Consider the following 56838-nt stretch of genomic DNA (forward strand, 5'->3'; position numbering starts at 1 on the left):
TCCAATGAAAAGTGAGGCTGAACGAAAAAAGATGTTTGTAGAGGCAGTATTGTGAATTAGAACCAGACAAGATTTTGATGAAAATCTTGGGCCTATAGAGTATACTGCAGCAAGAAGGAAAAATGTTGTAACTATGACCATTCCATTAAAGGATCATATTCTTTTTATTGCAGCTGCATCAGATGTGTTGATTGATTCGACTGCAAGAAAAATTCTAGATTTACTTTCATAACTACTCTTTCTATTTTCCAAAAATGGTTCAAACCTCTATGACTTCAAACCAATACCTCAAAACAACTATTGTTCTGCAAACCATGCTGATTTATTTTTAAAATCTGTTTTAGGCAAATAATTTTGCAAAGAAATTTTGAATATTCAAAAACAACTCATCAAATGGAGAAACAGTCGGACATCCTTCAATACTTACTGGTAAACTAAGAGTAGGAGCTAGTAGATTCATGTTTTCTATATCATCATATATTGCAAAATTAACAATATATTTTCCACAAGATACAGGTTCCCAAGGTAATATTGGACTAAATTCTTCTCCAGGTGCCAACACTCCATCCAGTTGTGCATTTGCTAATTCTGTATTGTCTTCAACATTCACTATGTGTACTGTATAAGCAAAACTTTGCTCTGTTGTTTGAAGATTAATTAAATCAGTTCTGATCATGTATTGTTCTCCTATGGTAACAATATTGGTTACACTCCCATTCACTGAATCAATTATTGATGGATTCGCAAGTGATAATGTAAAATCTGCCATGGCTGGAGTTATAATCAAAAACATGAAGCTAAAAACTAACGATACACCTATTTTCTTCGTAAGAGATCTCGTTATTTGCTTTGACATTATGGTATTATCAAGTAATGGAATATATAAATAAACCGACCAGTCGGTCATATTATAAGATTAAATGATTCCTGTCACATGTTCCAAGAATCATACTCTCATTTGGAATTCTGACTTATCTAAACTCCTAAAAAACAAAAATCCAGAAATTAGGTAAAGTTTAGAAAATAAAAATTATTTTTTTGATGTGTAAATGATAAACATTATTCTGGCCCAAGTGTTTTTGCTTTCTTGCTGATCTTTTCCAGATAATTTCTCAATAAATAATCCTCTCATCACTACAATAATTCCTTTTACTATCTCCATCAATTCTTTATCATCATATTTTTGGAGAATTCCTATTTTTTCTCTAGAAATCTTTAATCCCTCAAAAAGTATCTGAGTTATTTCCTTGTCTTTTTTTTCCATCATTTGTCTTAGCTTTACGTTGTTTTCTGATTCTATTCTTCCCTCAAGCCACAACCTCTCAAAATCTTTAGTTCCAGCAATTGCCAAATCATAATACTTTTTTAAATCATCAAACAAGTTTTCTTTTTTTTTAAACAGCTTTTTGCCTTCATTTTCTAAAAGTCTAAAAATTCGCTGAAATTCTGCATCTATACCTTGACTTAGAACTTGAAAAAACAACTCTTCTTTACTGTGAAAATGATAAAACAAAACTCCCTTGCTTACACCTGCAGTAGAAACAATGTCATTCATAGATGTCTTTTGATATCCATTTTTTGAGAATTTCTTTTTGGCTATTTGAAGAATTTTCTTTTGTATTTTTGTAAGGGGTTTAGATGACACCTTATTATTTTCCTCACACATCTACAATAAGATTACTAACTGACTAGTCGGTCAGTTTATATAATATTTTTCTTATTGTATTAACATGTTTAAGAAAAATGTCGTGATAATTGGATGTGGGATTGCAGGACCTGTTCTTGCTTTAGCTTTACATCGTGCAGGAATTAAATCTGAAATTTTTGAGGCAAGAAATGAATCAGATACTGATTCAGGATTATTTCATTACATATCCCCTAATGGAATGAATGTGGTTAACATACTTGAAATTTATGATAAAATTAAAAATGTTGGGTATGATTGTAACGGAGTAATTCACTATGATGAAAATGGTAATATTTTTGCAACTATGGATGAAACCAACGAAAAAGAAATCTATGGTGTAGGTAGTATTATGATTCAACGTAAAGTATTAACAAAAGCACTACGCGAAGAAGTAGTTTCGAAAGGAATTAAAATACATTTTGATAAAAAATTAAAAAACATAGAAAATACTGCTGACTCAAAAATAGTTGCTCATTTTGAAGATAATTTTAACACTCAAGGTGATCTTCTTGTAGGTTGTGATGGAATACACTCACGTACTCGCCACATAATAATGCCAAACATACCAAAGCCCACTTATACTAACATGATTGTTTCTGGTGGATACACAAATATTCCCTTGAAAGACAAGAATTCTAACATAATCCATACTAATTATTGTAAGAAAGCATTTCTTGCATATTGTATTTTACCCGATGGGGAAATTTGGTGGTGGAATGGAATGTCTTATCCACAAGAACAATCTAGAGAAGAATTGGAAAGAATTTCTGATGAAAAATGGCACAGGAATTTGATTAATTTGTATGATGAAGATCATGACGTAGTTAAAGAATTGGTGCATGCAACATCTAAAAAATTTCTCAAATATCCAATATACGAAATGCCTTCAATAGAAACTTGGTACAAAAATAATGTATGCTTAATAGGAGATGCAGCGCATGCGTTATCTCCACATGCAGGACAAGGGGCATCAATGGCAATGGAAGACGCAATGATGCTTGCAAAATGCCTTAGAGATGTAAAAGACATACAAAAGGCATTTGAAAAATTTCAACAATTACGTAAAAAAAGAGTCGAAAAGATTGCAAAGATAGCACATGATGTTGGTGAAAATTATTTTCTAACTAGCCCAATCAAAAAACGATTTAGAAACATTTCTATGAAACTTATGTATACTCCATTTATCTTCAACCGAATGGCTAAATTCTTTTTTGGATATGATGTTGAATGGGATATAAAAGTAAAATGATTGAAAAAGTAGGATGGGATGAAAAAATGAACAATATTGATGGTTTTGAGTATTTCAATAAAAACAATTTTGGAAAAATTTCTAAAATCTCAAACAAGAAAATGAACTTGAAAAATTCAAAAAGGTACTAACTTGGCAATTGAAGAAATTATTGAAAATCATGTAAAATCAGGAAAAAGCCCTGGGATTTCTGTTGGGCTAGTTAATGAAAATGAGACTATGACTTTTAATTTTGGAGAAATCAAAAAAGATTCAGGAGTTGTACCAACTAATAAAACAATTTATGAAATAGGTTCAATGACTAAAACTTTTACTACAATATTAGCAGCACAACTTCAAGCTGAAGAAATAATATCTCTTGATGAAAAAATCTCAAAATACCTCCCAGAGCTTGAAAATTCAGAATTTGAGAACAAAAATGTAACGTTGCGTCATCTTTTAACCCACACATCAGGCATATCCGAATTTTCGGTAAAGACATTTGCTTCACAAATATTTTCAATAATGTCTACAGGAAAATCACGAATTGTTGAATATGAATACGATACAGAAAAATTTCTAAATTATGTTTCTGCATTAAAATTAAAACATTCACCTGGAAGTACTTGGATGTATTCAAATCTAGGTTTTGGTTTGGTAGGAAAAATACTTGAAAGAATTACTGGAAATTCATATGATGTTCTTGTAAAAACTCATATCTGTGATGTACTTGATATGAAAGATACTGGAATTGATGTTTTTGAATCCCACAAAGATCAACTAGCAGTTGGTTATTCTTTTAGAGGTAAGCAAGCTGATTACTGGAATGTGCCTGCAATAGAGGCAGCAGGAAGCCTATACTCGACTCCATCTGATATGGTAAAGTTCCTAAAGGCAAATCTAGGTTTAAGCAAAACAATACTATATCCTGTTTTTGAATATTGTCAAAATACCAAAAACACTCCAAAAATCCCTCTATCTATGAAATTTTTTACAAAAGCTGTGGGGATTTCCTTGCATAGCTTTCGTGCAGGTTGGTTTGTTTTTCCACAAGAAAATGTAGATATTCTTGGACATGATGGCGGTACAGAAGGATTTTCTAGTTTCATGTGCATGAATCTAGGAAACCAATCAGCTGTTGTTATTCTAACAAATAGAGCAATGAAACCAGTTCACAAATTAGGATTGTCGTTACTTCAGGAAATCAATAAAAAATGAAAACTAGGTTTTTGATAATTCTTGGAATTGTAGTGGCCGTCTCTGTACTTTATGCGAGTATTTCAATAAATGATAATGCCATTAATGTAATTTACGATTCTCAGAGAAACTCTGTTGATATTTTTCAAGATTTTGTTAATTCCCAAAAAAGGGTAGATACGACAATGAATACATGGTTTGATATGATGCTTCACAGTGATGATGATCTGAAAAATACTGTGGCAATACTTGAATCAGAAAAAAATATTCAAGATAAACTTTATGATGAATATGTAAATTTACCTGACAGTGAAAAAACTAATGAAGAGATTCATCGTAAAATTATAGATTCAATCAATGATGGTTGGCTTGCAAAAAATATTGAAAATTTGAAACCTCAAAAAGATGCAGAGCGTATTTTCAGGATAACATTAGAACACAATGGATGTGAAAACACATGTCCTGTTTATTCTATCATGATTGATGGTGATGGATCAGTACTTTACAAAGGATTGAAAAACGTAAAAGAAATTGGAAAACAAGAATATCAAATTCAGTCTGATGTCTTAACTGAACTAAACCCATTCCTTCTTGAAGCATATCGTGATAACATAGACGAATATGGTGTCCAAGATGATGCTAAAAACACAGTAATTATTACCATCCAATTTGGCCAGCCAAAAAGAATTACCAATCATGACAATTCTGGACCAGTATGGCTAAAAGATTTTGAAGATAAAATTAACGAAATTGCACAAACAAGACAATATGTATTTGGTTGATATGGGAATCTCTAACTGCAAAAACAAATGTATTTTATTTGAAGTTATTTCTAAACACAAAGCCTACGAATTTGGTGGGTGTTTTTGTAGGAACTGTAATTACTATTTTAAGAAAAAATTTTTACGATGTCCTTGTTGTAATACACGTGTTCGCTACTCAACTAGAACTAACAAACGAAGAGTAGAATCTGATGTAATCCGAATATGACTGTCTCAAATAGAGAAAAATAAAATGAGAACTTTTGGAAAAAATGTAGGTCAATCCACATGAGCCAATACTTGGTAAACTCTTTGGCGTGCAACCAAAACTCCATTGCGGTATTAAACCAATTTGTGTGCCGGGGGCGAGTTTCGAACTCGCGACCTCCAGATTATGAGTATTGCCTTAGTTGGAGAACCGCTAGAGTCTACCAAGTAACTGGCACTCTAACCAGGCTGAGCTACCCCGGCATAGTATATGCCTGAAAATATGGGAAATTAAATGATTCTAAATTATTTTATTTCTTTCCACTTTACATTTTCATTTTTGACCCAAAGGAATTTCTTTTGAAGTGCAGCTGTGTATAATTTCTCCCACTCTGCACCCACCTCATCAGTCCATGCCTTGAAAACGCGTGGATCAATGTAATTTCTAAGTGAAGTTCCTAGATTGTAATCCTTGGTTCTCTCAGACAAGTCTACTTGTAGATTTAGTTTTTCAATTCTTTCTTTGTGCTTTTGTTTTTGCTTTTTGATTTGTTCCTTTAATGTCTTGATTCTCTTTTCTCTGTTCTTCTTTTGGGTGTCTGTTTTAGGTTTAGTTGATTCTACTTTTTTGAGTGTTAGTTGGGTCTTCTCCCAAGTTTTTTCTTTTTCTCTGGTTTTGAGTGTATCTTTCTTTTTTTGCAAAGATTCCTCAAATGTTTTTGGTATGGTTCGCTTGTGATTACACATTATTGCAGCTTCAAGATTTGCCAGTTTCGCGTGGTATAATTTCTCATTATCTGACTTTCCTTTCATGTCATCATGATCTTTTAGATAGTTTTTGACTACAGTTGTTGCTAGATATGTTCTGAATACCTTTGCAGTCAATCCCTTCACGATACTGGAATAATATGCATTAACATGGCGTGACGTAATGTCGTGGAAAATCTCATCTTTTGGTTTTTTCTTTTCAACCAATTTTTTTAGATTTTCTTGGAATTGTTTGTCATGTCCTACTGCTTTGACTGTCTCTTGCCATCTCACACTGTCTTTTCCCAAAAAGTCAAACTCTATTGCATCTGTTGTGATTTTGATATGCTCTTTTCTTAGTGTAGTTGCACCTACAGTATCTGCCTCTTCTGGATCTTTTTCGTCTCCAACTCTCATGGCGGTTCTATAAATCAAATAACATGCAGTAGCAATTCTACTGATTTTTGGGTCACTACTTTTCATATCTTTTACAATCCTGTCTTTAATTTTGTCAATCTCTTTTGCAAGTTTTACTGCTTTTTCATACTTTTCCTTGTCTCTTTCTTGTTTTAGCCCTGCAGTATCTGCAAGCCAAACATACTTTCTTTTTTGTGTGAGATAGTCTATCCAACTTGCAAGCCACATTGAATCATTATCATGAATAATTTTGCCCCATTCTCCTTTGGGAACTTTGGCTTCTTTTCCAAGATTTAGTGTGACGTCTTTTGCAGTGACGCGAGGCTTCCATCGTCCTCTAAGTGGGTGTTCTCCTCTGCCAATAAAAATTCCTGGGGGTTCTGCCATATAGTTTCCAACCTCGACTTCTACCCCATCCATTATTGCAATTCCGTACTTTGCCTTGAGCTCTTCTCGAAGTTCTTTTCTTTTAGATGCAATTGCTTTTTTTTCTTCTTTTGTCATCATCTCTTTGAGATCTTTTTCCTTGTCTACAAGTTTGTAGGCATTTGAAAAGTCGATGTCTTCATATGAAATTTTTTTAAATTTAGAATCTAGAGTCTTTGCAAAATCTGTTGTAAAGTTTTTTTGAAAAATCTTGTCTAGGGCGTATGGTGTATCCTTCTTTTTTGCCCATTGGTATACCATCTCTTCTTGGTCTAAATTAAGATCTACTTTTTCTCCTTTGATCTTTATCTTGATTCCTTGTGCTTCATAAGCTGGCGGAAATAAGATTCCATTGTGTTGTAGTGTTTTCCATTTCATTCTTTTTCACTCTAAAATTGTGGACTTTGACAAAAACTGGATTCTATGCGTATATCAAGTTAACGTACAAGTACGATGTCAGCTAGGAAATAGCTCTTTACTCATATATTTCTCAAATTCCAAGTCAGTTTTCATCTTCTTTGCCTCCATGAACATGGCAGCATCAGTTCCCACAACATATCTTGGAAGTATCTCTTCATCATGAATTGCCTTGATTATTACTTCTGCTACTTGTGATGGGGCTGTTCCCATCTGAACCATCATCTTTAGTCCTGAAAGAATATGATCTGTTAATTCTTTGTATTTTGGATCTGACTTTGAATCTGGAATTTTCATTGATTCAAAAAAGTTTGTCTTAATTACACCTGGTTCAATTAGAGTGGTCTTGATTCCGAATTGACCAAGCTCATATCTCAAACATTCTCCCAAACCTTCTAATGCAAACTTTGAACTGATATATGCCGGTGATCCTGGTAATCCCATTCTTCCAGCTACAGAACTAATGTTTACAATGATTCCTGATTTTTGATTCCTCATGATTGGCGCAACTTCTTGAATAATTCTTACAACACTAAAAAAATTAGTCTCAAACTGTTTTCTAAAATCCTCCACTGAAACATCTTCTGTGCATCCAAACTGTCCATATCCTGCGTTATTTACTAAGACATCTAGTCTTCCGGTATCCTCCATTATTTTTTTAATAGCTGCTACAATGGATTCTTCTTTGTCCACATCAAGCTCTATTACATCAATTGGAAGATTTTCTTTTTTTGCAGCATTTTCTAACTCTCCTGCTTTTGACAAATTTCTTATACTGGCAAATGTGTGATATCCATCTTTTGCAAGTGCTAATGCTGATTCTAGTCCAATTCCTGAAGAGCTTCCAGTAACAAGAGCTACCTTTTCCATGATGGTTCTATTTTTTTGTTATATTTATCCCATTTTGATTATACTAGAGGTCTATCTCCTTCTGTAGGATCAACTAGTTGTGTTTTTTCACCATCATTGATTCTCTCCAAAATTTCTAATGCAGAATATTTGTGCAAATACTCGTTGTTATTTCCACATCTGTATGAGAACGTACATCGTGGACATCCAGCCTCATTTTTGCATGGACACTCCTTTACGATAAACATACTCCTTTCAAGTACCTTCTCAAATCTGTCGTAGAGTGCTTTACTTGCACCACTTCCACCAATGGCTCCATCATAGATGAAAATCAAGCCTGATGTACCAAGTGATATGCCGCCCAAGTCTTGAGATACTCCTCCTGTAATCATATTGCTTCCTTCAATCACAACATGCTCTGTTGCATGATATCCACTTGCCTCTATGTATTCTTCGTCTTCAGATTCTTCCATTACTTTGAGTGGTCTTGGCGCATGAAATACAATTCCCTTTGTAACAAAATCATATTCTAATGGTGTATCAAGTAGGACTTTTTCTCCTTGTGTTACTTCTTGTCCTAGTTCAATGTTGACATACCCGTATACTTTTTTCTCAATATGTAATTTACAAAATGCAACTTCTACTCCATTTGCTTCTCTCTTCTCAAAAACTGTCTCAATTGTTGGCCATTCTTCCGTTAATGCTTTAGTATAGTATGGGTAATCCCTGGGAATCTTTTCAATCTTTGCATAATTTTTTTCTGGATAATCAAATTCTTTTACTTTGTAGCGAATACCTGCAAGAAAATAGATTGCATCTTTGTGTAGCTCTTCAAGTGCAATTGGTAGAATCCTGTCTCCTACTTTTTTATCATTTAAGAAAATGTCAATTGACTTTCCTATACCTCTAATGCTGTATTCGTTTAGAAGAGAATTAATTTTATCAAAATTGGGAACTATTCTATTGTTGAACTCTTTTAGATTCTCTTTGATAATGTGGTGCTCTATTACTTCCTGATGTTCTTTGAGTTCATGTTTTGAAATTGGTCTGTCACATGCCATTGCTAAAACTTGAAATTCTTCTACAAATGGATTCTTTGGATCTATGTATGTTTTTTCTATATCTTCAAAATAGTCATCAGGATGATTCTTGTAGTATTGTGAAATCGGATCATTTCCTAATGCTAAAAATGCATATCCCCGCTGTCCCTTTCTTGCAGCTCTGCCAATTCTCTGAATTAATCGATTTACTGGAATGGTGGATGAAATCACACAATCAACATTCCCAACATCTATGCCTAATTCAAGCGTAGGAGTACATGAAATTGCATCAAGCATGTCTTCTTTGAACTGCTTTTCAACAGACGTTCGATAATTTACCATCAGTCCAGCTCTGTGAACTTTGATGTTGACCTTCTGCCTTTTTGCCTGCATTGCTAGTAATTCTGAATTCAGATGTGAGTTGTTAAAGACCATGGTTTTGTGATTTTTTTGAGTAAGTTTTTTTGTTAATTCCACCATTAGTGCCCTTTGAGTTCGTAATGATGGAAATAACATGGCAAAATCTGTCTGATCTTTTTTCCCTGAACCTTGAATTTTTTGCATCTTTTCTCCAAATAACTTCTCACAGAACTCTTTAGCGTCTTCTAGTGTAGCTGATGCTGCTACAAATTGGAGTTTGTTTGCACAAATTCTTTTGAGTCTTTTTATGATGTAATGAACATTTGAACCAAAAATTCCTGAATATACATGTGCTTCATCTGTAACGAGAATTCTTGTTGATGATAATATTGATGAAAACTTTGTTTGGTGCCACATGTGATAGTGTAAAACATCAAAGTTTGTGACAAGAATGTGTGGGGGATTATCTATGATTTCTCTTCTGTCTGCTATCTTTGTATCTCCATCAAAGACACTTACTGTTATTCCAATTTTTTCTGCAAACTTTTTGATCTTTGGGAATTGGTCTCTTGCAAGTGCTTTTGTTGGATAAACAAAAATTGCATAAACATTTCCATCTGTTGCGTCTTTTTTTATTCTTTGAATCACTGGAATCAAAAATGCTTCTGTTTTTCCTGAAGCAGTTGGCGCCTCAATGACTACATTTTCTCCATATGAAATTTCGCCAATTGCCTCTTCTTGAAATTTGTAAAATTGTTTTATTCCTAATTCTTTGAGATGGTCTGTGACTGATTCATCTAATCCCAAATCTTCAACTTTGCCGCCCATTTTAGGCTCAGGATTGCTCAAAACTTTGTATTGTGAAATATAGTCTTTTTTTGAAAATAAAATTTCTTCAGTAATTTTGTCTGGCTTGTTTTTACCAATCATCTCTTTTATCTCACTTTCAGCACGTACTATTCCCTCATCTTTGAGGTTCTCTGATAATCCATTCTCAGTTACTTGACCCTTGTCATATCTTGATAGAAATTCTAAAAATACCTCATCTACATTCTTTGAAAACTCTAGCAGATCTTCGATACCACAATTACTACAAGATACATGCATTTTTTTGTTGAAAGTCTTTTGAATATCTATTTTTGACTTGCATTTTGGACATGATAACTTCAAGATCTATTTGCTAAGAAATGATTAGTGATTTATTGTTACTTCATAGTGTTTACCCATGACATTATTATGCTAGGAAATGATCTTGAACTTAAAAATGAAAAAAATTGAGATCAACAAAATTTACAATCAAAACTGCATTGATGGGATGAAATCAATTCCTAAGAACAAGATTGACTTAGTTATTACCGATCCCCCTTTTGCCATAAATTTTAAGGCAAAAAAGGCAAATTACAATAGAACATCATCTCGTGTAATTTCTGGATACAACGAAATCAAGCCTGAGGATTACTATGATTTCACATTTGCATGGATGAGTGAAGTCTTTCGAATTCTAAAAGATTCAGGAAGCATGTATGTTTTTTCAGGGTGGAATAACCTAAAGGATATTTTGCAAGCATTAGATGATGTTGGTTTTACTACCATTAATCATATTGTTTGGAAATACCAGTTTGGTGTGGTAACTAAAAGAAAGTTTGTTACATCACACTATCATTGTCTGTATGTTTGCAAAGATGATAAAAAACGAAAGTTCTTTCCATTTTCTAGATTTAAAAAAGAAGACAAAACGACAGAGGGGCGTAGTCTGCACTACAAAGACAAAGAAGATGTTTGGGACATCAAACGTGAATATTGGACAGGTGATGAAAAGACACCAACAAAACTTCCATCAGAATTGATACAGAAACTCTTAGAGTACTCTAGTGACAAAAAAGATATTGTTCTTGATCCTTTCCTTGGCTCAGGTCAGGTTGCTGTTGTAAGCAAATCTTTAAACAGAAGATTTCTTGGATTTGAAGTTGTTCCTGATTACTACAAGTTTGCAAAAAAACGACTTGACAAAGACCTGTATCGAATAAAAAAATTAAAATAACTATTTATTGTTTTCTGGTTCGTCTGTCTTCTTTTGACCAATTTTGTCTGAAATAATTTTTCGTAGGTCATCATCTGTTTTACCTTCTGCTTTAACCCCTATTGACTTTGCAATGGTTTCTAGTTTTTGTCTTTCTGATTCTACTGGCCCTGAAATTTTTGGTGATTCATCTGTAACCTCTTTCATGCTTTCTTGGATGCCATTTTTTGCTTTGTTGTATTCGTTGACTGCTTTTCCAAGCTTCCTTGCAGCTCCTGGAAGCTTACCTGTTCCTAAAATCAAAACTAGTGCAACAAAAATGATGATTATCCATTCGCTACCTGCTACATTTAATGAATAATCTATCATGATCTCATTTGCCTTAATTTGAAATTAAACGTAATGTTTGAAATTATGCCTAATTGATAATTTCAGACTTGAATATCATCTCTGAGAATATACTTAATGGTTTAAAGAAATTCAATTGCAATTTGGTTTATGAAGAAAATTGAAACAATAGTTCCATCTGGAAAGAAAGATGCAGTTATTGCTGCAATTAAAAAAATAGGCGTTGGTGGTGTAACTGTTCATCAAGTACAAGGACAAGGTGCACAAGATCCTCCTTTGGTTGGAGAATTCTTTAGCAGAGAAATGATCATTTGTGTGGCAGATGATCCTAAGGTGGATGAGATCATAAATGCAATTGCAAATGTGGCATGTACTGGAACAAAGGGCGACGGTAAAGTCTTTGTTACAGAAGTAGTTGATGCACTAGATATCTGCACTAAGAAACGTGGAACAATGGATATCTAATACAAAGTTCTTTGTGGTTCCAATTTCTTTCTATATGTAATTGCTAGTAGTGCTACTCCAATTCCTATGATACAAAATACTATGTATGGTGTATTATCTCCTAAGGATTGTGTTAATGGTCCTCCGATAGTTGGCCCTATTGCCCAACCCATTCCAAAAACTGTTTCATATGCACCAATAATTTTTCCTGAGATGCCTTTTTTGGTCTTGCTCAAAATAATCTCTAAAGTTAGTGGGAAAAATATGCTAAATCCAAATCCCATCAATACTAGTGCTATTGCAAAAGTGGCAATAGAGTCTGCAACCACTGATATTGCAAGCCCTGCTGATACTGCAAACACTGCAGCAATCAAAGTTTGACTTGTCTTTCTTGCAAACTTTCCTGCCAGTGCAAGTGATACCACACGTGAAATCCCAAAAACAAAAAACAGTAACAAAATATCAGTATCTGTCATCCCATTATCATTTAGAAATGCAGGATAAATTGTCAAAATTATGCCAAATGATGATGTACAAAAAAGTAGTAAAATTATGACTTCAGGAAACCTCTTCATTTCCTTGATTGATGAAAATGAAAAATGTTCATGATGATTTCTAACACTTTTTCTTGAAACTAGTATTGAAGAAATCAGCGTAGCTGCTAGAATGAACGCTGTAATTTGAAATAGGATTCTGTATGTAATGTCTAACCCTTCTAAAAATACTGTTCCTAGTAATGGTCCGACCATGAATCCAATAACAAAAAACATTGTAAACCATGAGATGTTTTTTACTCTGTTTTTCTCAGAACTTTCATTTGATATGATCGATTCACATGGTGGCCAAAAAAATGCATGAGCTACACCCGTCATTATTCTGAATCCCATAATTTCAGGAACTAATTGTGCAATTGATAGAAGATAAATTGATGTAGAGTTTATTGCGGTTCCTAATGCTAAAAGATATCCATTATTGAATCTATCAAGAAGAATTCCTACAAACAATGGGATGAACATGTAAGGGATGAAATTAGCTAATCCGATAAAACCAAGTTCAGAGTACGTTGCACCTATAACATTTTTTGCAAATACTGGAAGAATTGGACCATGCAGTCCATAAGAAATTCCAATGATTAGACCTGTAATGTTTACTAGAATCAGAACTTTATTCATTTGTATGCTGCAACCATTATTGCTCCGCCCATAAGATCTTTCTCAAATTCAACTCTAGAGAATTTTTCGAGCAACAGACTTTCGAGCTTTTTGTTTTGAGGCCATCTTTTGAAAGTTCCATAGAGTGTTCCAAACTTCAATCCTAGTCTACCTCCCGCAATAAATGCAAGAATTGGTAAAATACATCTAAGATAAAATGAAACTCCTGCTCTGATTAATGCTTCATCTGGCTTTCCCAAATCTACAATCACAAACCTTCCTTCTTTTTTTAAAACTCTGTGAATCTCACTAATTGCAATTCTTAGATTTATTGCGTCCCTTAAGGAATAACCACACAATACTGCATCAAACTCTTCATCTCTAAATGGAATGTGTTCAAAAACACCATTTGCCATGTTAGGTGTTTTATCAAAATGAGTACCAGTATTCTTGAGCATTGGAACTAAAGGATCGTAAAGTGTAACTGTAATTTTTCCATCAGTTAACTTTAGAGCAGTCTTTGACATGTTGCCAAAACCTGAACCTGCATCAAGTATTTTGTTTCCAGGAACAACCCTCTTTGAAATACCACGATTTCGGTGCTCTACATCTTTTCCTAATGATATGATTGAATTTACTTTATCATAAACTGGAATAATTTCACGAAGCACTTCCATTACTTCGCCCCAATAACTTCCTAAACCCATTATCTATCGTCTCTATACACTGAAATGAATATCTTTCAAATCTAAAATTCTATTATGGAACAAACTTTGATGCGGTTTGAGAATATTTTTGTAAATCTGCTTCAGAAACTTTCTCAAATATCTTGGATTCTGATGAAATCTTTGCCATTTTGATGTCGTTGACTCCTTCTTTTTGTTCTGCCTTTAGTTTAATTGCTGCAATTGCTAATGCTGCTGCATCCTCCAAACTCAAATCATCTTTGTAATTTTTCTCCAAAAATGCATTTACATCATCAGAACCTGCTCCAATTGCAATTGCTGCAAATTGAACATAAGTTCCACTAGGATCTGTTACATAGATTGATTCTCCTTTTTGATCAACACCTGCAATAATCATTGAAACTCCATTTGGACGAACTCCTCCATATTGAGTGAATTGATGTGCTTGATCTGCTAGATGTTTTGCAACTGTTGCAACTTCAACTGATTCGTCATATGTCATTCTGTTTCCTTGTGAAAAGAATCTTGCACTGTCAACTTGAACACGTGCATCAGGAATGTATCCTGCAGCTGCAACTCCTATATGATAATCTACTTGGAAAATTTTCTGTGTAACATCTGTACTTTGTAATGTACGAGGCTTTTCTTCAACTGCCATGATGACTCCTTCCTTACTAAGAACTCCAATTGCTAGAGTTCCTCTTTTTACGGTCTCAATTGCGTATTCTACTTGGTAAATTCTGCCGTCTGGAGAATACATGGTAGGGGTCATATCGTAACCACGTGATGCCATCATGTTATCACGAGTTCATTCTCAGTCAATTTAAGGGTAATTATCACAGTCTGAATGTGGAAAAGATCTGGAAATAGGGTTTTAAGCAAAAGTGGGCATTATACTTTAAGGAAATGGTAAACCAATTACTTGAATTCAAGAAAACCCTTAGATCCAGACAAGTCTCTGAACAAAGAAAGCCTGACAGGCAAACTAGAAAATTATTACTTTATTTGTTTACTAGCACTAGAGGTGGGTTTACCCGATTGCGAATTATTATGAGCCTGCTTGAAAAACCATACAATACTCACCAGTTATCCCAAGAACTTGATCTTGATTACAAAGCCATACAGCATCACATGAAAGTACTTGAGAAAAACAATATGGTTTCTAAAATTGGTGAAAAATACGGTGCAATTTTTCACTTGTCAAACTTCCTTGAAATGAATATCGCTGCTTTAGATGAAGCAATTGATAAACTAGATAGAAAGTTGAATCACAAAAAAGTCTACATCTAATCACATGTTATGAAAAGCGATCAGAGATTTTTAACCAAACTTATATAATTGGAATGTTGCTAGAACGATCGTCTTGGTTAAGAATGATCCCTTTGCAAATGCAACCAAACAAGTTAACGATGCATGTGATGTTTTGGGAATTAAAGACAAAGGTATACGTGAATACCTTGCAATGCCCAATAGAATTCTTAGAGTAAAAATTCCTGTAACAATGGATAACGGAAAGATTAGAGTTTTCACAGGTTTTAGAAGTCAACACAATAATGATAGAGGTCCTTACAAAGGCGGTATTAGATATTTCAATCCAGAAGGTGGTGTTGAATATATGGAACGTGAAGTTATGGCACTCTCATCTTGGATGACATGGAAATGTGCAATAGTTGATGTTCCATTAGGTGGCGGTAAAGGTGGAATCTATGTTAATCCTAAAACTGAAAAGCTTAGCGAAAACGAATTAGAAAGATTAACTCGTGGATTTGCATATAAAATTTCCGAAGTAATAGGTCCTGAAAAAGATATTCCTGCACCTGATGTTTACACAACAGGAAAAGAGATGACACAGATCATGGATACATTTAGCAAATTAAACGGTAACAAATATTCTCCAGGTGTTATCACTGGAAAACCAATTTCAATGGGAGGTTCTCTTGCAAGAAATGTTGCAACTGGTTTAGGTGCAGCATATACCGTTAGAGAAGCTGCAAAGGCAATCAAATTAAATCTCAAAGGTGCAAAAGTTGTCTTGCAAGGATTTGGTAATGCATCAACATTTGCAGGTGAATATCTTGAGAAGATGGGTGCTAAAGTAATTGCAGTTAGTGATTCTAAAGGTTCCATTTCAATTCCAAAAGGAGCAAAGGTAAGTAAAATCATAGAACACAAACAAAAGAAAGGAAGTGTTGTTGGATTTCCTGGAAGTAAAAAAATCTCAACTGAAGAATTGCTTACAACAAAATGTGATGTTTTAGTTCCAGGAGCACTTGAAAATCAAATTACAGCAAAAATTGCAAATAAACTACAATGCAAAATTATTGCAGAAGCTGCAAATGGTCCAACACTACCTGAAGCAGACCCGATTATTTACAAAAAGAAAATCCTAGTAATTCCTGATATATTGGCCAATTCCGGCGGTGTGTGTATCTCATACCTAGAATGGGTTCAAAACAACATGGGATACTACTGGACTTTTGATGAGGTTGCAAACAAGATGGAGAAAAATATCACTAAAGGATTCAAAGATGCATATGCATTATCTAAAAAACATAAAATCGATATGAGAAAGGCAACCATGGTTTTAGCTGTGGAGAGAGTTCTTGAGGCCTTTGACCAAAAAGGCATTTGGCCTTAGACTAGATAAGATTCGTAACAAACCAATTGCTCGATAAACATAATTTTCCCTTTTGTAATTTGTCGTAGTTTTCTTTTGTATGAGAGATCCACCTTTGTTCTTCTCTGCAATAGATGAATTGTTTTTCCTGTAAGGTGTCTTCCTTTTTTATCTCTGTCAAAAAGAACTATAATTTTTTTATATTTTGAAACAGAATCAGTAAAATTGATCATACCCCCAAACTTGTAAAATTCTAAAATTTTTCCTTGATACCCTAACTTTCTTAGTGCATCGCAATCTCTTTTTCCTTCAACAACTACAACACCGTCAATTACAGAATTTAATTGAGAAATAAAATTTTGCAGTTCTGAAATTTCCTGTTCTGTTACAAGCACATTGTTTAATCCATTTCAACATATTAAGCACTTTTGTAAACACAAAACATGTCTGATGTATTACTTGTACAAAACACAAGAATTGAAGGCTCTGGTTATCTTGGAGATCTTCTAAAAACAGATGGATTTCACATTACATCAATTAATGCAAAACATGAATCAATACCTGACAAGAATTTTTCACTTGTTGTAATTTTAGGAGCCCCTGAAAGTGCGAATGATGATTTACCTTATCTTAAAGCAGAACAACAATTAATCAAAAACTCTGTTGAAAAAGACATTCCTGTTTTAGGAATATGTTTGGGTTCTCAATTAATTGCAAAAACATTTGGAGGTAAAGTATATTCTGGCACAAAAACAGAAATTGGCTTTTACAATGATTTGAAAATAAACAATAAATCAACACTCTTTTCAGGATTCAGTAACCCATTTACTGTATTTCATTGGCATGGAGATACGTTTGATTTGCCTGATGATGCAGTCAGATTGGCCTCATCTGAGTATTACCAAAACCAAGCGTTTCAATACAAGAGTGCTGTGGGATTGCAATTTCATATCGAAGTAAATGAAGAGATGGTAAATCTTTGGCTTGATAACACTGAAGAAAAGATAAAACAGATTCCTGGAATTAATCCTCAAAAAATCCGTTCAGACATTAATGAAAATATTTCAATTGTAAAATCAAATATGGAGAATTTTTACAATAATTACAAATCAGAATTTCATCTTTGACCAAAGTTTAATATACTGAGTTTTGATTCCATCGATCGAGCGATGGCTGCAGTTAAGAAAATTTTTGACGAAATTATCCAAACTGATCACAAGGTCATCACTGAAGAATCATCAAAATCTATTCTCAAAACTTATGGAGTCAAAGTACCACCTTATGCTTTAGTTACTTCTGCCGAAGATGCAGCAAAGCAAGCAAAGAAAATTGGTTTTCCACTTGTTATGAAAGTGGTATCTCCGCAAATCTTACACAAAACAGATGTTGGTGGAGTTAAAGTCGGATTAGATAATGTCAATGATGTAAAAAAGACATTCAAAGACATGTATGGTCGACTATCTAAAAAGAAAGGTGTCAATGTTAAAGGAATTCTTTTAGAAAAAATGGTTCCAAAAGGCGTTGAATTAATTGTAGGTATCCAAAATGACTCTCAATTTGGTCCAATCATTATGGTTGGAATGGGAGGTATCATGACAGAGGTAATGAAGGATGTTGCATTTAGAATGCTTCCAATTACAACCTCTGATGCAAAATCAATGTTAAATGAACTCAAAGGCTCAAAACTTCTCAAAGGTTTCAGAGGAAGTGAACCAATTGACACTAACATGATTGCAAAAATGTTAGTAAACATCGGAAAATTAGGCGTAGAAAATGCAGATTACATTAACAGTATTGACTTTAACCCAGTAATTGTATATCCAAAATCTCACTTTGTAGTTGATGCAAAAATTATCTTAAACAAAGAGATAAAGAAGAACTCTATCTCAAAAGCAAAACCAAACATAGACAACATGGAGACGTTCTTTACTCCAAAAACTGTCGCATTAGTTGGGGCTTCTGCAACACCTGGAAAGATTGGTAATTCAATCTTAGATAGTTTAGTAAATTATAATTTCAAAGGAAAGGTAATTCCAATTAATCCAAAGGCTGATAAAATTTTTGGCCAGAAATGTTATCCATCAGTTTCAGCAATTCCAGGCAAAGTTGATCTTGTTGTAGTCTCTGTAGATTTGTCTATGACTCCACCTGTTCTAGAGGATTGTGCAAAGAAAGGAGTTCACAGCGTTGTAATTGTATCTGGTGGAGGAAAAGAACTTGGTGGCGAAAGAGCAGCATATGAAGCTGAAGTAGCTAGATTATCTAAAAAACACAAAATCAGAATTATTGGTCCAAACTGTATTGGAATGTTCAATGCGGCTAATCGTCTTGATTGTGCATTCCAAGGACAAGAAAGAATGTTACGTTCCAAATTAGGCCCTGTTGCCTTTTTCTCACAAAGTGGAACTATGGGAATTAGTATGTTAGAAAGTGCAGACACATTTGGTTTGTCCAAGATGATTAGTTTTGGTAATCGTTCTGATGTTGATGAAGCAGATATGATTTGGTATGCTGCAAATGATCCTCAAACTAAAGTAATTGGATTGTACGTTGAAGGATTTGGTGATGGTAGAAAATTCATCAATGTCGCAAAACGTGTAATGAAAGAAAAGAAGAAACCAATTGTAATTTGGAAGAGTGGAAGAACAGCTGCAGGAGCAAAACAAGCTGCATCTCATACAGGATCGCTTGGAGGCTCAAATGCAATCATTATGGGTGCATTCAAACAAGCAGGAATTATCTCAGTTGACAGTTATCAGCAACTTGCTGGAGTACTAAAGGCACTGGCATGGCAACCACCTGCAAAGGGCAACAAAGTTGCAATGACTAGTAATGGAGCTGGTCCTATGATTGGTGGAATGGATCAGTTAGAAAGATTTGGTCTTACAATTGGAAAATTATCTCCAGAACGTGTCAAAAAAATGAAGGCTCATTTCCCACCAGCAGTTCCTATCCATAGTGGTAATCCTGCTGATGTAGGTGGTGGCGCAACTGCAGAAGATTACAGATTTGTGATTCAGCAATTTATGGATGAAAAAAATATCGATATAGCAATGCCGTGGTTTGTTTTCCAAGATGATCCATTAGAAGAGACAATTGTTGATCATCTTGCTGATTTCCAAAAGAAAAGAAAGAAACCACTTTTAGTTGGATGTAATGGTGGACCATACACCGAAAAAATGGCAAAATTAGTTGAGAAACACAATGTTCCAGTTTACCAAGACCTACGAACTTGGGTTGAAGCTGCTGCTGCATTATCTCAATGGGGCAAATTCCTCGGAAAATAGATAACATTTAAGTCTCGCATGGCTTGACAAATTTTCATGTCACTAGTTACCACATCTACTTCTGATGGCATTTGTACTGTTAAAATCAACAGACCTGACAAACTAAATGCCATGAACACTGATGTTGCAAAAGAACTAATCAAAACTTTTGAAGAACTAAATCATAATGATGATGTCAAAGTTATCATTTTGACTGGTGAAGGTGAAAAAGCATTTTCTGCTGGCGCAGACATTGAATATATGTCCAAAATTTCTGCAGACGAATCAGTAGAATATGCAAAAACTGGTCAACTTGTTACTGCAACAGTTGAATTAGTTAAGCAACCAACAATTGCAGCCGTTAACGGTTTTGCTTTAGGTGGAGGTTGTGAACTTGCAATGTCTTGTGATATTAGAATAGCAGCAGATACTGCTAGACTTGGTCAACCAGAAGTAACAATTGGTGTTCCTCCTGGATGGGGTGGAACACAAAGATTGATGAGAATCGTGGGAATAGCCAAGGCAAAAGAACTTGTTTACACAGGTAAAATGATCAAAGCAGATGAGGCAAAAGAGATTGGTCTTGTAAATCAAGTCGTTCCTCTTGCATCCCTACAAGAAGAAGCTTTGAAAATGGCACAACAAATTGCTGGAAACTCTGCAATGGGCGTTTTAATGTCTAAAGTTGCAATCAACAAGGGAAGAAATGCAGATCTTGATACTGGTCTTGCACTAGAACTCCTTGCTTGGAGAAACTGCTTTACACATCCAGACCGTGAAGAGAGAATGACTGCATTTGTTAACAAGTCAAAGAAATAGCTATTTCCTATCTCCCTCTTATTTTATTACAAAAGTTTGATTCTATGATACTGTAACTAATCCTACTCTCCAAGGATGGAATGAGCAGTAGTATTTGTAAACTCCTTCATCATCAAATGTAAACTCAAATCTGTCTCCTGTATTTAGTGGGGGACTGTTAAACAACTGAATGACCTTTCCCTTTGCATCTATACTTTGGATATTGTGAGGTACTGAATCATCATTTACCCATGTAACTGTGGTTCCTGCTGGAATCTCTAGATTCAATGGTGAGTAAAACCCTGCACCAGTTACATCAAAGTTACCATTTGGAATTATGATTTGTGAATTAACTGCTTGTGGAATTGGTTCCACAATACTATCTAACACAATCACTTTGTTTTCAATCAAAAATTTTATCATATTAAGAAATTCACCCTCAGAAACAATTCCCTCGCCATACCATAATGCTGTATTTTTTACCCATTCAGGAACAGATTCTGCATTTGCAAAATTAATAGAAAGAGAAACTATTGAAATCGAAAAGACCAAAATTAAAACAGATGCAACTTTTGGCAAACGATTCATACTGCATGTAAAATTCAATGTGATTTATAGGATTTGTGTGCAGTGTCTTGCAATGTGTACTGCTTCATTTTATCTCATTATCTCATATGATAATCATGCAAGAATTAATCCAAACAAGAAAAATAATGGACGATGAAAGAAAGCAAGTAATTTTAGAAGTCATAGCTGACAAATATTGCAAACAAATCCTCCATGATACACTAGAAAAACCAAAATCTGCAATGGAGTTATCTAGTGATAAAAAAATCCCAATTAGTACCGTATACAGAAGATTGCAAACCCTATATGATGCAAAATTACTTGCAATCTCTGGCTCCATAAATGAGGATGGAAAAAAATACTTCCTTTACAAGAGTAAGGTAAAATCAATCTCTCTTCAATGCAATCTGGAAGAAACCACCATTGAGATTGTTCCTAACTCGTCTAGCACGAGTTAACTATCATTTTATAACTGAAAAACCAAAACATCATGAAAGAAAAATTGGTTTCAAATAGGCAGACCCATAATCAAAAGAAAGAACCTACTCGTAGTATTACATATAGACTACCTGAAAAATTAGTTAATGAATTAGAGACAGAAGCTACTATGAAAAGTATATCTCAAAATGTCCTTGTAAAACAAATTCTAGAAAAGTATGTTCAATGGGACAGATTTTCAAACAAAGTAGGAATGATTCCTGTTCCAAAAGGAATCTTAGAATCTTTGGGTAGCGAACTTGATGGAAAAGATATTGATGAAATCATTACATTGATCTTTCCAATGATTAAGGACACTGTTATGTTTATCAAAGGTGGTTATGACCTTAAACGCTGTATTGAAACCTTAGAAGATTACATGAGGGCATCTGGAATGAACTCTGATCATAGAGTTGAAGGTGACAGACATATCTTTTTGATTCAGCATGAACTGGGAATGAAGTGGTCTGTTTTTACAGAACAACTCCTGACTCAAGTTTTTCGTAGTTTCCTACCTGATAAAGAATTAAAATTTCAGACAACTGATTCCACTGTAATCCTAACTATCCGATTAGGTTCTGATTTTGATGAACATGATTATCATGATTGAAATTCAATTAATCCTTTGAAATATCCCTTTGTATATTACTCAACATGACTTCTGATGTACTTCAGCACAAAACTCCTGTAAAAGAAATTATGAGTAATTCCGTTTTGTCTATTGATTCATCAGTTTCAGCAACTGATGCTGCAAAACTGATGGAGGACTCTGGGGCTGGGGCAATTGTTGTTTTAGAAAATGGTTTACCTGTTGGAATTGTAACTGATAGGGATTTTGCAATAAAAATTACTGCTCACTCTTACCCTATTGATACACCTGTTAGGCGAATAATGTCATCTCCATTGATTTCTATTGATCCTGATTCTGATCTCTGGACTGCTTCAGATTTAATGTCTACAAGAAATGTTAGAAAATTACCTGTAATTGATGATAGGGTTGTTGGTATTATTACCTCTAGTGACCTTGTCAAACATATTACTGATCACTAGATTTTGGTAAAAAGTAGCAATATTCTTTTATTCCTAGTGTGTTGGGTTGGAAAAGCTTATTATATTTAAAAACTACTTTTTTGTTCATTATGGCAACTGAACAAACACAAAAGATGATCACAGTTACTGCAAAAGCAGCTGAGAAAATCAAAGAATTCATGAAAGAAGAAGCAGAATCTCCTGAATACCTTAGGGTATATGTTCAAGGTGGAGGCTGTTCTGGTTTATCTTACGGAATGGGCTTTGAAAAAGCACCAGAAGAAGATGACATAGTCATGGAAGAAAATGGTGTAAAACTTCTAGTTGACAGTTACAGCGTTGACCATCTACAAGGTGCAAACGTTGACTATATTGAAAGCCTAATGGGTTCTGGATTTAAGATTAACAATCCAAATGTTACAAAATCCTGTTCATGCGGTCATTCATTTAGTACTGAATAAACACACCATCATTTTTCATTTTTACATTATCTAGCGCTTGCAATGCAGGCAGATTTTTTGACTGATTTTAGTTTTTTAATGCAAAATTTTGCGATACCCTCATATATCGAATACAGAGAGTCAAAATATGATAATTAAGGAGATGAATAATTTATGCCTCAATCAGGAATTGTCAAATATCATGTTAAACTTTCCTATGAAGTTGATGGGCTCGTTGAAAGGGCAGATATAATCGGAGCCATCTTTGGCCAAACAGAAGGACTGTTAGGCCCTGAGATGAATCTGAATGAACTGCAACGAGTTTCTAAAGTAGGTCGCATTGAAGTAAGTGCAAGAACTACTGCAAACACTACTGCTGGTGATGCATTAATTCCTATGAGTACTGATATTGATACTTGTGCATTAATTGCAGCAGGAATTGAAAGCATTGACAAAGTAGGTCCATTTGATTGCAAATTCACACTAGAAGCAATTGATGATGTACGTGCTGCAAAGAAAGACGATATTGTAAGACGTGCAAAAGAGATTAAGCAAAAGTGGGCAACTAAAACTGTCAGTGAAGGAGAAACTATGCTAAATGATGTTCATCAAGGTGATTCTAAAAAATTATCTACATATGGGCCCTCTAAACTTACTTGCAGTTCTGGTCTTGCTGATTCTAATTGGGTAATTTTAGTTGAGGGACGAGCAGATGTAATCAACCTTCTCAGAGCTGGATATGATAATGCTCTTGCAATTGAAGGTGCAAAAATTGATGAATCTATCAAAGAATTATGTAACTCTAAAGATACTGTTGTAGCATTCTTAGATGGTGATAGGTCAGGTGGATTTATTCTCAAAGAACTCAAATCAGTTGTTCCAATTGACTATGAACTAAGAGCTGATAATGATGTTGAAGTTGAAGAATTAACTCCTCAAAGAATTGATGAAATTCTAAGTCCTATTGCTGAAGAAATTAAGGGTGGAAAACCAACAGCCTCGCTCAAAAGCGAAGATGATAAACCTCTTGCTGAAATGGCATCAAAAGTTTTTCCAACTCTAAATGAAACTCTTGAAGCAGTTGCACTTGATGCTGACAATAATGAAATCTTCAAAGTTCCAATAAGTGAGGTAGTTAGTAAACTCTCAACTCAGTCTGGAATCAAATATCTCTTACTAGATGGAATCATCACTCAGAGACTTTTAGAGGGTGCCAAAAACGCAGGAATTGAATGTGTCATTGGACACCGGGTAGCTAAATTGTCAAACTCTGATGGAATGACCCTCAAAACATTCGGTGACTTGGGCGTAGCATAGGATCTTAGATGCCTGAACTAAAAATTCAGCACATCCTAACACTATCTTATCTTTTATCTAAAGGTGCAAAACACAACTATGTTACAATCACAACATCGTCTCTTGGAAAAAATATTAAGAAATCCCAACAATCTGCATCAAAACATCTGCTTGAATTAGAGCAAAACCAATTCATTGACAGAATCATAAGTGGAAGAAACATCTCTGTAAAGATTACCTCAAAAGGTTTTTCTGAAATGGTAAAACTATCTGCAATTTTACAAAAAAGCTTAGACTCTTTTCCTTCTCACATTGAACTGAAAGGAACTTTAATTTCTGGAATGGGCGAAGGCGCATACTACATGGGGCTAAAAGGATACACAAAACAATTCAAATCAAAAATTGGTTATATTCCGTTTCCGGGAACTCTTAATGTAAGGCTAGATCAAAAAATTCATCAAGAAGCAATTAAGCAGTTTGAAACTTTGGATGGGATTAAAATTAAGAGCTTCTCAGATGAAAAGCGAACATATGGGTGGGTTAAATGCTTCCCTGCGAAATTAAACAATTCAATTAATTGTGATTTGATTTTGCTTGAACGCACACATCACGATAATTCTGTAATTGAATTGATATCCAAATCCTGTTTGCGAAAAACTGCAAAATTAAAAGATGGCTCTAAAGTGACAATTAAGATTCCTGTTAACATATAACCAAAAACTGATTAAGCCCGTCATTATAGAAAATAATGTTTGATTAAACAAATTACAGTTGCTATAATTACTCCAACTCATGACAAGAAATCTTTTGAGCTTGGATTACAACTAGCAAAGAAATTAGAATGTCCTCTTTCTATAATTGAGTGCTTTTATCAAAAACCCCCAACATTTCATTTCTTTGAAACTAAAACAGATAAGATTGCTTTACAAAAAAGAAAAGATCAAATCAAAAATGAACTTTCTAAATGGGAAAAAATTGCACAAAAAGAAAATGTTCCAATTACAACCAAATTTGCCTTGACTGATTCTATTGCCCATTGGATTATAGATTATGTTATTGAAAATAAAGTTGGTTTACTTATTGTAGATTATCCAAAGTTGTCCATGACTGAATCCACTCTTTATGATGATATAATCAATACAATTCATCACAAAGCAAAATGCCATGTTTTAACAGCTAAGCAGTAACCTAAATTCCGTGAATTGATTCCCCGTATTCTTTTTGAATTTTTGAACTAGAGCTTTCTGGAATTGGAGATTGCAATCTTGCAACTCTTGCATCAAGATTAATTCTTTTACAACCATCTGTGATGAATTTCTCTTGGTGAACTTGATCATATCCTAGTGCAATTATTTCTGGTCTCACATTATTTACAGTCTTGAAAATGTCATCTTCTTGCCCAATTAAGCAAAGGTCTACCATTGATAATGAATTCACCAATTCTTTTCTTTGTTCTTGAGAATGTAGTGGCTTTCGCTTCTTCATTTTTACTGCAGTGTTATCTGTGGCAACTACCACTACAAGAATATCTCCTAATGCTTTTGCAGAATTGAGTGTATGGATGTGCCCTGGATGAATGATATCAAAAACTCCTCCAGCTAGGACCACTTGTAATGCATTTCTTCCTAACTCTGTGAGTGTGTTTCCGTCTTCTTCAAGAAATTGATTTTTAACCAATTCATCGATTTTGGATTTTATTTCATCATCTGAAATAATGGTTTTTTCTTTAATTTTTTCAATTGGTTTTGTGCCTTCAATTTGACATACATACAATATAGAAAGAATTATTTTTTGATTTTGTTCCAATATTTCTTTTAATCTTCTCCCTCTCTTTAATTCATCGCTAAAATTACATCTTAGGATCTAGGCCTTTTGCCAACCTTAACGCATCCACCAATCCATCTGCATACCCGATACTTAGAATGGCCACTTCATCTTGTCCATCTTCTAGGAATTTTTCTGCGTCTTTAACATACAATTCTGCATTCTCTAAAATTGTCTGAAATTCTTTTTGATCCTTGTAATATGGTTCAACTTCTTCTAGTGCCTCTCTTACCATTGGAACATATTTTTCCATCATCTGAACAGAAATCTTTCTTGTTTTCTCAGAATTATCAAAGGGCTCGTCATCGCATTTGCCCAAAACTTTCAATGCATCTGATTCTGTAAAGTGTAACCTACCTGGAATTATTACTGTGTGTGGAGGCTTACCAAAATCTCTCTTTTTCAGGCTCGAAATTTTACCTGAAATTATTTCCTGATCCTTGAATCCAATTCTTGATGCAACTATGGCAAAAGTTGATGGACTGATTACTTTTCTTCGTTGTCCTTTTTCAGTTTCTAATAAACCATTTAATGCATCTTTAGGATCTAAGAAAAAATCTTTGTCTTGATTAAACTCTAAAAGAAGTACTGTATGATTCCCCTCGATCACATTTTTGTAAATTACATAGTATGGTGTTGTAAGTGATTTCATTTCACTCATTATTGTGGCGATTCTACCAACCTTGTAAAAATGTAAACCGCATTCACCAATCATTGAAGTTAATGATGATGATGCGTGAATAGAATGTGTTTTTATTTTTTCTTTAATTGCTCTTTCTCGTAATTCAATATGTGTTGTTGCAATGTATGGATCCCCATATGATAATAGAACGACTTTCTTTTTCTTTGCACTCTCTAAAATCTCATTTCCATCTTCTACTAACCATCTCTTTGCTGGTTTGAATTCTCCCTTTGTTACATTTTTAATTTTAATTAAATCTGATTTTCCAATAGGACTTGTAAACTGTTCAAGATATACGATATCTGCTTTTGCTAAAACATCAATTGCTTCATTAGGAATTGATTTGAATCCTGAGATTCCTAAACCTACAAACCACAGCATTACTCTATCTTTCTATCATGAAGTCTTTTTAAGTGCTGTAGCATTTTTTTGATAATTTCTATTCCTCTGAGATATTCTTCAATTGAGACCTTTTCATCAATTGTATGAGCTTCATGAGGATCCCCTGGACCATATGTTACAACTGGAATATTCCATTGAGTTCCTAGTACATTCATGTCTCCAGTACCTGTTTTTCTAATTAATTTTGGTCTAGAATGCTCTACATCCATAACTCCAAGCGTAAATGCACGTACCAAAGGAGAGTTGTGTGCTGCCTCAAATGGCTCTGTTTCATCAAGAATCGAGTAAAATGCTTCTACCTCTCTTTTTTCTGCAATTTCCTTGACTAAATTTGCAATTTTTTGTTCAATAGATTTACAGTTCATATCTACAGGTATTCTGATATCAAAAGTTGTCTCACATTCTTTTGGAGTAACGTTATGACTTGTTCCTCCTTTTACTTCTGTCATAGTTGCAGTCAACAACATTCCTTTTGTCTTGTCCTCTTGATTTGCTTCTAATTTTTCTTTTAACTCTCTTGCAAAAATCATTGATTCTAAAATTGCATTTTTTGAAAGCCATGGTGCACTTGCATGTGAGCTATCTTCTACACTTATCTTGAGATTAATTGCCAATCTTCCTTTGTATGCAATTGTAACTTGTTTGATTCCGCTTGGTTCTCCAAAAACAGCATAATCTACTCCCATCTTCTTTTTTACTAGATTTTTAATTCCAGTGGCATTTCCTTCCTCATCAACTGCTCCCACAAAAATTATTGTTCCATTGTTGTTTTGGATTGATGCTGCAGCAAATAGCATTGCCATTAATGGTGCTTTTGCATCAGATGCACCTCTGCCGTAAAGTGAATCTCCTTCTTTTCTGACTTTGACTTTACCTGGTACCACATCCATGTGGCCACATAACATGATCGTTGGACTACCTGAACCTTTTCGAGCAATCACGTTTCCTACTTCGTCAATTTGTATATCTTCAAATCCTAAATCATCACATTTGTCTGCAAGAAATTCTGCCATTGGTTTTTCACTAAGAGATGGTGTGTAAAGTCTAAGAGCTTTCTCAAGCATCTTTGTTGCAAATCTTGGTGTAACTGTAAAATGAGTGTCCAATTCTTACTTGTCTATCTTCAGTGCATAGTCTAGCATTAGGGAAGGAATGTCAACTTCGCACACTCTTACAGTGTTCTTGTATTCCGTTGTATTGTTTACTTCATGAACAACCAATCCTTTCTCATCACTTTCCATCAAATCTACACCTACGATATCTCCTTGAACTGCTTTTTTTGCCTTAATACACATTTCTTCCATCTCTTGTGTAACTTCGCATGGTTCTGCCACTCCTCCAAGAGCCATGTTAGTTTTCCAATGCTCAGAGTTTCTGTAAATAGCAGCAACAATTTTGTCTCCTACCATGATGGCCCTAATATCCCTGGGTGGCCTTTTTACAAATTCTTCTAGATAATGAACTTGATAAATAGGATACATGTTTTCTCTACTTTCAATAATTCCTTCAGCAGAATCTCTGTCATTTAATTTTGAGATTAATCTACCCCAGCTTCCAACTGTTGGTTTGATTACTTTGGGGTATCCCTGTGTATCTAGTGCTTCTAAAGCTGCATCTTTTGAAAAAGCAACTGTTGCATCTGGTGTTGGTACTCTTGCTTTCTTTAGCAGCATATGTGTAAATAATTTATTTCCTGCAAAAATTCCAGTGTTGAGACAATTGATCACTTTGACTCCCAACCCTTCTAGTGCTGCAGTCGAATGTAAATTTCTGTAATAGCTTACGCATCTTTGTATGACAACTCCATAATCTTCAGGCTTTTTTTCTAAATCTAATGCTATCTTCTTACAATCTACCATCTGTATGTTGATGTTTTTTTTCTTACCTGCTTCTAGTAGGCCTTTTTCTTCCCAACGGATGGTATCGTAAAGAATCGTAACGTCAGGACTCACTGCCCCCAATCCTCGCCAACCGTTTGGGCAGGCTTTAGATCGAAACCATCTGAACCTTTTGCTAATTCAAAACTTGCGCCACATTCCGGACATGTTACAATTTCTCCTTCAAGTGCATCACTTGGTATGGAAATATCTGCATCACATTCTTCACATTTTGACATATTTTCTTCTCCACCTCCTCTCTATTTATCGTTAATTATCTTTTCAAGTCTGTCTTCAAGTGGAATTTCAATCAGATCTCCCATTCTAAGACCCTTTAATCCAGCTGCTACAGCCTTTGCACTATCATCGTCTTTCTTTAATCCTAACAATGACATCAGGTAGGCAGCTCCTGTCTTTCCTGCCAATTCTCCAAAAACGATTCTCCTTCTGTTTCCAACTGCCCTAGGTGGTATGGGTTCATACGCTGCTGGATTTCTTAGAATTGCTGCAAGATGTGTTCCTGCTTTGTGTTTGTATGCTGATGATCCTACTATTGGTTTTGAGTCGTAAGGCTTGATTGTTGTATATTCTTCAATTAATCTAGACAAATCTAGTAACATGTCTAATCTGAAATCATTTGGTGATTTGTATAGATATGTTAAAGCAACTGCAACTTCTGCAAGTGGAGGTATTCCTGTTCTTTCTCCAATACCGTCAATGGTAGTATGAATTTGATCTACTCCTGCATCGCATGCTGAAAAGGCATTTGCTACTGCAAACCCGATATCATTGTGAACATGTGCATCTAATGGTACATCAATTGAGTCTCTTACCTTTTTTACAAAATTATACATTCCAATAGGTCGTAATATTCCGACAGTATCTGGTAAACTAATTCTGTCAACACCTGCTTCTTCTATTGCTTTGCATATTTTGAGCAAAAACTCTGGTTCAGCTCTACTTCCATCTTCTACTGTAAATCTAATCTTTAATCCATGAGATTTTGCATACTCTACTGTCTCAACAGCTCTACTAAGAGCATCATCTCTTGAAATGCGAAGCTTGTCTTTAAGATGAATGTCTGAAATTCCTAGATATGCTGCACACCACTTTGCATCACAATCTAATGATACATCAATGTCTTCTTTAAGAGCACGTCCATGAGAAACAATGTCTGCCTTTAGTCCTTGTTTGATAATTGTTTTAGTTGCCTCTTTATGGTCATTTGATACAACTGGTGAAATTTCAATTTGATCTACTCCAAAATAATCTAGCATCCATGCAATTTGGATTCTTTGCTTGTTTGTAAATGAAACACCTGGATGTTGTTCTCCCTCTCTTAGAGTGCTGTCTAGAACTCTAATCTTCTTTGGATTCTTTTCGTATGCATTGTATATGTTGGCATAGTGATTCGGATCTTTCATTACAGAATTCGTTGACATAAATTGATGATATAAACATATTCGTACTAGGTTCGTTGAAAATAACTAATAATGATCCTAAACTAGTTTTGAATTAAAATTTTAAACCGAAAGTCGTTTTTAGATAACTTTTCTTAAAATTATCACTGTATTGGTATCCACTACCCCTGGAATTTTTCTTAGGGCATCAATACTGTTGTTAATCTCTGCAATACTTGATGCACTCATAATTGTTGTAATGTCGTATTGTCCTGTAATCTCATAAACTGTTTTTACACCATCTAGTTTTGCAAGTTTTAATGAAACTTTTGATGTATCTGTTGCAGAATCAACTGAAACTAATACAATGGCACTTGTTGCATTTTCTTCACCTAATTCTAAAGTAAATTTTTTGATAGTACCATTTCCTATGAGGTTTTTGACACGTCTTCTTACTGCTGATTCAGACAGCTTTAATTTTTTTCCAATATCTACAAATGATTCCCTTGAATCTTCTTTTAGGTAACCAATAATTTTCTCATCTACGCTATCTTTGTACATTTCGTTTTTGTTCCTCTTCTGTTAGTATTATATCTAGAGCATGTAAAACTTTTGTTACATCATCTTCAGTTATTACTAATGGAGGTAGAATTCTCAAAATATTGCGACCTGAATATAACATCAGAACACCCTCTCTAATTAATCCCATCAAAATATCTCTAACTTCAAATTTCATTTCTACACCTATCATGAGTCCTTTTCCACGAATTTCTCTTATCATTGTGTGATTTTCTTTTAATTTTTCTAAACCTTCTCTGAAAATTTTTCCCATTTTTTCAGAGTTTTCAATTAATCCATCTTCTGTAATGGATTTGAGGGCTGCAATACCTGCTGCACATGATATTGGATTTCCTCCAAACGTTGATGAGTGCTCACCTTTACTCATAGCCGCTAAAATGTCTGGTCTTACAAGAGTTGCGCCCATTGGAACTCCCCCTGCAATTCCTTTTGCCAAACATAAAATGTCTGGTGCTGTGTTCCAATGATCACACGCCCATAATCGACCTGTTCTTCCCAAACCTGCTTGTATTTCGTCAAAAATTAGCAGAATTCCTTTCTCATCACAAAGCTTTCTTACATCTTGCAAAAATCCATCTGGGGCAACGATAATCCCACTTTCTCCTTGTATTGGTTCTAAAATTACAAAGGCAGTATCATCGTCTATGGTTTCACGAAGAGAATCGATATCGCCATAAGATGCAAATGAAACTTTTTCAACTAGTGGCGCAAATGCCTTTTTGTATTTTGGATTAAAAGTTAATGATAATGCACCAAATGATTTTCCATGGTAGGAACCTTTCATTGCAACCATTCCTTTTTTCCCAGTAAACTTTCTTGCAAATTTGATTGCAGCCTCAATTGCTTCTGCACCGCTGTTGTTGAGATGAACTTGTGTTAATCCTTTAGGAGCTAAATCAATTAGTATCTTCAAAAATTCTTCTCTTGTTTTATTGTATAGTGAGCTATGTACAGTTATGATTTTATCAACTTGCTCTTTTATTGCATCATTGACTCTTTTATTTTGGTGTCCAACTAGTGCTACTCCATATCCGCCCATACAGTCAATGTAATCTTTACCATCAACATCCCACACATGTGCGCCTTTTCCTTTTTCAACGGTAACTGGAAATCTCTGATAGAGATTACCCATATACTGGTCTTCACTCATGTTCAATCACCGTACAATTGTCATGAGCAATGGCAGATGAAATTGGGTTTTCTTTTTGACCATTTGCAATTAATGCCGTTTTAACTCCCATGTCTAATGCCTCAGTTGATGCTAAAATTTTCTTTTCCATACCTGGTCCGATTTTTGGTCTAATTTCTTTTGCTTCTGCTAATGTCAATTTTGGAACAACCTTATCGTCCATTAAGAGACCATCTACATTTGTTATGAATAATACTTTGTCACTCCCAACTTTTCCTGCAACATATGCTGCTGCTCTATCTCCGTCAACATTCAGAAATTCAGATTCCTCACTTATTGCTATAGGTGAAATCACAGGCGTAAGGCCTTGTTCTAGGAGTGATTTGATAAAAGCAGAATTAACTTCTCTGATTTTTCCCGTATACCCTCCATCAATTGCTTGTTTTCTACCTTTTTCATTAACGATGAGGAGTTTCTTTTTCCTGTCTGCCTTTATTACTTTGGCATCTACACCTGATAGGCCAATTGCATTAATACCATTTTTTTGAAGCATCTGAACAATTGTTTTGTTAATTCTACCTGACATGACCATTGTAAAAATCTCTACAGTTTCTTTGTCTGTGTATCTACTTTTAATTCCGCTAGGTGATGTTACAAACTTTGGTTCTTTTCCAAGTTGCTCACAAACTTTGGTGACTTCCTTTCCTCCTCCATGGACTAAAATTACTCCTTCAGACTCTGCAACTTTTTTTATGTCTGCAATTGTGGATGGATGTAAATCATCTACTACGCTTCCACCTATTTTGATAGTGATCATTTCTAAACCGGAGTTAATGGTGTATATCTTAATCCGTTCATTTCATCAAAACCACACATTACGTTCATGTTTTGGATGGCAGAACCTGCTGCACCTTTCATTAAGTTATCTGATGCAGATAATGCAATTAATCTATGATTGTCTTCGTCTAAATCAAATCCTATGTCACAAAAGTTTGAACCGACCAAGAATTTTGGATCTGGGAATTTGTATAATCCTTTTTTGTCACGAATTAATCTAACAAATTTCTCTTCACCATAAGTTTGACGATATAATTTCCACAACTCTTTTTCTTCAATATCTTTTTTCATGAACGTGTGATTTGTACAAAGAATTCCACGGACAACATCTACTGCATGTGGACTCATTGAAACATTAATCTTATGTCCTGCAATTTCACTTAGTTCTTGTTCAATTTCACCAGTATGTCTGTGCTTTGCAGGTTTGTATGGTCTGATAACTCCTGCTCTCATTGCATGTGCAGTTCCTGAACCAGAACCTGCACCTGAAGAACCAATTTTAGAATCTACTACAATATGGTCTGTATCGATAAGATCATTTCGAATTAATGGTGCAAGTGCTAGCATTGATGTAACTGCCATACATCCTGGACACGAAACAAGTTGTGCTTTTTTAATTTCTTCTCTGTGTAGTTCTGGTACACCAAAAACTGATTTACTCAAATAATCTGGATGTGGGTGTTCCCAACCATACCATTTGTCATATGCTGCCTGATCATGTAATCTGTAATCTGCACTCAAATCGATAATTTTGATACCTCTATCGTAGAGGGCTTTGACAATCTCAGTTGCAGTACCATGTGGAACTGCTGTGAAAACTACATCACACTTGTCAGTTAATTTGTCATAATCTAATTCTGAAAAAGTAAGATCGGTAAAACCTTTCAAACTTGGTTGAACTCTGTGTAGGTATTCTCCAACGTGTTGTCTTGATGTGACCATGCTGATCTCTACATCTGGATGATTGACCAAAAGACGTAATGTCTCTCCACCTACATAACCTGATGCTCCCACAACACCTACTTTCATGATAAATCTCCTCGTAATGGAGTATAATTTATTTCCTAACGTAGTTTAGAGCAAATTCAACCATTTCTTTTGGTATATTTCGTTGTGCAACTCTTGACAGACCCTTGAATTCTACAGTATTGTTGACCTCGTGAACAACTAGACCTCTCTTTTCATCTTCCATAATGTCTATTCCTAGGATCCCTCCGCCCATCGCCTTTGATGCTTTTGCGGCCATAGCTTCCATCTCTTTTGTGATCTCACAAAGCTCTGGATCGGCACCAAGTGCAATGTTGGTCTTGAAACCTCCTGAAGATTTTCTATACATGGCTGCAACAGGCTCATCCCCTATGGTTATCACACGAATATCTCTTGGAGGTCTTTCTACTAATTCTTGCAGATAGTAAATCCTGTCATGTGGACTATCTGTAATGTCTCTAATCTCAGAAACTGCATCCATTGTATCTCTGTCTTTGATTGGCATTACACCCCTTCCCCAACTACCAATAACTGGTTTGATTACTAATGGGTAACCTACTTTCTCTAAATTTTCAGCTGCACTATCACTTGTAAATGAAAAATATGTTTTTGGTGTTGGAACTCCATTTTTTTTCAAAAGTAATGTCATGAACATTTTATTACCACAAATACTTGCAACATCAAATTTGTTTAGAACAGGAATATCCATAAACTCTAGACTTGCAGTAAAATGTAATCCTCTGAAATAACTCACACATCTCTCTAGAACAACATCTCCAAAGTCAAAATCTTCTTTTTTACTATCTGTATTGACTTGAGTGATCTTTGCATCTAACATTACTGCATCATGCCCCAACTCGGATGCTTCTTTTTGAAGCATCTTTTCTTCAGCTCTTAGGCGATCAAACACAATACAGACTTTTGACATTACTCTCCCCAGTCTTCGCCTACGCTTTCTGCTTGTTTAAGCTCAACATTTGATCCGTCTTTTTTTGCGATTTCAAAGTCAGCACCACAATCAGGGCAGGAGACTATTTCTCCTACTGAGGCATCGTCTGGGATGTTTAGTGTTGCGTCACATTCTGGGCAGTTCATGTTTTTGTTGACCTTTTCTTTTGTAATTTATTAGCTTCTGTTGATTGCATTCCCCACAATTCTACAAATCCTTTGGCCAACCTTTGATCAAAAGTGGATTCTGTTCCATAAGTAGCGATTTCATGACTATAAAGAGAATTCTTGGATTTTCTTCCAACTACTCTTAGACTCCCTTTGTACATCTTTATCTTGACTGTTCCAGTAACAGGCTTTTGAGAAGCTTCTATGAATCCATCTAAATCTGATTTTAGTGGATCTTGCCACAACCCTGAGTATGTTAGGTATGCCCACTCATCATCAATTATTGACTTGAATTTGTTTTCATGTTTGGTGTGAACCATTTTTTCTAAATCAGAATGTGCCTCAATTAAGCAAGTAGCAGCTGGTGTTTCATAGACTTCTCTGGATTTTATTCCAACAACTCTGTCTTCAATATGATCAACAATACCAACTCCGGCATCACCTGCCTTTTTGTTAATGTATTCAATTAATTTTTGACCTTCCATAGTTTTTCCATCAACTCCTACAGGAATTCCTTTCTCAAATTTAATTTCTAGATATGTTGGTTTGTCTGGTAAATTTTTTGTTTTTACCCAAATGAATGCATCATCTGGTGGTTCGTTATATGGATCTTCTAAAACACCACCTTCAATTGCACGACCCCACAAGTTCTGATCAATACTAAATTTTTTTGCTACAGTGTCAATTTCAATCCCGTGTTTTTTTGCAAATCTTAATTCTGTTACCCTGTCTAAATTCTTATCCCGAATTGGTGCAATGATTGGAAGATTGGAACCAGAACGTAGTGTAATATCAAAACGTACTTGGTCATTTCCTTTTCCTGAACATCCATGTGCTAATGATGTTACTTTTTCTTTTTTTGCAATCTGTAAAACTTTTTCAGCAATTAATGGTCTTGCAAGTGCTGTTGCTAAACAATATTTTTTTTGATAAAGAGCATTTGCTTTGATTGATGGAAAAATGTAATCTTTAACAAATTCTTTTCGTGCATCAATGTTGTAGTGTTTTTTTACTCCTAATTTTTTTGCCTTTGCTGCAATTTTTTTATTGTCATCACCTTGTCCAACATCTACTGTTACTGTGATGACATCCATGTCGTGTTCGTCTTGTAAGTATTTTACAACAACTGAAGTATCTAGTCCTCCAGAAAATGCAAGAATTCCTTTTTGAGTCATAAAACATCTTTTCCGTCGTATTTTGGAATTTATCTTTTGTGATAGGCTTGTGCATGTAATTTTTTTCTTGAAAAATTTCTGGCTAGCTTGAGCTAAAATTCGATGATTATTTAACCGCCAAATATAACGCTGTTTTATGAAAATCCGTTCGGCAATTGTTGGAGGAATTGTAGCAATTGTTGTACTATCTGCACTTGGAATTGCTCTTAACTCCAGTGATACTGCACATGAAAATAAAATTCGAATCGCATACTTTCCAAACATTGGGCATGCCATTCCGATTGTAGGGATGGAAAAAGGATTTTTTGAAGAAAAAATTGGTTCTGAAACAAAAATTGAAACCAAGGTGTTTGACAGTGGACCTCAAGCAATAGAGTCCATATTTGCAAATTCAATTGATCTTGCGTATGTTGGTCCAGGACCTGCAATTAACGGATTTTTAAATTCTGAAAATAATAATGTCAAGATTCTTACTGGTGCTGCAAGTGGTGGTGCTAGTTTTATTGTGCATCCTGATTCTGAAATAATCACTGCTTCTGATTTTGCAGGAAAAAAAATTGCTGCCCCTCAAATTGGAAACACACAAGATGTTTCATTACGTCATTATTTGTCTGAAAATCAACTAAAACCAGCTGAGAAAGGTGGTAGCGTAATTGTTTACAACATTCCAAATCCTGACATCTATACTTTGTTTGTAAAAGGAGACATTGATGGTGCATGGGTTGCAGAGCCATGGGCTACAATTTTAGAAACTGAACTAAATGGAAAACGACTGTTCTATGAAGAAGAACTTTGGCCAAACAAGGAATTTGCATCAGTTCTCTTAATTGGAAATACTGATTATGTTAAAAAAAATAAAAATATTATTGATAAATTCCTTGGCGCTCATCATGATACGATGATTTGGATAAATGATAATCCTAAAGAAACTAGAATTGTTTTTAACAATTTTCTTAATTCCTACTTGGGCCAATCACTTTCTGATGATGTTGTAGACATTGCTTTATCTAATATTCAAATCACTGATGATCCTAAACCTGATTCTGTTGTTTCCTTTGCAAAAAAAGCTGATACGCTAGGATACCTTGGAAGAAATGGATATGATTTGTCTGGAATTTTTTACAGCTTTGATACAAATTCTCTAAAGGGGGACAAAACCTAATGCCTAAACTGGAGGCCAAAAATATTGTCAAGTACTTTAGCCATGATTCTCATAATCTCAAGGCTTTAGGTGGTATAGACCTCAAAGTTGAGTCTGGTGACTTTGTATGTTTGATAGGTCCCTCTGGATGTGGAAAATCTACATTTTTACGCATAGTTGCAGGCTTGGAGAAGCCTGATGATGGTCAGATACTCTTTGATGGTCGCCCAGTAACTGAAACAGGACCTGAAAGAATAATGGTATTCCAAGAGGGTGCATTGTTCCCATGGCTCAAAGTTCAAGACAATGTGGAGTTTGGATTAAAGATGGCAGGTATTCCACGAGAGGAGCGTGCAAAGATATCTCATAGATATCTTGACATGATGCAGTTAACAAAGTTCACTGACTCGTACACGTACCAACTTTCTACGGGAATGAAACAACGTGTAGCTATTGCAAGAGCTCTTGTGATGGATCCTGATGTACTGCTTATGGATGAACCGTTTGCAGCACTTGATGCACAAACACGTGATTTGTTATTAGTTGAAATGCAATTGATTTGGGAGAAAACAAAAAAGACCATCTTATTTGTTACACATAGTGTAGCTGAAGCTGCAGTTCTTGGAACAAAAGTTGCAGTTTTTAGCAATCGCCCATCTGTAATTAAAAAAGAAGTTGATAATGACTTTCCAAGACCTAGAGTTACTGAAGATGAGTCTTTGATGAAGTTTCAACAGGATCTTCTTTCTGAACTAAGACCTGAGGTAAAGAAAAACAAGTAGTGGTTACTATGGCAAAAAACTTTACTCCTCACAGAATTACATTTTACATTGGAATTGTTGTTGTTTGGCAAATAATTGCAATGACTGGACTTTGGCCTGATAATGTTTTTCCATCTCCATATGAGGTAGCTGAAGACTTGGGTTATGGTGCAGCTGATGGAAGTTTGTTTTATGGTATTGCAACAAGTATGTGGAGATTGGCAGTTGGATTGGCCATTGCAATTGCAGGTGGCATAGTTTTAGGAATTTTTATGGCACGAGTCGAAGTGATCAATCAGACTGTTGGTTCTTTGGTTTTAGGTTTGCAATCAATTCCTTCTATTGCATGGGTGCCACTTGCAATTCTGTGGTTTGGTCTTACTGATGGTGGAATCATATTTGTTACTGCAATTGGCGCAATCTTTGCTGTAACCATTAACACCTACACCGGAGTCAAAAACATCAATCCTCATTTTATAGAGGCTGCAAGAAATATGGGGGCAAAAGGTGGCCAGCTTATCACTGCAGTACTAATTCCTGCTGCATTTCCTTACATGATTTCGGGTTTTAAGCAGGGCTGGGCATTTGCATGGAGAGGAGTAATTGGTGCTGAAATTCTATTTTCATTCTTAGGATTGGGATTTTTGCTAAATGCTGGACGTTCTCTAACTGACGTCTCTCAGGTAATATCTATTATGCTTGTAATAATGGGAATAGGTCTTGTAGTAGATGGAGTTGTTTTCAAAAGACTAGAAGACAAAGTAATGTCTCGTTGGGGTCTAAGATAATTCAAATTTCTATGTTTTTTGTAACAACATTTTTTGACACTGAGAAATCATCAGTAACAAAGATGCGTAATCGCTTATTATATTCTGACTAGTCATACTCTAATGAAAAATGCAAAACTGTTTTCAGTATTGGCAATAGTAATGGCCATCGCAATTGCCCCAATAAGTGGAGCATTTGCACAGTCAGATGTTGCTGCTGAAAATTCTAACAAAATTGACAAAGACAGAAAGGCATTCTTTGATGCAATAAAAGATCAAAGAAATGCACTACGAGATCAAATCAGAGATTTTAACGACCAAAGAAAAGACAGACTAACAGATAGTGCACATGACAGAATTCATGTTGAACCAACTTTATCATTTGATGGAGTTACCTCTGGATGGGCTGTTGTAAATGGTATAGCATATCCTGCAGACTTTACACTAGACGGTAAAGCAAGACAAACAGAAAAAGGCTGGCATCTAACTGGAGTGGGAACTATTCATGTTGGTGAAAGAAATATTCCATTTGATCTAAAGGGATTTGCAAAGGGTAATCATGTAAGTATGAAAGGAGTATCTCAAAATAATGACTCTATTACCATTCATCTAAGAGGAAACTTTGCACCTGTTGCTGAAAGTGAAAATTCATTTGCACTTGCATTTACTCGTGCTGCAATAACTGTAGTAGATTCTGATGTCAAAGTACCATTAGTTCTAGTTGGAGATGTGACTGTAAACCCACTAGTTTCCGATGAGGAACCAATATCTGATGAAACTGATTTTGAATCAGACACACAAGACCTAGATGAAGTATTGGAATTATTAACATAGTTCCATCTTTTTTTATTTTTACTGAATAGAATCTTGATCTCTTATTAATCATGAAATCATGATTGTTTTAATGACAAAAACAACAGTGTTGACAATTTTTTCAGCCCTGATTCTGTTTGCAGGAACTTCTATGGCATTTGAGTTACTTCCTCAAGCCGAAGCACTCAAAGGACAAGGAGTACCTTCAGCAAAATTTGGTATTGGTACAAAAGGAGTTGTCTGTGGAGACAAACTTTGTTCTGAAGTAGAAAAAGAACAACCAAAAAAAGTGAAAAAAGAATCAACAGAGCCTAAAAAGAAAGAAGAAGTAAAGACTGAACCTAAAAAGAAAGAAGTAAAGACAGAGACAAAACCAACAGATCCTACAAAGAAAGAATCAATCAAGACAGAGAAAAAAGATTCTGAAAAAGATAAGATTGCTCAAAAAACGGCTGCAGAAAAACAAAGATATGATGAACTTACATTGCCGCCACGAACTATTGTAACTAAAACTATTACATCTATGCAAGACTCAGGCCTTGGACATGAAAACCACCAACTTGCAATAATATTTCCACCAAGTGATAAGGTGTATAGAGGAATGCTAACATATGTTGCATCTGAACCTGTTCAATTAGTTGCACTTCATGGACCCCTTGCACCAGGAGAAGAACAAGGACAAGCAATTTGGAGTCCAGATGGTGAGACAAAATTTGCCTTAACATTCATACCCAAAAATACTGCAGCAGGAACTTGGCACTTTGCAGGTAATGCAATTGCAGTGCACACCATGAATGAAGAACCATTCACAATTTCATATACTGCAGCATATAGAGAACGTGCATTATCTAATGTAGTAAAAAGTGAAACCATTACCTCATCACAAGACCCAGGTCTTGGACATGAAAACCACCAGATTGCAGTTTTGTTGCCACCACGAGACAGAGCATATTTTGGAACACTTGGATTTGCAGCATCTGAACCTGTTCAATTAGTTGCACTTCATGGACCACTACAGCCCGGTCAAGAACAAGGACAAGCAATTTGGAGTCCAGATGGTGAGACAAAATTTGGTTTGACCTTTATTGACAAGGATACTTCAAGTGGAACTTGGCAGTTTGCAGGTCATGCAATTGCAGTGCATACGATGAACCAAGAACCATTCACAATAAGCTACTCAATAGCTACAGGACAGTAAATATCTCCTTTTATTTTATTTTTTAATTTTTAGTGATACTACAAACGCACATACAATAATTGCAATTGCAAAGTACATTACTGCAACATAGTCAAATGCAAACGCAATGCTTCCAGCTACTACGGGACCAACCACAGTTGCAATTGATAATGTTGAACTAAAAATTCCTGTAGATGTTGAACGTGGGTTGTTTTCCATTAGGTGAAAATTTCCTCCGATGAACAAAAATGCCCACGTTGCTCCCACTAGTGACATAAACGGCATTGCCATCCACCACTCAGTAACAAATGATAATCCTATAAAGACAAATGTCGTACACCCAATTCCAATTTTAAATTTTGTAACATTTGACAGATGAATTTTGCTTGCCATAACATTCATCAAAATAAATGCAGTCAGTGTGTTTGCTACATATACAATTGATATGTGATAAAGCTCACCTCCTAGTTTTTCTACAATCATTATTGGAAGAATTGTCCATACAGCTGCTGCCCCAATATGCCTTAAGAGTAATGATAAGAAGAGAAACTTGTTTTTTGAAATAACTTTTTTTGTAGTACCAGGTTTTACTTCCTTTTCTTGTTCTGGATTTGGAAGTTTTATTGTAAACAATAATCCCACTACAAAAGATGCGGCACTGATCAAGAAAATTAATTGCAAGTCATTTGCAAATCCAGCTGCTGCAATTCCTGCAAGCCAACCTAGTGCATGAAATGATATTACCGTAGCTGCTCTCTTTTTGTCAATGTTTGCCTCGTAAGTATATGCAATCATTGCAGGAATCATTATTCCACTTGCAACTCCTGCTGCAATTCTTACTAGAAAAAACATTGAAAGATCGGTTGCAAAATAATGGAGTCCAAATGCTATGGCACACCCGATAAAACCAATTCTGATGAATTTGAGTCTAGTTCCTTTCTTGTCTGAGTGCCTTCCAAAATAGATTTCAGATAAAATTTGAGCAAAACTAAACGAGGCTACCAAAAGTCCTATTTCAAATACAGACTCTGTAACACCTTTTGCAATAATAGGCATGAATACAAAGACAATTGAGATTCCTGCATGCTGAAAAAAGGTGGCAGTACGTACTAGATTGTTTACTTGAAGTTTTTGCATAAATGTACTCAAAAATTGTACTTGACCTAATTTCAATATACTTATCAATACCACTTTTGTTTGTGGGTTTTTCTGAAAAGAGTTAAACTGTGCCAAGCTATTTTGAAATTAAATTGACTGAGAAAGAATCGTTTTTGGATGCACTACAAAAACGAGTTTTACTTTTTGATGGTGCAATGGGAACTGAGATTCAAAAATTTAACCCAAAACCTGAAGATTTTCCAAATAATCAAGATGGATTCAATGATGGTTTGGTACTAACACATCCTGAATGGATAAAAGAAATTCATAAAAAATATTTAGATGCAGGAGCTGATTGCATTGAAACAAACTCTTTTGGTTCAAATAAAATTAAACTAGATGAATACGGATTTGGTGATCAAACAATTGATTTTAACAAAAAGATTGCACAACTTGCATCTGAAGTTTGTCAAGAATATTCTGATAGGCCTCGGTATGTAATTGGTTCGATGGGACCATCAGGATTTCTTCCAAGCTCAAATGATCCTGATTTGGGACAAAAACCTCTTGATGAAATTAGAGATGCATTTGAATTACAAGCTGAAGGGTTGATTTTAGGTGGAGTAGATGCATTACTAATTGAAACAAGTCAAGATATTCTAGAAGTAAAATTAGTAATTGAGGCATGTCATAATGCAATGAAAAAAACTGGAAAGAAAATCCCAATCATTGCAAATACTACATTGGATCAATATGGAAAAATGCTACTTGGCACAAACATTCAAGCTGCATATACTACTGTCTCTGATATGGGCATTGACATATTTGGAATGAATTGTTCTACTGGTCCTATTGAGATGACTCCAAGTGTTAGGTGGCTCGATGAACAAAATGAGCACAACATTCTGGTAGTGCCAAATGCTGGTATGCCTGAAAATGAAGGTGGTCAGGCAGTCTACAAGATGACTCCAGAAAAAATGGGTGATGCATTAGGTGATTTTCTTAAACAATACAAAAAAGTTCGAATAATTGGAGGCTGCTGTGGGACAAATCCTGAGCATATCAAAGTTCTAAGAAAAGTAATTGACGAAAAAGCCAACTCTGTCGAGGGTTAAGTATTTAGAAAAACTGAGATGATTTTACAATATTGACTATTCCTAGAGTAAGTTCTGCATTAAAGGCAGTTGACCTAAAGCAAATTCCTCCCCCATTAATCATTGGTGAGCGAATAAACACTCAAGGCTCTCGGAAAGCAAAACAACTTGTTCTTGCTGATGACTATGATGGACTAGTTGATTTAGGTAGAACCCAAGTTGAAGATGGTGCACATTGTCTTGATGTGTGTGTTGCAACAACTGAGCGAGCTGATGAAAAAGAGTTCATGTTGAATCTAGTTAAACGACTGAGTTTAGAAGTAGACGCACCTCTCGTAATTGACTCCACTGATCCTGAAGTCATTGAAGCATCTGTAAAACAAATTCCTGGAAGACCAATAATTAACTCTATTAATCTTGAAGGTGATGGGAGTCGATTTGCAAAACTTGCACCCATTATGGCAAAATATGGTCTACCTGCAATTGCTTTATGTATTGGTCCTGATGGAATGGCAAAAACATCTCAGCAAAAATTGGATACTGCTGAATTACTTTTTGAAACCGGCAAGAAATATGGATTAAAAATTGAACAATTCATTTTTGATGTTTTGACATTTACTCTTGCAACAGGAGAAGATGAATTCCTTGATGCAGGAAAAAACACTCTTGAAGGAATTCGTCTTGTAAAAGAAAAATTTCCAAATTCATTTACTACCTTGGGTCTAAGTAACATCAGTTTTGGATTAGTACCATATGCTAGAAAAATTCTCAATTCTGTTTTCCTACATCATGCAATAAAATCTGGCCTTGATACTGCAATTGTTAATGCAAAGGAGATCATACCATATGGTGAAATTGATGAAAAAGAAAGAAAACTTGCAGAAGATCTAATCTTTAACACTCATCCTAATGCACTATCTGAATTAATTACATACTTTGAGAATGTAGGACCTCAAAGCAGTACTGCATCTAAAAAAGTAGATGTTGACCCATCTTGGCCTGCTGGAAAGAAAGCTAACTTTAGAATTGTCAACAGGCTTAAGGATGGAATTGAAAATGATGTTGTTTCTGCTATTGCAGATAAAGTTAAGAAAAATGACATTCTAAAAGATACTGACGGTAAATTTTCACTTGATGCCACTCCAGAAACAACACATGATGGCGCAATTAGAACCCTCAATGAAAATTTACTTCCTGCCATGAAAGAAGTGGGAGACAAGTTTGGAGCAGGCGAATTAATTCTGCCTTTTGTTTTAAAATCAGCTGAATGTATGAAAGCAGCTGTTGGTGAACTTGAAAAATATTTAGTCAAAGAAGAGGGGTCCAGTAAAGGTAAGCTTGTCTTGGGAACTGTTTATGGTGATGTTCATGACATTGGGAAAAATCTTGTAAAGACCATCTTTCAAAATAATGGTTACACTGTTTATGACCTTGGAAAGCAAGTTCCACTACAAAAATTCCTTGAAAAAATCGACGAAGTGAATCCAGATGCTGTTGGTCTTTCTGCGTTACTAGTTTCCACCTCAAAACAAATGCAGTTTTTTGTAGAGCATGCAAGAAAAAACAAGATGAACATTCCAATCCTTTGTGGGGGTGCTGCAATTAACAGCAATTACATTAATCGAATTGCAAAAGAAGATGGAATTTATGAGCCGGGTGTTTTTTACTGCAATACTATGTTTGAAGGACTCAAAACAATGGATACTCTGATTTCAGATGAAAAACAAAATCTCTTGGCTCAATGGAGAGAAAAATTAGAAAACTGGAAAGAAAAATCAACTGCTTCTGTTGACCCATCTACTCTTCCTAAAAGTAACATTAAACCTGTTGATGCCCCTACTCCAACAAACATCGGAGAACCAATCCGCCTTAAGTTGGATCAAATAAAGATGGATGAAGTATGGCAACTTATTGACAAAAAATCCCTTTTCAAACTATCTTGGGGTCTAAGAGGTAAAGCAGGCGCTGAATCAGAGGCAGACCATGAACAATTGCTTAGCCAATGGAAGATTAGAATAATTCGAGAAAAATTATTTGAGCCCGAAGTTGTTTATGGATACTTCAAATGTCACAACAAGGATGGAAAATTACTTGTAGAAAATCCTCGAGGTGACAATGTGGAATTTGATTTCCCACGTTCGACCAAACCCGAACATCTTTGTTTAACTGACTATTTTGGTAATGATGATCTTGTTGCATTTCAAGCTGTTACAGTTGGAAACAAAGTTGCTGATATCATTGAAAAATGGAATCAAGAAGACAAATACACTGATGCATACTATCTTCATGGATTAGCAGTTGAAGTTGCCGAAGCTTTAGCTGAATGGATAAATCGAAAAATCAAATCTGAATTAAACTTGAATGAAGGTGGCTTGAGATATTCTTGGGGATTCCCTAGTTGTCCTGATGTACTGCAGCATCAATTGGTATGGAAACTTTTAGAGCCCGAAAAATCTGGTATGGATTTAACCGAATCAGGGCAGATAATCCCAGAGCAATCAACTGCAGCAATAGTAGTGCACCATCCTAAAGCACAATACTTTGTACTTTAGATGGCAAATTCATTCAAAAATTCGTTTAATCCTGAAAAATCATTTGGAGATGTAATTAAAATATCTCCTGTAATTTCATGTGCTTTTTTTAACAATTCTTCAAACTCTTGACTGTATGATTCCAAATCTAGATTCAAAAACGCTGCAGATTTTTCATTTTTTTGTGATGGAAATAAAATAATTGGAATAACTGCAAATCCTTTGAGCTTGTTTGATAATTCTTGTACTTGTTGTACGTTTTGTACCACTTGAGTCATGAATCCCTTTGGTTTTGCATCAAATTTCTTTTCAAGTTTTGAAAAATTGGGTTTGTTTGGTACTGAAAGATACAAATCAATTTTTGAATCAATGTTTCTCTCTCGTAATTTTTTTACAGTCAAACTTGGTATTTGTCCAGAATCTTTTTTGCCTGTTTGAGAAGGGTCTCCCATCAAAATCAAAATTCCTGAAAAACCTATGTCGATACACTTTTCAACAAAATCTGAGATTTCCTCTTCTGTTTTGTCTCTAACTCTGAGACTTACTGTGATTGGCAAATTTGGCATTTCATTTTTTATTATTTTTCCTACATCTAATGGTGATGCTCTTTGGTATCCTAACACATTTTCTGTAAGATGAATTGCATCACATTTTTTTGAAATAATCTTTATTCTATCAACGAATTTCTTTATTGATTCATCTGTATTTACATCAGGTAAAATTTTAGGTGGATTGGCTTCGTATCTAATTGTCATATTGTAATTTTTTGTACCCTTGGTTAAAACCTTTGAATACCAAAACCCATATGGAAAAGTGGGAAATAATGTTAACGTTAGAAAAAATTGAATCTATTTTCTCTACACCAATTGATCCTGTTTTAGAAAATACTGGGAAATATCGACTTGCATCAATTCTTGTTGTGATTTATGGACAAGAACCACTAGTTGTAATGACTGAAAAACCAAAAAATATGAAATTCCATGCTGGCGAAATATCTTTTCCAGGAGGAAAATTGGATACAAATGATTCAGATCTTCTTGATACTGCATTACGTGAAACTAGTGAAGAAATTGGCTTGACCATTACAAGAGATCAAGTTGTTGGGCAACTAGATCCTGTTGTGACACTGAATTCTGGCTTTCTTATTTTGCCTTTTATTTCGGTTGTTAATGAAATACCAAAACTTTCTGCAAATTGTGAAGTTGAAAAAATTTTTCATATTCCCTTGGAGCCATTTTTGAAAACTATGGCGCACGATCCTGATCCTTCACATAACATTATTCAAGAAATGTACACCTTTGAATATCAAAACAAAATAGTTTGGGGTGCTTCTGCTAGAATCTTAAAACAAATTCAGAGAGCCTTAAAATCCTGAGATTCATTTAAAAAGAGCTCTTCGTGCCTGAAAAACTATGGCTGCACGCAAGTCCTCTCCAAGGAAGATTCGTTTGTTGAAGAAAACAAGACAGGCATCACCAGTACCAGCTTGGATTATTCTCAAGACAAAGAGAAACGTTAGAACAAATCCAAAACGTAGAGCTTGGAGATCAACTGATGTGGAGGTAGGATAGATGTCTCAAGAGTTAGAACGTGTTTATACAATTAATCTAGGTAAAGTATTACTATCACAATCACAACACAGAGCTGTTAGAGCAATTAACATGATCAAAGAATTTGCTCGTCATCACATGAAAGTTGAAGATATTAAAATTGAAGAAGATTTAGCTCATCAAATTTGGGCAAAAGGAATCCGAAGTCCTCCAAGAAAAATCAGAGTTCGAATGAGTAAAACTGATGAGGGTTATGTTCTTGTTTCTACATATGAAGAAGATGTTGAATCTAAAGTAACTCCAGAAAAAGAAATTCCAAAAGTTGATGATAAAGTAGAAGAACCAGCTAAAGAAGCACCAAAGAAAGAAGAACCAGCTAAAGAAGCACCAAAGAAAGAAGAACCATCTAAAGAAGCACCAAAGAAAGAAGAACCAGCTAAAGAAGCACCAAAGAAAGAAGAACCAGCTAAAGAAGCACCAAAGAAAGAAGAACCAGCTAAAGAAGCACCAAAGAAAGAAGAACCATCTAAAGAAGCACCAAAGAAAGAAGAACCAGCTAAAGAAGCACCAAAGAAAGAAGAACCAGCTAAAGAAGCACCAAAGAAAGAAGAACCATCTAAAGAAGCACCAAAGAAAGAAGAACCATCTAAAGAAGCACCAAAGAAAGAAGAACCAGCTAAAGAAAGTAAAGAATAATCTCTTTCAAAAAAATTTAATTTTAAAAAATTATTTTATTCTAATTGGTATAAATCTAGTTTGCAATCGATACTGCAATCTGGTGTAGACCAGTCAAGAGTATCTTCTTGTGGAATCATTCCAAGAGGATCATAATTATCAAACTTTGTCATTCCTTGTATGGATGATAACATTACTACTTTAGATTCTTCAGCAGTTGAAGTCATATCAATTTGTGAATTGCTTTCACTAAAAATTCCGCTTGTAAGATTTGTAATTGAGTTTAAGACGCCTACTGGAATGTTGCTTCCTCCTACGACATATAATATTGAACGTTTTACTGCGTTAGGTGGAGCGTTTTCGTATAACATTTTTAGTGAATCTCTAAGTGAATCCTCAATATTTTGTCCTTCTTTGCTTGTTGTAAGGATGTTTGTCTCAGAAGTCATCTCTGAGGTTCCAAGTGATTCAACTACATGCATTATTGCTGAGTTTGCAATGTCGTAGCATGCTTTAGGTGTCAAATCAGGATTGCTCTCAAGTAACGAGTCATTATCCAGTACAATTGTGCATTCAGAGTCTTCTCTAACTCTTTTTAGTGAAACGCCTGAATTGAAAATTCTGTCTTTTTCATATTTGAAAGGCATAATTGCAAATGAAATCAATCCTTTATCTGATTCCTTGCATATCTCAGAAACAACTGGGGCTATAGCTGAGCCTGCTTTTCCAGCCAAATTACTCATCATGACAACTGTGGAATAGCCTGAAATCTTTGATTTGATCTCCTCAGATATATTGTAGGCTGAGCCTCTGATTAATTGCATAGATGGATTCACTACTGAATCTGTAGAAACATGAACAGATGGTACTTCCTCTACAAAGTCCTTTGAATCATTACTAATCAAAAGACAATTTGAATTTAGTGAATCTTTTGCTTTAACTGCTAATTTTGAGCCTACGCCACCCAAGCCAATAACTAAAACTGGTTCTTTTACTTGAAAACTCATTTCAGATCCTATTCGCTGAATTCCATAAAAAACCTTCTTACGTTTTTTTAATCAAATTTTAGATCTAAAAAATTTAGCTTGCGATCTTCCCAAGAAGACTGTTTTGTGTAGAACCGACAATTTCTACAACACGTGATTGCCCAATACCCACCTGTTCTGGGACAAACACTGGCTTGTAAGCAAAATTTCTACCTTTGATACCCTCATCAGTTTTTTCATCAAAGAGAACATTTCCTTTCCAACCGATCCACTTTTTGTTGTTCTCTAATGATATATTGTTGATCTGCTCAAAAATCTTCTTACTTCTTGACTTTACTTCTGAAACATCGATTTGTACCCGCTCAGCAGCTTCAGTTCCTGGTCTTGCGCTATATTTTGATAGATTTACTACATCTGGCCTTGTCTCATCAATCAAATCTACTGTTTTTTCAAAGTCCTCTTTTGTTTCTGATGGAAATCCAACAATAATGTCAGTTGAAATAGTAAAGTTTGGGAATCTCTCTCTTGCCTTTTTTACTATTTCTCTAAAGGTTCCTGCAGTATGGCCTCTTTTCATGTCATGTAATACTTTGTCACTTCCACTTTGGACTGGAATGTGTAGAAACTTGAAGACTTTGTCATTATCATAAGACTCAATTAATTTTTCTCTAATTCTTGGCATGTACATTGGATTCATCATTCCAACTCTTATCATAAAGTTCTCTGGAATTTCTGAAACTGCATTTATCAAAGAAGGTAAATCAGTTCCAATATCAAATCCATAACATCCATTATCTGTTGATGTTAACCAAATTTCCTTACACCCTTCATTAATCTCTGTTTTTACTTGTCTTACGATATCTCCTAATCTATAACTTTGAAGATCTCCTTTGGAAATTTTAGTTTGACAAAAGGTACACTCACTCATGCAACCACTTGCAATCTCAACTATTCCTACTGCTGGATTGAGTCTAACCTTTGGAAGTCCAACTTTAGATAGATCTGAATCTTCTAATGCAATTTTTTTTCTGCCTTTAAGTGTAGAATCAATTACTTGTAGAGTTTTACCTAGAGAATTTGGACCAAGTAGGCTAGCATTTTCAGAAAATTTTTCAACAGTTTCCTTTTCTGCCTTTGGTAGACAACCAGCTACTACAAGGGGTTTTGTCTTTAATGATTTTATTCTATGAATCATCTTGTTTGCTGTGGCATCTTTTACAGAACATGTGACAACGATATTGAGATCCGATTCTGAAGAATCTTCAACTAAAGTATGACCTCCATTTAGAACTAGTCCTGAAATCATTTCAGAATCTGCAAAACTTGCAGAACATCCATAGGACTCTACAAAAATCTTTGCCATACTTTATCCAAACAGAGAATCAATTTCCTTGTTAGTCATTAATTTCTTTGAAACAACTAATTCTCTGATAGTCTTTCCAGTTTTTAATGATTCTTTGAATAGTTCTGCAGATTTCAGATATCCAATTTTTGGAGTTAGTAGAGTAACGATTACTGGACTATTTTCAATATCTGCACGTAACTTGACTTTGTTTGCAGTCAACCCATCAATCAAATTTACAGAAAATATTGGTAAGAAATTCTTTAACATGTCAGTTGATTCTAACATACACTTTAGCATTCCAGGCAACATTACATTAAGCTCAAACTGGCCACTCTGTGCGGCATATGATACTGCAGTATCGTTTCCAATCACGTTAAAGCAAATCATATTCATGCATTCAGCTAATGATGGATTTACTTTTCCTGGCATAATTGATGAACCTGCGTGTACTGCAGGAATTCCAAGTTCTGCTAATCCTGCAATTGGACCTGATGCCATTAGTCTGATATCATTTGCAAGTTTTCCAATTTCTAATACCAAATTTCTCAATGCACTTGAACAATTTGCAACTGCATATTTGCTCTGTAATCCATGTTGCATGTCTTTTTCAGGTTTTAATGATAACTTTGAAACTTTTGCAAGCTCTGATATTGCAATTTTCCTGTAACCCTTTGGTGTGTTTGCACCAGAACCAACAGCAGTTCCACCAAGTGCAACATTTTGTAATTCTTTTTGCGATGCAACAATTTCATTTCTTGCTTTAGTAATTGATGTAACGTAAGCTGCAAATTCACTACCTAGAGTAACTGGCAATGCATCCATGAGGTGTGTTCTTCCAATTTTTTTAAATGAGGAAAACTGTTTTGCTTTTTTAGATAATGACTTTATCAAAATGTCAATTGCTGGAATTGTTTCTTTGAGATTCATTAAGATGGCAACATGCATAGCAGTTGGGTATGTATCATTACTTGATTGTGACATGTTGACGTGATCATTTGGGTGTAGGAATCCATATTGTCCTTTCTTTTTGCGTAAAATTTCTAGCGCAACATTTGCTATGACTTCATTTGAATTCATGTTAAATGCAGTTCCCGCACCAGAATTTATCATGTCTACTACAAACTGATCCACATACTTTCCAGACAAAATTTTATCACATGCAGAAACTATTGCTTTTCCACGTTTAGTATCAATTGCTTTTGTTTTCATATTTGCTATTGCAGCAGATCTCTTAATCATGACAAATGACTTTATCAAATTCTCATGGCCTTTGTGTCCAGTTACGTGATATTGGTTGATTGCTCTTCCAGTAAATGCCCCATAATATGCGTCTGCAGGAATTTTGACTTTACCTAAAGAATCTTGATCTAAACGAAATTTCATTCTAAAACCAATTATTTACACCCATTATTCATTCTTTTTCAGATATTTTCATATTTCAATAATGGGAATTATTATATAGGATTCAGAAGCCACCGCACTTAATGAATAAGCGTGTTAGTATGCTCTTTACAATTGCAGCAGTAGCTGTAATGGGCGCAACCTTATTCGGAAGCACATACACACAAACCCAAATTTCTGGTCAATCTATTGACATGACCCAAATGGATGTCGATGTCTTAGATAAAATCAGACATATGGGAGGTTTACAGCTTGTAATGCCTGAAGCATTCGCAGAAACTGATTGTGGTGTTTTGGAATCATCCGGTAGAACCGTTCATGATTTCCAATTAACTGGTGAAAGTGTTGAACTTCCAATTATGGGAGGAAAGACCTACAACGCCATGACCTTTAGTGGTACAGTCCCAGGACCAACACTAAGAGTTACTCAAGGTGATGTAGTCAAAATGACACTTACAATTCCAGATGATGAAGTTACTGGACACGGTAACGACATGCATGCATCTCAAATCTCTGCAAGCGCTTTTGAGTCTGTCAATCCTGGCGAAACAAGTCAGTATTGTTACATCGCTGAAGCAGCTGGTATTTTCAAATACCATTGTTCTGGTGTCAAACTAATTGGTATGGACCAACACGTACTTTCCGGCATGTACGGAATTGCAATTGTTGATCCAGCTAATGGATACAAGAAACTAATGGTTGAGAAGACTAGTGGCAGCGGTGAACTTGACAGAAAGTTCTATGATGCAGATGCATTAGAGTTCCAACTCCAATACAATCAATTGTACCTAACACCTGAAGGCAATTATGATGCCGGCGCAATGTTCAAGCATCATAACACTGCAACAGTTGTTAACGGAATGCAATTTGGTTATGTACCAAATATGGCTCATAACTTACTCGTCAATGGTGATGTAAACAAGAACATCTTTGTTGCACAACCATGGAATGGACTTGAACACAAGCAATACCAATCACAGCTCTTATTTGTTGAAAATGATCAACACGTAAGACTCTTCATTGAAAACCAAGGTAACGAACCAGTATTCTTCCACATTGTTGGAGAAATATTGGATAGAGTTGTCCAAGGTAACAGAGTACAATCCGCAGCAACTGAAACATGGTTACTCGGTGGCTCACAAGGAATGATTGTTGACTTGGTATTTGATGAACCAGGTGCATACGCAGCAGTAAACCATGACTATGCAGCAATTTACACTGGCGCAGCTACAGTCTTTGTAGCAGGTGATCCATTCGGCTTGAACCCAGTTCTAGTTGAAAAAGGAGTTATCCCAGCACCAGTGCCATCTTATGCATATGCTTTAGGCAATCCTAGTGATGCTGTCCCTCCAATGGGAATGAACAGTATTGCTCATCCTGCACTAAACATTCACGGTTTATACACTGATGAAGTAGCTTCTGAAATGCAAGCAAGTGGCGATTATGTCGCATTATGGGAAGTAATTCCTGTAGTAGCAGAAATCCTAACTTCTTGATAATATCACATCTTTTTCTTTTTATTATTTTGAATGAATTATATTCTGTAGCTCCATTTGATATTCTATGGGATTTGATGATTCTGTATTGATCTGTGATGAAGTGGATCCAATTTTAAATAAAATTTTAGAAGACAATGACTTGAAAATATCATATGAACCAGAAATTACACCTGACCAAATTTTAGAAAAGATTTCTAATTACAATATTGTAATTGTTAGAAGCAGAACGACAATCACAAAAGAAATGATCGATAAAGCAGATAACTGTAAAATTATTGCCCGTGTTGGAGTTGGACTTGATAATGTTGATCAAGAAGCTGCCAAAATAAAAAACATTAGAGTAATCAATGCAGTGGAAGGGGCAATGAATGCCGTAGCTGAATTAGTTTTAGGACTAATGTTGTCCCTTGCAAGACAAACAGCAAGAGGTGATAGAGGAATTAGAAATGGACAATGGCTTAAAAAAGAATTGAAAGGAACAGAGCTTAAAGGAAAATATCTTGGAATTATTGGATTAGGAAATATTGGAAAAAGATTAGGTAGACTTGCACGTGCACTAAACATGAACATTATTGGATATGATGTAGTTCCAATTGATGAAGAATTTTCAAAAGAAGTTGGTTTGATGAAAGCAGACTTGAATACTTTGTTACAAAGTTCTGATTACATCTCTATTCATGTTCCATTATTGGATTCAACTTATCATCTCTTAGATGCACAAAAAATGTCTACGATGAAAAAGACTGCAAAAATTATCAATACTTCTAGGGGCGGAGTAGTTGATGAAGACGCACTTTATGATGCTCTCAAAAATGGAACTTTGGGTGGTGCAGCCCTGGATGTATTTGAAAAAGAACCTGCTGTTGGAACAAAATTGGCAGAACTTGACAATGTAATTTTGACTCCGCATATTGGTGCCCAAACAAAAGAAGCGCAATCATTGGCTGCAAATGTTATTGCTGAGAAGATTATCCAGATTTTAAGAGGCGTCATCTAGAAGCATTTCTGCCTGAACTTTAAAAATAAGCAAAAAAGTTGACTTTTACGTGATTTATTATCGTCTCTTTGTTTTTAACCCCAATTTGGAGGAAGTCAATCGTATTGAATAATCAGAGTCTAAGTCAATTCCAATCTGAAAGACTAAAACGTTTGGCTAATGGAAATTCCCTGCTAAAAATATCTCTTGGATTGATACTCTTTACAATAATTTCTTCTGCTTTCGTATATGCTGAAACGATGTCTGTTGATGTTGAAGGAACCAGTTATGATGTAGAATACACAGTTACAGGAATGTCTGTATCTGGTATCGAAGCTGATGTGGATTTTATTTCTCTAATATTGACTGTAGATGTTACTGTGTCTCCTGGAATTTTAGAAATTACCTTTGATAGATCTTTTTATGATTCAGTTTTTGAGGGACAAGATGATGATTTTATTGTCATTGCTGATGGTGGATTAGAGCCAAATTTTTCTGAAACTGAAACAACCTCTGAAAGTAGAACTTTGAGAATTGAATTGCCATCAGGAACTCAAGATGTTGAAATCATTGGTTCTGTATTTGGTCAGTCTGTAGAAGAAACACCTTCTGAACCTGAAGAAACACCTTCTGAACCTGAAGAAACACCTTCTGAACCTGAAGAAACACCTTCTGAAACTCCTGAAAAACAGATCCCTGCAGCATTTGTAGACTCTTCAAAAGATCCTAGATTCTACGTTGAACGATATGTTTCTGAGCCATCTTACAAAAAATGGTTTGAAGACAATTATTCTGATTATACTTTTCATGAAGCATTAGATATTTCAAAATCTGAATTAGACAAACTCATAGCTGAGATTAAAAAAGAGCAATCTAAAGAACCTGTTGTAGAAACTCCAAAGGAAACAACAGAGTGTGGTGAAGGAACAGTTCTCAAAGATGGAGTATGTGTTTTAGATGAAAGATGTGGTCCGGGAACTGTTCTAAAAGATGATGTATGTGTTGTTGAATCTCAAACTTCTGCACCAAAAGAGATTTCTTTCAAAGGTCTTAGTAGAGAACTAGGATATAGCTTCATTGCAGCATTTGTAATCACTGGTGCAGTGGCAATAATTTTGGCATTGATGTCAAAAGCCAGCAAAAGTAGTAACTAGTCACAAGTCAAATCTTCAGCATTCATTATTTGGTCAAACTCAAATCCTGTAATTTGTGTAGTTGATGAATATGGAATGAGGTTCAAAATGGGTGTGTCTGTCTGAATTACCACAACAAATTGATTAGGGTCTAATCTGATATCCCCTGAATCAAACTCAAAATCAAAATTCATGAAAACATGTTGTGCATTAGAAATATCTTCAGAAGAAAAAACCCCTTCTTGAACTCCAGATGCTAATGGATCAAGTGTTAATGGCTTGACTACATATGATCCTAAATATGCATCCGTGTAGAACACTGAAACTTCAAATTTTTGAAATGAGATCCAAAATGGCAGTGTATTGCAAAATTCTGTTTCCCCATGATTCAACATTGTAAAAAATGAAAAAGTTCCAGGAGAATACCATCTGTATTCTAATTGTTGACTACCAATAACGTTCATTGCAGAAAATAAAAACGGACTAATGATTACTATGATTGCAATTATGGTGATTACGGAATACTTGTTCATATTTCATCTTTTTTGTCCTGACTAAGTGATATTATGTTTCTCTCAATTAGATTGTTTATTGCATTTACCAACTCATCGTCGTTTATTGCTCCTTCAAGCCACCAATACCCTACATTCTTTACCCATTCAGGAATTGTTATGTCGTAGACAGATGTCTCGTTTATGTCAAAAGGAATTTTGAAAATATTTTCTTCTTCTGTAAACTTTTGAAATGCATCAATCAAAAAACCATCTGAGATATTTCCTGAAAGCCAGTTTGCCATAATTGGTTTTACTACCTCTGGGATGCATACTTTGTCTGCGTCAATTAATGTAAACTCTGCAGTTGTTTGAGCTCCTGAATAATTAACATCAATGAAATACTTTCCTAGTGGAAAAATTTCTTTTTCAAAAGCAACGCGTGATGGTATTGGGTTTTCTAAATCTGTTATTGGAATGGGGATTGCACTGCTTCCCTTACCCGTTTCATCTCTGATGTGAATAATTGCTGGATTTCCTGTAACCTCTGAAACCTTGATTGTATAGAATAGTTTCTCACAATAGCTATAAGTTGTTTTTTCCATGATTATCTCAACTGATGGCTCTGCATATGAAAATGGGATTATGCCTAAATTGGCTACTAGTGCTGTGAATATAATTACAGTTGATATTTTCATCTTTTTTTGTGCACTTTTGGCTCAATAAAAATCTCATATCAATGCTCAGGAATCCTTTTTAACAACTTTGACGTAATTGAACTATCGAGTTTTCTGCGGAAGCAACTCTTAGAGTGCGTGGAATGTGATGCCCCACTCAAGAGAATTTTAATTACTTAGCAGTACTTATGTTTGTCCCATTTACAGTCCGGATTTAGAATTTTTGTCCTAAATACAGTG

General features: G+C 35.1%; 63 protein-coding genes, 1 tRNA gene and 2 pseudogenes (1 of these 66 only partly in view). 32 read left to right on the forward strand and 34 right to left on the reverse strand.

Features of this window, described 5'->3' with window-relative positions; all coding sequences use genetic code 11:
- Positions 1-141, reverse strand: the 5' portion of a protein-coding gene (locus tag NPIRD3C_RS10860; RefSeq protein ID WP_237087720.1) for a hypothetical protein. The gene continues 30 nt to the left of window position 1, outside the view; 141 of the gene's 171 nt are visible here — the first part of the coding sequence; its start codon is at positions 139-141; its stop codon lies beyond the left edge, outside the window.
- Between NPIRD3C_RS10860 and NPIRD3C_RS11080 the strand changes: the two genes are divergently transcribed.
- Entirely contained in the window at positions 95-232 is a 138-nt protein-coding gene (locus NPIRD3C_RS11080; RefSeq protein WP_342399211.1) for a hypothetical protein, read from the forward strand. The genes NPIRD3C_RS10860 and NPIRD3C_RS11080 overlap by 47 nt on opposite strands.
- Positions 233-340: 108 nt before the next feature.
- Here NPIRD3C_RS11080 and NPIRD3C_RS03940 read toward each other — a convergent pair whose 3' ends face one another.
- Together NPIRD3C_RS03940 and NPIRD3C_RS03945 are read right to left on the reverse strand one after the other, a co-directional pair.
- A complete protein-coding gene (locus NPIRD3C_RS03940) occupies positions 341-787 on the reverse strand; it encodes a hypothetical protein (protein ID WP_160272849.1) in 447 nt (148 codons plus the stop codon).
- 243 nt (positions 788-1030) lie between these two features.
- Positions 1031-1645 carry a TetR/AcrR family transcriptional regulator gene (locus NPIRD3C_RS03945; RefSeq protein ID WP_160272851.1) on the reverse strand — a complete coding sequence of 205 codons (615 nt, stop codon included), beginning with the start codon at positions 1643-1645 and terminating at the stop codon, positions 1031-1033.
- Positions 1646-1730: 85 nt separating this feature from the next.
- Between NPIRD3C_RS03945 and NPIRD3C_RS03950 the strand changes: the two genes are divergently transcribed.
- Genes NPIRD3C_RS03950 through NPIRD3C_RS03960 form a run of 4 tightly spaced genes read left to right on the forward strand, consistent with a single transcriptional unit; the run spans position 1731 to position 4894 of the window.
- A complete protein-coding gene (locus tag NPIRD3C_RS03950; protein WP_148702930.1) occupies positions 1731-2936 on the forward strand; it encodes an FAD-dependent oxidoreductase in 1206 nt (401 codons plus the stop codon).
- Positions 2933-3067, forward strand: coding sequence for a hypothetical protein (locus NPIRD3C_RS10960; RefSeq protein WP_257720267.1), 135 nt, complete (start codon positions 2933-2935; stop codon positions 3065-3067). The genes NPIRD3C_RS03950 and NPIRD3C_RS10960 overlap by 4 nt, the downstream gene beginning before the upstream one ends.
- Position 3068: 1 nt before the next feature.
- Positions 3069-4133 carry a serine hydrolase domain-containing protein gene (locus tag NPIRD3C_RS03955; RefSeq protein ID WP_160272853.1) on the forward strand — a complete coding sequence of 355 codons (1065 nt, stop codon included), beginning with the start codon at positions 3069-3071 and terminating at the stop codon, positions 4131-4133.
- On the forward strand, positions 4130-4894 hold the full coding sequence (locus NPIRD3C_RS03960; RefSeq protein ID WP_148702932.1) for a DUF6438 domain-containing protein: 765 nt from the start codon (positions 4130-4132) through the stop codon (positions 4892-4894). Before NPIRD3C_RS03955 ends, NPIRD3C_RS03960 begins: the two co-directional genes overlap by 4 nt.
- A gap of 336 nt (positions 4895-5230) precedes the next feature.
- On the opposite strand, the gene NPIRD3C_RS03965 is transcribed toward NPIRD3C_RS03960, so the two are convergent.
- From NPIRD3C_RS03965 to NPIRD3C_RS03980, 4 genes are all read right to left on the reverse strand, one after another.
- A tRNA-Met gene (locus NPIRD3C_RS03965) sits at positions 5231-5344 on the reverse strand.
- 42 nt (positions 5345-5386) lie between these two features.
- A complete protein-coding gene (locus NPIRD3C_RS03970) occupies positions 5387-7048 on the reverse strand; it encodes a DNA topoisomerase I (protein WP_148702933.1) in 1662 nt (553 codons plus the stop codon).
- Between the two features lie 78 nt (positions 7049-7126).
- Positions 7127-7957 (reverse strand): SDR family oxidoreductase, encoded by an 831-nt coding sequence (locus NPIRD3C_RS03975; protein WP_148702934.1) that lies wholly within the window; start codon positions 7955-7957, stop codon positions 7127-7129.
- 38 nt (positions 7958-7995) lie between these two features.
- Positions 7996-10506 (reverse strand): DEAD/DEAH box helicase, encoded by a 2511-nt coding sequence (locus NPIRD3C_RS03980; protein ID WP_148702935.1) that lies wholly within the window; start codon positions 10504-10506, stop codon positions 7996-7998.
- A gap of 94 nt (positions 10507-10600) precedes the next feature.
- Between NPIRD3C_RS03980 and NPIRD3C_RS03985 the strand changes: the two genes are divergently transcribed.
- The gene (locus tag NPIRD3C_RS03985; protein WP_182126487.1) at positions 10601-11377 is read left to right on the forward strand and encodes a DNA-methyltransferase; all 777 of its coding nucleotides are present in this window, start codon (positions 10601-10603) and stop codon (positions 11375-11377) included.
- Here NPIRD3C_RS03985 and NPIRD3C_RS03990 read toward each other — a convergent pair whose 3' ends face one another.
- On the reverse strand, positions 11378-11725 hold the full coding sequence (locus tag NPIRD3C_RS03990; RefSeq protein ID WP_148702937.1) for a Sec-independent protein translocase subunit TatA/TatB: 348 nt from the start codon (positions 11723-11725) through the stop codon (positions 11378-11380).
- 129 nt (positions 11726-11854) lie between these two features.
- Between NPIRD3C_RS03990 and NPIRD3C_RS03995 the strand changes: the two genes are divergently transcribed.
- Positions 11855-12169: a P-II family nitrogen regulator gene (locus NPIRD3C_RS03995; protein WP_148702938.1), complete on the forward strand. Its 315-nt coding sequence runs from the start codon at positions 11855-11857 to the stop codon at positions 12167-12169.
- Here the strand turns inward: NPIRD3C_RS03995 and NPIRD3C_RS04000 are convergent.
- The 3 genes from NPIRD3C_RS04000 to NPIRD3C_RS04010 are packed head-to-tail and all read right to left on the reverse strand — an operon-like array spanning position 12166 to position 14781.
- Entirely contained in the window at positions 12166-13320 is a 1155-nt protein-coding gene (locus tag NPIRD3C_RS04000; protein ID WP_148702939.1) for an MFS transporter, read from the reverse strand. The genes NPIRD3C_RS03995 and NPIRD3C_RS04000 overlap by 4 nt on opposite strands.
- Positions 13317-14006 (reverse strand): class I SAM-dependent methyltransferase, encoded by a 690-nt coding sequence (locus tag NPIRD3C_RS04005; protein WP_148702940.1) that lies wholly within the window; start codon positions 14004-14006, stop codon positions 13317-13319. Before NPIRD3C_RS04005 ends, NPIRD3C_RS04000 begins: the two co-directional genes overlap by 4 nt.
- A gap of 52 nt (positions 14007-14058) precedes the next feature.
- Complete coding sequence (locus NPIRD3C_RS04010; protein WP_148702941.1) at positions 14059-14781, reverse strand: archaeal proteasome endopeptidase complex subunit alpha; 723 nt, start codon at positions 14779-14781, stop codon at positions 14059-14061.
- A 110-nt stretch (positions 14782-14891) separates the two neighbouring features.
- Between NPIRD3C_RS04010 and NPIRD3C_RS04015 the strand changes: the two genes are divergently transcribed.
- Together NPIRD3C_RS04015 and NPIRD3C_RS04020 are read left to right on the forward strand one after the other, a co-directional pair.
- A complete protein-coding gene (locus tag NPIRD3C_RS04015) occupies positions 14892-15275 on the forward strand; it encodes an ArsR/SmtB family transcription factor (protein ID WP_148702942.1) in 384 nt (127 codons plus the stop codon).
- A gap of 73 nt (positions 15276-15348) precedes the next feature.
- Complete coding sequence (locus NPIRD3C_RS04020) at positions 15349-16623, forward strand: Glu/Leu/Phe/Val family dehydrogenase (RefSeq protein ID WP_148702943.1); 1275 nt, start codon at positions 15349-15351, stop codon at positions 16621-16623.
- Here NPIRD3C_RS04020 and NPIRD3C_RS04025 read toward each other — a convergent pair.
- Positions 16620-16997 carry a toprim domain-containing protein gene (locus tag NPIRD3C_RS04025; protein WP_148702944.1) on the reverse strand — a complete coding sequence of 126 codons (378 nt, stop codon included), beginning with the start codon at positions 16995-16997 and terminating at the stop codon, positions 16620-16622. The two genes, NPIRD3C_RS04020 and NPIRD3C_RS04025, sit on opposite strands and share 4 nt — an antisense overlap.
- A gap of 48 nt (positions 16998-17045) precedes the next feature.
- Here NPIRD3C_RS04025 and NPIRD3C_RS04030 point away from each other — a divergent pair, with 48 nt between their 5' ends.
- The 3 genes from NPIRD3C_RS04030 to NPIRD3C_RS04040 are packed head-to-tail and all read left to right on the forward strand — an operon-like array spanning position 17046 to position 20687.
- Positions 17046-17729 (forward strand): type 1 glutamine amidotransferase, encoded by a 684-nt coding sequence (locus NPIRD3C_RS04030; RefSeq protein ID WP_148702945.1) that lies wholly within the window; start codon positions 17046-17048, stop codon positions 17727-17729.
- A 42-nt stretch (positions 17730-17771) separates the two neighbouring features.
- Positions 17772-19889, forward strand: coding sequence for a 3-hydroxypropionate--CoA ligase (locus NPIRD3C_RS04035; RefSeq protein ID WP_148702946.1), 2118 nt, complete (start codon positions 17772-17774; stop codon positions 19887-19889).
- Positions 19890-19925: 36 nt separating this feature from the next.
- The gene (locus tag NPIRD3C_RS04040; RefSeq protein WP_148702947.1) at positions 19926-20687 is read left to right on the forward strand and encodes an enoyl-CoA hydratase/isomerase family protein; all 762 of its coding nucleotides are present in this window, start codon (positions 19926-19928) and stop codon (positions 20685-20687) included.
- A gap of 42 nt (positions 20688-20729) precedes the next feature.
- On the opposite strand, the gene NPIRD3C_RS04045 is transcribed toward NPIRD3C_RS04040, so the two are convergent.
- Entirely contained in the window at positions 20730-21254 is a 525-nt protein-coding gene (locus NPIRD3C_RS04045) for a cupredoxin domain-containing protein (protein ID WP_148702948.1), read from the reverse strand.
- 95 nt (positions 21255-21349) lie between these two features.
- Here NPIRD3C_RS04045 and NPIRD3C_RS04050 point away from each other — a divergent pair, with 95 nt between their 5' ends.
- From NPIRD3C_RS04050 to NPIRD3C_RS04080, 7 genes are all read left to right on the forward strand, one after another.
- Positions 21350-21691, forward strand: a complete 342-nt coding sequence (locus NPIRD3C_RS04050) for an ArsR family transcriptional regulator (protein WP_148702949.1) — start codon at positions 21350-21352, stop codon at positions 21689-21691.
- Positions 21692-21723: 32 nt separating this feature from the next.
- On the forward strand, positions 21724-22320 hold the full coding sequence (locus NPIRD3C_RS04055; RefSeq protein WP_148702950.1) for a hypothetical protein: 597 nt from the start codon (positions 21724-21726) through the stop codon (positions 22318-22320).
- Positions 22321-22364: 44 nt separating this feature from the next.
- Entirely contained in the window at positions 22365-22760 is a 396-nt protein-coding gene (locus NPIRD3C_RS04060) for a CBS domain-containing protein (protein ID WP_148702951.1), read from the forward strand.
- An 89-nt stretch (positions 22761-22849) separates the two neighbouring features.
- Positions 22850-23200, forward strand: a complete 351-nt coding sequence (gene erpA / locus NPIRD3C_RS04065) for an iron-sulfur cluster insertion protein ErpA (RefSeq protein WP_048079640.1) — start codon at positions 22850-22852, stop codon at positions 23198-23200.
- 153 nt (positions 23201-23353) lie between these two features.
- On the forward strand, positions 23354-24496 hold the full coding sequence (gene dnaG / locus NPIRD3C_RS04070; RefSeq protein ID WP_148702952.1) for a DNA primase DnaG: 1143 nt from the start codon (positions 23354-23356) through the stop codon (positions 24494-24496).
- 8 nt (positions 24497-24504) lie between these two features.
- Positions 24505-25188 (forward strand): DUF120 domain-containing protein, encoded by a 684-nt coding sequence (locus tag NPIRD3C_RS04075; protein WP_148702953.1) that lies wholly within the window; start codon positions 24505-24507, stop codon positions 25186-25188.
- A 39-nt stretch (positions 25189-25227) separates the two neighbouring features.
- On the forward strand, positions 25228-25662 hold the full coding sequence (locus tag NPIRD3C_RS04080) for a universal stress protein (protein ID WP_148702954.1): 435 nt from the start codon (positions 25228-25230) through the stop codon (positions 25660-25662).
- 1 nt (position 25663) lies between these two features.
- On the opposite strand, the gene NPIRD3C_RS04085 is transcribed toward NPIRD3C_RS04080, so the two are convergent.
- From NPIRD3C_RS04085 to NPIRD3C_RS04145, 13 genes are all read right to left on the reverse strand, one after another.
- Entirely contained in the window at positions 25664-26284 is a 621-nt protein-coding gene (locus NPIRD3C_RS04085) for an FAD synthase family protein (RefSeq protein ID WP_148702955.1), read from the reverse strand.
- Positions 26285-26324: 40 nt separating this feature from the next.
- Entirely contained in the window at positions 26325-27362 is a 1038-nt protein-coding gene (gene dph5, locus NPIRD3C_RS04090; protein WP_148702956.1) for a diphthine synthase, read from the reverse strand.
- Positions 27362-28489: a M20/M25/M40 family metallo-hydrolase gene (locus NPIRD3C_RS04095; RefSeq protein ID WP_148702957.1), complete on the reverse strand. Its 1128-nt coding sequence runs from the start codon at positions 28487-28489 to the stop codon at positions 27362-27364. The genes dph5 and NPIRD3C_RS04095 overlap by 1 nt, the downstream gene beginning before the upstream one ends.
- A gap of 3 nt (positions 28490-28492) precedes the next feature.
- A complete protein-coding gene (gene lysX / locus NPIRD3C_RS04100; RefSeq protein ID WP_148702958.1) occupies positions 28493-29335 on the reverse strand; it encodes a lysine biosynthesis protein LysX in 843 nt (280 codons plus the stop codon).
- The gene (gene lysW/argW, locus NPIRD3C_RS04105) at positions 29332-29499 is read right to left on the reverse strand and encodes an alpha-aminoadipate/glutamate carrier protein LysW (RefSeq protein ID WP_012215677.1); all 168 of its coding nucleotides are present in this window, start codon (positions 29497-29499) and stop codon (positions 29332-29334) included. The genes lysX (NPIRD3C_RS04100) and lysW/argW (NPIRD3C_RS04105) overlap by 4 nt, the downstream gene beginning before the upstream one ends.
- 21 nt (positions 29500-29520) lie before the next feature.
- Positions 29521-30684, reverse strand: a complete 1164-nt coding sequence (locus NPIRD3C_RS04110; RefSeq protein ID WP_148702959.1) for a LeuA family protein — start codon at positions 30682-30684, stop codon at positions 29521-29523.
- Between the two features lie 117 nt (positions 30685-30801).
- Positions 30802-31221, reverse strand: coding sequence for an HTH-type transcriptional regulator LysM (gene lysM, locus NPIRD3C_RS04115; protein WP_148702960.1), 420 nt, complete (start codon positions 31219-31221; stop codon positions 30802-30804).
- Positions 31208-32389, reverse strand: a complete 1182-nt coding sequence (locus NPIRD3C_RS04120; RefSeq protein WP_148702961.1) for an aspartate aminotransferase family protein — start codon at positions 32387-32389, stop codon at positions 31208-31210. The genes lysM and NPIRD3C_RS04120 overlap by 14 nt, the downstream gene beginning before the upstream one ends.
- Positions 32382-33185 carry a [LysW]-aminoadipate/[LysW]-glutamate kinase gene (locus tag NPIRD3C_RS04125; RefSeq protein ID WP_148702962.1) on the reverse strand — a complete coding sequence of 268 codons (804 nt, stop codon included), beginning with the start codon at positions 33183-33185 and terminating at the stop codon, positions 32382-32384. The genes NPIRD3C_RS04120 and NPIRD3C_RS04125 overlap by 8 nt, the downstream gene beginning before the upstream one ends.
- Before the next feature lie 2 nt (positions 33186-33187).
- Positions 33188-34234, reverse strand: coding sequence for an N-acetyl-gamma-glutamyl-phosphate reductase (argC, locus tag NPIRD3C_RS04130; RefSeq protein ID WP_148702963.1), 1047 nt, complete (start codon positions 34232-34234; stop codon positions 33188-33190).
- A gap of 28 nt (positions 34235-34262) precedes the next feature.
- Positions 34263-35120, reverse strand: a complete 858-nt coding sequence (gene lysX, locus NPIRD3C_RS04135) for a lysine biosynthesis protein LysX (protein WP_148702964.1) — start codon at positions 35118-35120, stop codon at positions 34263-34265.
- A complete protein-coding gene (gene lysW/argW / locus NPIRD3C_RS04140) occupies positions 35120-35287 on the reverse strand; it encodes an alpha-aminoadipate/glutamate carrier protein LysW (RefSeq protein WP_014963701.1) in 168 nt (55 codons plus the stop codon). The genes lysX (NPIRD3C_RS04135) and lysW/argW (NPIRD3C_RS04140) overlap by 1 nt, the downstream gene beginning before the upstream one ends.
- Positions 35284-36483, reverse strand: a complete 1200-nt coding sequence (locus NPIRD3C_RS04145) for an argininosuccinate synthase (protein WP_148702965.1) — start codon at positions 36481-36483, stop codon at positions 35284-35286. The genes lysW/argW (NPIRD3C_RS04140) and NPIRD3C_RS04145 overlap by 4 nt, the downstream gene beginning before the upstream one ends.
- A 136-nt stretch (positions 36484-36619) precedes the next feature.
- On the opposite strand from NPIRD3C_RS04145, the gene NPIRD3C_RS04150 reads away from it, so the two are divergent.
- From NPIRD3C_RS04150 to NPIRD3C_RS04170, 5 genes are all read left to right on the forward strand, one after another.
- Positions 36620-37645, forward strand: a complete 1026-nt coding sequence (locus tag NPIRD3C_RS04150) for an ABC transporter substrate-binding protein (protein WP_148702966.1) — start codon at positions 36620-36622, stop codon at positions 37643-37645.
- Positions 37645-38406, forward strand: a complete 762-nt coding sequence (locus NPIRD3C_RS04155; protein WP_148702967.1) for an ABC transporter ATP-binding protein — start codon at positions 37645-37647, stop codon at positions 38404-38406. The genes NPIRD3C_RS04150 and NPIRD3C_RS04155 overlap by 1 nt, the downstream gene beginning before the upstream one ends.
- Before the next feature lie 8 nt (positions 38407-38414).
- On the forward strand, positions 38415-39173 hold the full coding sequence (locus NPIRD3C_RS04160) for an ABC transporter permease (protein ID WP_148702968.1): 759 nt from the start codon (positions 38415-38417) through the stop codon (positions 39171-39173).
- A gap of 102 nt (positions 39174-39275) precedes the next feature.
- On the forward strand, positions 39276-39986 hold the full coding sequence (locus tag NPIRD3C_RS04165; protein ID WP_148702969.1) for a hypothetical protein: 711 nt from the start codon (positions 39276-39278) through the stop codon (positions 39984-39986).
- A 70-nt stretch (positions 39987-40056) separates the two neighbouring features.
- A complete protein-coding gene (locus tag NPIRD3C_RS04170; RefSeq protein ID WP_148702970.1) occupies positions 40057-41163 on the forward strand; it encodes a hypothetical protein in 1107 nt (368 codons plus the stop codon).
- Positions 41164-41178: 15 nt separating this feature from the next.
- Here NPIRD3C_RS04170 and NPIRD3C_RS04175 read toward each other — a convergent pair whose 3' ends face one another.
- Positions 41179-42279 (reverse strand): MFS transporter, encoded by a 1101-nt coding sequence (locus tag NPIRD3C_RS04175; protein ID WP_148702971.1) that lies wholly within the window; start codon positions 42277-42279, stop codon positions 41179-41181.
- Between the two features lie 113 nt (positions 42280-42392).
- On the opposite strand from NPIRD3C_RS04175, the gene NPIRD3C_RS04180 reads away from it, so the two are divergent.
- Together NPIRD3C_RS04180 and NPIRD3C_RS04185 are read left to right on the forward strand one after the other, a co-directional pair.
- A complete protein-coding gene (locus tag NPIRD3C_RS04180; protein WP_182126504.1) occupies positions 42393-43355 on the forward strand; it encodes a homocysteine S-methyltransferase family protein in 963 nt (320 codons plus the stop codon).
- Positions 43356-43387: 32 nt separating this feature from the next.
- A complete protein-coding gene (locus NPIRD3C_RS04185; RefSeq protein WP_148702973.1) occupies positions 43388-45886 on the forward strand; it encodes a methionine synthase in 2499 nt (832 codons plus the stop codon).
- Here NPIRD3C_RS04185 and NPIRD3C_RS04190 read toward each other — a convergent pair.
- A complete protein-coding gene (locus NPIRD3C_RS04190) occupies positions 45883-46620 on the reverse strand; it encodes a methylenetetrahydrofolate reductase (protein WP_148702974.1) in 738 nt (245 codons plus the stop codon). The genes NPIRD3C_RS04185 and NPIRD3C_RS04190 overlap by 4 nt on opposite strands.
- A 68-nt stretch (positions 46621-46688) precedes the next feature.
- Here NPIRD3C_RS04190 and NPIRD3C_RS04195 point away from each other — a divergent pair, with 68 nt between their 5' ends.
- From NPIRD3C_RS04195 to NPIRD3C_RS11100, 3 genes and pseudogenes are all read left to right on the forward strand, one after another.
- Positions 46689-47240, forward strand: coding sequence for an NUDIX hydrolase (locus NPIRD3C_RS04195; RefSeq protein ID WP_148702975.1), 552 nt, complete (start codon positions 46689-46691; stop codon positions 47238-47240).
- Positions 47241-47277: 37 nt separating this feature from the next.
- The gene (locus NPIRD3C_RS04200; RefSeq protein ID WP_148702976.1) at positions 47278-47436 is read left to right on the forward strand and encodes a 60S ribosomal protein L39; all 159 of its coding nucleotides are present in this window, start codon (positions 47278-47280) and stop codon (positions 47434-47436) included.
- Positions 47437-47619 (forward strand): annotated as a pseudogene (locus tag NPIRD3C_RS11100) (50S ribosomal protein L31e); the annotation flags it as partial. It lies immediately after the preceding gene.
- A gap of 47 nt (positions 47620-47666) precedes the next feature.
- Here NPIRD3C_RS11100 and NPIRD3C_RS11105 read toward each other — a convergent pair.
- The 4 genes and pseudogenes from NPIRD3C_RS11105 to NPIRD3C_RS04230 form a co-directional block, all read right to left on the reverse strand.
- Positions 47667-47972, reverse strand: a pseudogene (locus tag NPIRD3C_RS11105) (pentapeptide repeat-containing protein); the annotation flags it as partial.
- 174 nt (positions 47973-48146) lie between these two features.
- A complete protein-coding gene (locus tag NPIRD3C_RS04220) occupies positions 48147-49097 on the reverse strand; it encodes an FtsZ/tubulin family protein (RefSeq protein WP_148702977.1) in 951 nt (316 codons plus the stop codon).
- 73 nt (positions 49098-49170) lie between these two features.
- Positions 49171-50439: a tRNA (N(6)-L-threonylcarbamoyladenosine(37)-C(2))-methylthiotransferase gene (locus NPIRD3C_RS04225; protein WP_148702978.1), complete on the reverse strand. Its 1269-nt coding sequence runs from the start codon at positions 50437-50439 to the stop codon at positions 49171-49173.
- 3 nt (positions 50440-50442) lie between these two features.
- Positions 50443-51804: an aspartate ammonia-lyase gene (locus tag NPIRD3C_RS04230; protein WP_148702979.1), complete on the reverse strand. Its 1362-nt coding sequence runs from the start codon at positions 51802-51804 to the stop codon at positions 50443-50445.
- 119 nt (positions 51805-51923) lie between these two features.
- Between NPIRD3C_RS04230 and NPIRD3C_RS04235 the strand changes: the two genes are divergently transcribed.
- From NPIRD3C_RS04235 to NPIRD3C_RS04245, 3 genes are all read left to right on the forward strand, one after another.
- Complete coding sequence (locus NPIRD3C_RS04235) at positions 51924-53318, forward strand: multicopper oxidase domain-containing protein (protein ID WP_148704119.1); 1395 nt, start codon at positions 51924-51926, stop codon at positions 53316-53318.
- Between the two features lie 67 nt (positions 53319-53385).
- A complete protein-coding gene (locus NPIRD3C_RS04240) occupies positions 53386-54318 on the forward strand; it encodes a D-2-hydroxyacid dehydrogenase (protein WP_148702980.1) in 933 nt (310 codons plus the stop codon).
- A gap of 104 nt (positions 54319-54422) precedes the next feature.
- On the forward strand, positions 54423-55451 hold the full coding sequence (locus tag NPIRD3C_RS04245; RefSeq protein ID WP_148702981.1) for a hypothetical protein: 1029 nt from the start codon (positions 54423-54425) through the stop codon (positions 55449-55451).
- Here the strand turns inward: NPIRD3C_RS04245 and NPIRD3C_RS04250 are convergent.
- Together NPIRD3C_RS04250 and NPIRD3C_RS04255 are read right to left on the reverse strand one after the other, a co-directional pair.
- Positions 55448-55963: a thr operon leader peptide gene (locus NPIRD3C_RS04250; RefSeq protein ID WP_148702982.1), complete on the reverse strand. Its 516-nt coding sequence runs from the start codon at positions 55961-55963 to the stop codon at positions 55448-55450. The genes NPIRD3C_RS04245 and NPIRD3C_RS04250 overlap by 4 nt on opposite strands.
- Positions 55960-56619: a hypothetical protein gene (locus NPIRD3C_RS04255; RefSeq protein ID WP_148702983.1), complete on the reverse strand. Its 660-nt coding sequence runs from the start codon at positions 56617-56619 to the stop codon at positions 55960-55962. Before NPIRD3C_RS04255 ends, NPIRD3C_RS04250 begins: the two co-directional genes overlap by 4 nt.
- Positions 56620-56838 lie beyond the last annotated feature (219 nt).

The sequence above is a fragment of the Nitrosopumilus piranensis genome (assembly GCF_000875775.1).
Taxonomy (GTDB): Archaea; Thermoproteota; Nitrososphaeria; order Nitrososphaerales; family Nitrosopumilaceae; genus Nitrosopumilus; species Nitrosopumilus piranensis.

Excerpts from the sequence above, each read along its gene's own strand:
- NPIRD3C_RS03950 (WP_148702930.1), top strand. The coding sequence starts at position 1,731 with ATGTTTAAGAAAAATGTCGTGATAATTGGATGTGGGATTGCAGGACCT.
- NPIRD3C_RS10960 (WP_257720267.1), top strand. The coding sequence starts at position 2,933 with ATGATTGAAAAAGTAGGATGGGATGAAAAAATGAACAATATTGATGGT.
- NPIRD3C_RS03960 (WP_148702932.1), top strand. The coding sequence starts at position 4,130 with ATGAAAACTAGGTTTTTGATAATTCTTGGAATTGTAGTGGCCGTCTCT.
- NPIRD3C_RS03970 (WP_148702933.1), bottom strand. The coding sequence starts at position 7,048 with ATGAAATGGAAAACACTACAACACAATGGAATCTTATTTCCGCCAGCT.
- NPIRD3C_RS03975 (WP_148702934.1), bottom strand. The coding sequence starts at position 7,957 with ATGGAAAAGGTAGCTCTTGTTACTGGAAGCTCTTCAGGAATTGGACTA.
- NPIRD3C_RS03985 (WP_182126487.1), top strand. The coding sequence starts at position 10,601 with ATGAAAAAAATTGAGATCAACAAAATTTACAATCAAAACTGCATTGAT.
- NPIRD3C_RS03990 (WP_148702937.1), bottom strand. The coding sequence starts at position 11,725 with ATGATAGATTATTCATTAAATGTAGCAGGTAGCGAATGGATAATCATC.
- NPIRD3C_RS03995 (WP_148702938.1), top strand. The coding sequence starts at position 11,855 with ATGAAGAAAATTGAAACAATAGTTCCATCTGGAAAGAAAGATGCAGTT.
- NPIRD3C_RS04000 (WP_148702939.1), bottom strand. The coding sequence starts at position 13,320 with ATGAATAAAGTTCTGATTCTAGTAAACATTACAGGTCTAATCATTGGA.
- NPIRD3C_RS04005 (WP_148702940.1), bottom strand. The coding sequence starts at position 14,006 with ATGGGTTTAGGAAGTTATTGGGGCGAAGTAATGGAAGTGCTTCGTGAA.
- NPIRD3C_RS04010 (WP_148702941.1), bottom strand. The coding sequence starts at position 14,781 with ATGATGGCATCACGTGGTTACGATATGACCCCTACCATGTATTCTCCA.
- NPIRD3C_RS04015 (WP_148702942.1), top strand. The coding sequence starts at position 14,892 with ATGGTAAACCAATTACTTGAATTCAAGAAAACCCTTAGATCCAGACAA.
- NPIRD3C_RS04030 (WP_148702945.1), top strand. The coding sequence starts at position 17,046 with ATGTCTGATGTATTACTTGTACAAAACACAAGAATTGAAGGCTCTGGT.
- NPIRD3C_RS04035 (WP_148702946.1), top strand. The coding sequence starts at position 17,772 with ATGGCTGCAGTTAAGAAAATTTTTGACGAAATTATCCAAACTGATCAC.
- NPIRD3C_RS04040 (WP_148702947.1), top strand. The coding sequence starts at position 19,926 with ATGTCACTAGTTACCACATCTACTTCTGATGGCATTTGTACTGTTAAA.
- NPIRD3C_RS04045 (WP_148702948.1), bottom strand. The coding sequence starts at position 21,254 with ATGAATCGTTTGCCAAAAGTTGCATCTGTTTTAATTTTGGTCTTTTCG.
- NPIRD3C_RS04050 (WP_148702949.1), top strand. The coding sequence starts at position 21,350 with ATGCAAGAATTAATCCAAACAAGAAAAATAATGGACGATGAAAGAAAG.
- NPIRD3C_RS04055 (WP_148702950.1), top strand. The coding sequence starts at position 21,724 with ATGAAAGAAAAATTGGTTTCAAATAGGCAGACCCATAATCAAAAGAAA.
- NPIRD3C_RS04060 (WP_148702951.1), top strand. The coding sequence starts at position 22,365 with ATGACTTCTGATGTACTTCAGCACAAAACTCCTGTAAAAGAAATTATG.
- erpA (WP_048079640.1), top strand. The coding sequence starts at position 22,850 with ATGGCAACTGAACAAACACAAAAGATGATCACAGTTACTGCAAAAGCA.
- dnaG (WP_148702952.1), top strand. The coding sequence starts at position 23,354 with ATGCCTCAATCAGGAATTGTCAAATATCATGTTAAACTTTCCTATGAA.
- NPIRD3C_RS04075 (WP_148702953.1), top strand. The coding sequence starts at position 24,505 with ATGCCTGAACTAAAAATTCAGCACATCCTAACACTATCTTATCTTTTA.
- dph5 (WP_148702956.1), bottom strand. The coding sequence starts at position 27,362 with ATGCTGTGGTTTGTAGGTTTAGGAATCTCAGGATTCAAATCAATTCCT.
- lysW/argW (WP_012215677.1), bottom strand. The coding sequence starts at position 29,499 with ATGTCAAAATGTGAAGAATGTGATGCAGATATTTCCATACCAAGTGAT.
- NPIRD3C_RS04110 (WP_148702959.1), bottom strand. The coding sequence starts at position 30,684 with ATGAAAGATCCGAATCACTATGCCAACATATACAATGCATACGAAAAG.
- lysM (WP_148702960.1), bottom strand. The coding sequence starts at position 31,221 with ATGTACAAAGATAGCGTAGATGAGAAAATTATTGGTTACCTAAAAGAA.
- NPIRD3C_RS04120 (WP_148702961.1), bottom strand. The coding sequence starts at position 32,389 with ATGAGTGAAGACCAGTATATGGGTAATCTCTATCAGAGATTTCCAGTT.
- NPIRD3C_RS04125 (WP_148702962.1), bottom strand. The coding sequence starts at position 33,185 with ATGATCACTATCAAAATAGGTGGAAGCGTAGTAGATGATTTACATCCA.
- argC (WP_148702963.1), bottom strand. The coding sequence starts at position 34,234 with ATGAAAGTAGGTGTTGTGGGAGCATCAGGTTATGTAGGTGGAGAGACA.
- lysX (WP_148702964.1), bottom strand. The coding sequence starts at position 35,120 with ATGTCAAAAGTCTGTATTGTGTTTGATCGCCTAAGAGCTGAAGAAAAG.
- lysW/argW (WP_014963701.1), bottom strand. The coding sequence starts at position 35,287 with ATGAACTGCCCAGAATGTGACGCAACACTAAACATCCCAGACGATGCC.
- NPIRD3C_RS04145 (WP_148702965.1), bottom strand. The coding sequence starts at position 36,483 with ATGACTCAAAAAGGAATTCTTGCATTTTCTGGAGGACTAGATACTTCA.
- NPIRD3C_RS04150 (WP_148702966.1), top strand. The coding sequence starts at position 36,620 with ATGAAAATCCGTTCGGCAATTGTTGGAGGAATTGTAGCAATTGTTGTA.
- NPIRD3C_RS04155 (WP_148702967.1), top strand. The coding sequence starts at position 37,645 with ATGCCTAAACTGGAGGCCAAAAATATTGTCAAGTACTTTAGCCATGAT.
- NPIRD3C_RS04160 (WP_148702968.1), top strand. The coding sequence starts at position 38,415 with ATGGCAAAAAACTTTACTCCTCACAGAATTACATTTTACATTGGAATT.
- NPIRD3C_RS04165 (WP_148702969.1), top strand. The coding sequence starts at position 39,276 with ATGAAAAATGCAAAACTGTTTTCAGTATTGGCAATAGTAATGGCCATC.
- NPIRD3C_RS04170 (WP_148702970.1), top strand. The coding sequence starts at position 40,057 with ATGACAAAAACAACAGTGTTGACAATTTTTTCAGCCCTGATTCTGTTT.
- NPIRD3C_RS04175 (WP_148702971.1), bottom strand. The coding sequence starts at position 42,279 with ATGCAAAAACTTCAAGTAAACAATCTAGTACGTACTGCCACCTTTTTT.
- NPIRD3C_RS04190 (WP_148702974.1), bottom strand. The coding sequence starts at position 46,620 with ATGACAATTAGATACGAAGCCAATCCACCTAAAATTTTACCTGATGTA.
- NPIRD3C_RS04195 (WP_148702975.1), top strand. The coding sequence starts at position 46,689 with ATGTTAACGTTAGAAAAAATTGAATCTATTTTCTCTACACCAATTGAT.
- NPIRD3C_RS04200 (WP_148702976.1), top strand. The coding sequence starts at position 47,278 with ATGGCTGCACGCAAGTCCTCTCCAAGGAAGATTCGTTTGTTGAAGAAA.
- NPIRD3C_RS04220 (WP_148702977.1), bottom strand. The coding sequence starts at position 49,097 with ATGAGTTTTCAAGTAAAAGAACCAGTTTTAGTTATTGGCTTGGGTGGC.
- NPIRD3C_RS04225 (WP_148702978.1), bottom strand. The coding sequence starts at position 50,439 with ATGGCAAAGATTTTTGTAGAGTCCTATGGATGTTCTGCAAGTTTTGCA.
- NPIRD3C_RS04230 (WP_148702979.1), bottom strand. The coding sequence starts at position 51,804 with ATGAAATTTCGTTTAGATCAAGATTCTTTAGGTAAAGTCAAAATTCCT.
- NPIRD3C_RS04235 (WP_148704119.1), top strand. The coding sequence starts at position 51,924 with ATGCTCTTTACAATTGCAGCAGTAGCTGTAATGGGCGCAACCTTATTC.
- NPIRD3C_RS04240 (WP_148702980.1), top strand. The coding sequence starts at position 53,386 with ATGGGATTTGATGATTCTGTATTGATCTGTGATGAAGTGGATCCAATT.
- NPIRD3C_RS04250 (WP_148702982.1), bottom strand. The coding sequence starts at position 55,963 with ATGAACAAGTATTCCGTAATCACCATAATTGCAATCATAGTAATCATT.
- NPIRD3C_RS04255 (WP_148702983.1), bottom strand. The coding sequence starts at position 56,619 with ATGAAAATATCAACTGTAATTATATTCACAGCACTAGTAGCCAATTTA.